This window comes from Kingella sp. (in: b-proteobacteria) (assembly GCF_030527935.1).
Classification (GTDB): Bacteria; Pseudomonadota; Gammaproteobacteria; order Burkholderiales; family Neisseriaceae; genus Kingella_B.
The window spans coordinates 1-55,292 of record NZ_JAUMZV010000008.1; the positions used below are offsets into that span (position 1 = coordinate 1).

A 55,292-nucleotide genomic window follows, 5' to 3' on the forward strand; every position below is an offset into this window, starting at 1 on the left:
ATACCGTGAAGCCGCATAGCAGCCTGAAAGGGGATACGCCCTTTGAAGTGTTGCATAGGCTTATTTTTCCCAAACTGTTGTGTAAACAACGCGGTTGATTTCTACAGATTAGGCAGCCTGAAACAAAGTTCAGCGTAGCAAAAACCATTTGCCAGCGCACGGCTTGCAAGCAAGCCGTAGAAAGCGCGAAATCCATTTCAGGCTGCCCTACCATCCCGCCCGCGCCCAAGCATTTCAGGCTGCCTATTGCATCAACCAACAGGCAGCCTGAAACCCAAAATGGAACAACAACGGCTCGTCGCCAAAAAAACACAGCCACCACACACAACACAAATCCCATTTTCAGGCTGCCCAGTAGAGTGTATAGCTCTGCCACGCAACGCCCAAAGTTTCAGGCTGCCCATTGCTAAGCAACTAGGCAGCCTGAAAACACATCATCCCACACAATCAAACCGTCTTCCCCAACACCACCACATCTGCCAACACCCCATCCAGCTCACACACCGCAGGCAGCCACCCCCACTCCGAAAAGCCCAAGCCGCCAAACAACGCCAAACTTGGCGCATTGTGCGCAAACACCACCGCAATCAACTGATGCACCCCTAGCGCAGGCGCGCGCCGAATTATCTCCCCCAGCAACCATTTGCCCAAGCCCGCGCCACGATGCCGCGCATCCACATAAACACTCACTTCCGCCGTACGATTGTATGCCGCGCGGGGATAATAATCGCTCAAACTCGCCCAAGCCATCAGGCAGCCTGAAACCGCATCCCGCACCACATACAGCGGGCGATTTTCCCGCTGATGCGCCGCAAACCAAGTCTCGCGCTCCGCCACCGAAACAGGCAGCAAATCCGCTGTCGCTTGGCGCGAAGCAATCGTGCTGTTGTAAATCGCCACAATTTCAGGCAAATCTTCGCGCCGCGCCAGCGAAAGCGTATAACCCATCACGAAATACCCGTTTTCATTTTGGTTTCAGGTACTTCCGTTTGCTCATGCCAATCCACCTGCCCATCGTGCAAAATCGTCTGCATCATCGCCTGCGTTTCGCCATCCACCTCGCGCACTACGCTCATCAAATTCTCATCGGCAAACAACGGCAAGCTCGGGTCATACACCTCTGCCAAGCGGTCAGACATATACCTATCCCGCGCCGCATAAAATTTGCTCAACTCGCGCGCTTTTTCAGGCTGCATCCCCAGTTTTTCCAGCGCAATCCGCCCCGCGCGCACCGAAGAATCCGATAGCTCGCGGATAATGTAACTCGCCCCCGCATGGCGCAAATCATAAGCGTGCACACGGTCATGCGCCCGCGCAATAATCGGCAGAGTAGGGTAGTGGCGACGCACATATTCCACCACCGCCGTGGTGTCGCTTTTGCCATCAATCGCCACAATCAACAACTTCGCGTGCGCCAAGCCCGCCGAACCCAATAGTTCAGGGTCAGTCGCATCGCCGTAATACGATTTAATGCCCAGCTTTGCCAGCCCCTCTACCATTTCCGCATGGTTATCAATCACCGTTGTGTGGTAGCCGCAAGCCGTCAGCATACTATTGATGTGCTGCCCAAACCGCCCATGCCCCAGCAAAATCACAGGATTTTCCTCGTCAATCGTATCATTTTGACGGCTTTCCGCGTTCTCTTCCTTAATCGCACGCGGCGCGAAAACCTTTTCATAAACAATAAACAACAACGGTGTCAGCACCATAGACAACGCCACCACCAAGTTAATGCGGTCCAACACAGTTTTCGGCAAAACATGGTTTGCCTGCGCAATAGACAGCAACACAAAACCAAATTCCCCCGCTTGCGCCAAACTCAACGCAAACAATTTAGTCGCCAACGGCGGCAGCCTGAAAATCTTGCCCAGCAACACCAACATCGAAGCCTTAACCAGCAGCAAAGCCAGCGTCATGCCAATAATCGGAAAAAACTTGTTTTGCAAAATCGCAAAATTCATCCCCGCGCCCACCGTAATAAAAAACAGCCCCAAAAAAATCCCCTTAAACGGCTCCAAACGGCTTTCCATCTCATGCCGATAAGTGCTATTTGCCAACGTAACCCCCGCCACAAAAGCCCCCAGCGCAGGCGACAGCCCCACCAGCGACATCAGCGTCGCAATGCCCACCACCAGCAACAGCGTAAACACCGTAAACATCTCGCGCACACGGCTTTTGATGATGATGCGAAACATAAACGGCACCACATAACGCACCGCCAACACAATCAGCAAAATCGCCGCCACGCTTACAATCGCCACAATCCAACCGGGTTGGTGTGCCAGCAAATTGCCCGCCGTATGCCCACCTTCGCCTTTTTTCGCAATGCCCGAAGTCGCCAACAGCGGCATCAACGCCAGCATCGGAATCGCCGCCACATCCTGAAACAGCAGCACCGCAAAGCCCGCCTGCCCACCAGCCGTTTGCATCAACTGCTTCTCGTTATACGTTTGCAACACAATCGCCGTGGACGACAACGCCAAAATACAGCCCACCGCCACGCCAATTTGCCATTTATAGCCCAAAGCCATAGAAATGCCCGTAACCGCCGCCACCGTCAGCGTAATTTGCAAGCCGCCCAACCCCAGCAATTTATGTCGCAGCTGCCACAGCATTTTAGGCGCAAGCTCCAAGCCCACCAAAAACAGCATCATCACCACGCCAAATTCCGCAACATGCTGAATAGATTCCGTTTCCTTGCCAACCAAACCCAAAATAGGGCCAATTAAAATCCCCGCAATCAAATAGCCCAACACCGAGCCCAAGCCCAATTTTTGCGAGATTAAAACCGCTCCAACAGCAAACGAAAGATAAATAAAGGCGTAAAGAAGAAGAGCAGTCATGCGGGCTGTCCTTAAATAATGGCGTGGTTAAAATGAGAAAAAGAAGAGAAAATGCAAAAAACTTAGCTTTTTGGTATTTGCAGCAAGAAAAAAAGAATTGACGCAATTTGTTGCCAAGTACATAGATTTTACAAAATTTTCTTGCAAAAAGATAGATTTCAGGCAGCCTGAAAAGGGCAGAATTGCGTAAGGAAGTGTAAAGATAATTTCCAAACTAAATATTTAACATAATATGACTTATTGGAACTTTTATTTGCGCTGCAAAATTCCCTAAATCGCATCCGCTTACAAAATTTTTACGCAAAAACTCTTTAACTCATTGCGCAGTAATGATATATTCGCGCATTATTTTCGCGTGGCAATCTGATTTGGATTTGTTGGCGCATCACCTATTTCTTTTTTATTCATGTTAATTTAAATCTTTTTGGAATACAGAGTCTTATGGCAATTTTAAAATTTGGTAAAACGGTTTGTATCGCTTCGTTATTGAGCTTGGGTTTAATCAGCAATGCTTATGCGATTGATGATGAAGATGTGCTGGGGCAATTTTTGGAGCAAAAATTTGCAACACAACCTGTTCAAAATAATGTGCCTGTGCAAACGGCGGAATACGACCCGCTTGCGGCTTATATGCAACCTTCTGCCAATTTTAATGCTGCGCCCACTCAGGCTGTTCATACCAATACTATTCAATATCAAGCGGCGCAAGCGGGGCCTATGCTTAAAGCGCAATCTGCGTTGATTATGAATGCGAAAACGGGACAGATTTTGTATCAAAAAAACATGAGCAGCGTGCGTTCAATCGCTTCTATTTCTAAATTGATGTCGGCAATGGTGTTGCTGGATGCGAATTTGAACATGAATGAGCAAATTACGATTACCGAAGCGGAAATTGACCGCTTGAAAGGCACGAACAGCCGTTTATCGGTGGGAACGACGCTCACGCGCGCACAGCTGTTGCATTTGGGATTGATGAGCAGCGAAAATCGTGCGATTCATGCGCTGGCGCGGACTTATCCCGGTGGGATGCCTGCTTTTGTGGCGGCGATGAATGCCAAGGCGCGTAGTTTGGGCATGGCGAACAGCCGTTTTTATGAGCCAACGGGTTTAGACCCGCGCAATGTTTCTACTGCGCTGGAATTGGGCAAAATGGTGCAGGCGGCGAGTAATTACGCGAAAATTCGTGAATTGACGACTTCTAATTATGGTCAGGCTTATACCAGCAATGGCAAATTGCAACAGTATAAAAACACGAATGTTTTGGTGCGCGAAGGGCAAATGAATATCACGCTGCAAAAAACGGGCTACATCCGCGAAGCGGGGCGTTCTATGGTGCTACAAGCGAAAATGGGACAAACGCCTGTGGTGATTGTGGTGCTGGGGTCGGCGACTTCGGCTAGCCGTGCGAGCGATGCGCGGTCTTTGGGCAATATTGTGCAAACGACGTTGTAATGCTGTGAATAAGATAAAACGCATCCTGCTGAATGGGATGCGTTTTTTGGTTTTTAGGCTGCCTTTTATGAGTGATTAAGGCAGCCTGAAATATGCGTGTTCAATGAGACTTTGCTGGCATGGTTGCCAAGGTGTCGGCGAGCCACCGATGCTCCATTGGTTGCTGGTTTGGCAAAGGTTGTGGGGCTTGAAGATGGGGAGCAAGATGGTTTGGTTATTCATCGCCCTACTCTGCCCTACCCTGCCATTTATTTGTTTTCAGGCTGCCTTATGTGTTGCAATCAACATAAGGCAGCCTGAAAACGAGTTTCGGCAGAGCTAAGCTATTTGGCGATATTCTAAAAGTATGCCAAGCCGCTATTTTTCGCTGGTGGGGGAGTTAAGTCGGGAGCGCTAGATTAAACAGCCACCCCCATCCTAATCTTCCCCTGCCAGCGGGAGAAGGAACAAATTTCAGAAATTTTAATCAATGCTGCTTGTCAGCAACAATAATCCAAACAGCATACTTTTTAGGACATCATCAACTATTTTTTCTTCGGCACGGCTTTTTGCGCTTCGTTCAGCATTAGGGTTTTCAGGCTGCCTTTGCCTTGTTGTGCGTTTTTTTCTAGTGCTTCAAGCTGTTGCAGGGTGTAGGCGGCGGATTTGTTGCCTTGCGCGGCGGCTTGGGCATACCAGTATTTGGCTTTTGCCATGTCTTTGTTTACGCCTGTGCCTGTGGCGTAGCGTGCGGCAAGGTTGTTTTGCGCTTCGGCGTGTCCTTTTTTGGCGGCTTTTTCGTACCAATAGGCGGCTTTTTTGTAGTCTTGCGCGGTGCCTGTGCCGTCGCTGTACATCAGACCTGTCATAAATTGCGCTTCTGGTTCGCCTTGGGCGGCGGCTTTTTCGTACCAATACAGGGCTTGTTTGGCATCGGCTTTGGTGCCCAAGCCGTCTTGATACAGCACGGCGATGTTGTGCTGCGCGGTGGCATCGCCTTTTTTGGCGAGCGGTTCTAGGATTTTAAACGCGGTGGCGTAATCGCCTTTTTGCACGGCGGCGATGGCTTGGTTGTAAACGGTTTGGTTGGGGCTGGTTTTGGCTGCGCTGGTTGTTTTGCTCTGTTGGGCGGGGGTTTTGGCTTGCGTGGCTTGGGGCGCGAAGGTGAACGCGGCTAGGCTGGCGGCGAGCAGGCAGGTTTTCCATGTTGGCATTGTGTTTTCCTTATTCGGTGGCGACGTGAACGCTGGTGGGGTTGAGTGGGGCTAAATCTTGCGGGGCGATAGCGACGAGAAAGCCGCGTTTGCCGCCATTGACGTAGATGGTGGGCAGCGCGTAGATGCTTTCTTCTACGTACACGGGCAGCGCGGTTTTGGTGCCGAATGGGCTGGTGCCGCCGACTAAATAGCCTGTCCATTTGTTGGCTTGGTTGGGCTGGGCGGGCTCTATGTGTTTCATGCCCAGCTCGCGGGCAAGGTTGCGCGTGGAGATGTGTTTATCACCGTGCATGATGCAGATTAAGCCTTGTTTTTTATCGTTTTCTAGTACGATGGTTTTGACTACGGCGTGTTCGTCCACGCCAAAATGTTGCGCGGGGACGGCTGTGCCGCCGTGTTCTACATAGGGATAAAGTTTGGGCTCAAAGGCGATGTTGTGCTCGCGCAGAAAGCGGATAGCGGGGGTGATGGGGTAGTCGGGTTTTGCCATGATGTTGGGGGGATGGGTTGCAAAAAGGCGATTTTAGCAGTTTTCAGGCTGCCTTTCGCGCTTTGCTTGCTGGCTTGCGCGGGCTGGGCGATGCGCATGGGCAGCCTGAAACGCGGTAAAATGGCGTTTTTAAACCACGATGGGAGTGCAACATGGCAGCGCAATCTTGGCTTTATTGGGCGTTGGCTTCGGCGATTTTTGCGGCGATGACGGCGATTTTTGCCAAACTGGGTTTGCAGGGCGTGGATTCGGATTTTGCGACGTTTATCCGCACACTGGTGATTATTGCGGCGTTGAGCGCGTTTTTGACTTATGCGAAAAAGTGGCAGCCGCTGGGCAGTTTGTCGGCGAAGAATTGGCTGTTTTTGATTTTGTCGGGCTTGGCAACGGGGGCTTCTTGGCTGGCGTATTTTAAGGCGTTGCAAATGGGCGATGCTTCGCAGGTTGCGCCGATTGATAAGTTGGGCGTGGTGCTGGTGGCGGTGTTTGCGGTGGTGTTTTTGGGGGAGCGGCCGAATGGGCAGGCTTGGCTGGGGATTGCGCTGGTGGCGGCGGGGGTGTTGGTGTTGGCGATTAAGCGGTGATGGGCACGCGCGTTTGATACGGCGATAAAGGCAGCCTGAAAAGCGGGAAGTTGGCTTTTCAGGCTGCTTTGGTGTGGTGGGCAAGGTTGGGTGGGTAGCGCAACGTAATCGGGCAGACAATAGGCAGCCTGAAAACGAGCGAAGCGAGTTTCAGCGAAGCTAAAACAGCATCTAAACAATGTTTTCAGGCTGCCTTTATCGCTCCGCAATCGCCACCGCGCCTTACAGCGCAAACTCCAAATTATCAATCAGCCGCGTGTTGCCCAGCTTGGCGGCGGCGAGTGCCACCAGTTGCGTGTCGCTTACTTGCGCGGGTTTCAGGCTGACTGCTTGGCGGATTTCCACATAATCCACCGTCCAGCCGTGCGCGTGCAGCTCGTTGCGGGCGACTTGGGCGAGCGCGGCGAAGTTGTGGTTGCCTGCTTGCGCGGTTTGGGCGATGGTTTGCAAGGTGCGGTATAGGCGTGGGGCTTCGGCGCGTTCGGCTTGGCTTAAATATTGGTTGCGGCTGGATAGTGCCAAGCCATCGGCGGCGCGTCCTGTGTTCACGGCAACGATGCGCACGGGGATGTTTAAATCGGCAACCATGCCTTTGATGATGGCGACTTGCTGGTAGTCTTTTTTGCCAAAGCAGGCGACATCGGGCTGCACGATGTTAAACAGCTTGCTGACCACGGTTGCCACGCCGCGAAAGTGAATCGGGCGCGACACGCCGCATAGCTCGTGTTGCAGCGCGGGCGGTTCAACGAAATATTGCTGCTCGCCTGCGGGATACAGCTCGGCTTCATCGGGGGCGAAAATGGCGGCAACGCCTGCGGCGCGGAGTTTGTCGGCATCTTGGGCAAGGGTGCGCGGGTATTGGTCAAAATCTTCGCCCTGACCAAACTGGATGCGGTTCACAAAAATGCTGACCACAACGTGCTCGGCTTCTTGTTTGGCGCGTTCAACCAGCGCGAGATGCCCGTCGTGCAGATTGCCCATGGTGGGCACAAAGGCAACGTTGGCAACGGTTTTGCGCCAGTCGCGCAGTTGGGCGATGGTGTGGAATATGTGCATGGGGTGTCCTTATGGTGGAGTTGGGATAATGGTTTTAGCTACGCTGAGCGGCGTTTCAGGCTGCCTTGATGGGGTGCAATAGGCAGCCTGAAAGCGGAAAAAAGATTGCGGCGCAAGTGATTAGGCGTTGTCAATTTCGCAACTTCGCTACGCTATGCAGGCTGCTTCAATAGAATACGGAGTTCTTCCAATTCGGATTGCAATACCACGCCGTATTCGGCATCCAACACATATAAGCCTGCTTCCCAATCCGCCACATAATTTTGCAGAAATTCGCGCAAAGAGTTGGCTTCTTTTCGCGGGCAGGATTGTCGTGCCACATTTGGATGATTTGCCCCGCTGTGCCGCTGGGCGCGGGGTCTAGGTCTATCATTTTGCCGTCGCCGCCGCCGTCTGCGGAAAGCGGAATCCATTTGGGATTCCACCAAAAGTCGGCTTTGATGCCTGCATCTTCGGGCGTGCAGCCGAAGTCTGTGTCATCTTCGTGTTGGAAGAAGCCTTCTTGGTAGATCTGATTCCAAATGTTGTATTCGCTAATAATGCGGTCAATGCTCAACCATTCTTCGCTGGCAAACACGCCGTCTATATCGGGCTCGCCGTTGGCAACACGGTAGAGTTCGTTAAACTCTTCGGGCAATGCGTAGCCTAGTACTTGTTCCAGCTTGGCGAAATCAGCTTCGCTTGCGCCTGCGTTCAGCTCAAAGGTGTAAGGCAACTCGGCGGATGCTTCGGGGTATTTTTGCGCAAGGGCTTTAAGCTGGGCTTGCATACGGGCAACTAGGTCTTGCATGGCGGTTTTCTGATGGCTGGGTGGGTAAAATCCATGGTGGTGTCCTAAAAAGTATGCTGCACTACTGACTGTTTCTTCCCCCGCTGGCGGGAGAGGGAACAGATTGCAGAGCTTTTAATCAGTACTGCTGGCTATCAACACACCAAATCCATTTCAGGCTGCCTTGGGCTGGCTGCTCGGCATAGGCAGCCTGAAAACGGGGTAACACGAATGGGCGGCTTAATGGCGCATTGGCGTGAGCAAGGCTAAATGGTGCGTGGCAAAGCCGCACACCCTACAACATATCGTGATTTTGATTGACCCTATTTGCAGTTTCAGGCTGCCTGAATGGCATAGGCAGCCTGAAAACAGATGGCGATTATTCGCCCGATATTTTCTCAATCCCCTGCTGGGTTGTAACCGTTGCCGCCAGCGATTCAATATAGCTTTGAATCAGGTTCTCGCCCATTTCTTGCGCCAGTTGCCGCTTGGCGTTGGCTAGGGCTTCGGGGTTGTTGATGGTTTGGATGGATTGCACTTCCACCAACTGCGGTGCGGCGGGCATATCCAGCACGGTGTAGGCGGGTTTGCCGTTTTTGGGGACGGCTTGCATAAAGGCAAGGTAGGCATCATCGCTCAACACAGGGCGCACTTGCAGCGGCGCAACTTGCTCCACAGGCGACCACGCAATCGCGGGGTTTTTGCCCGCTGCCAATTCTTTTTGCAGATTTTTGGCTTGTTCCAGCGCAAGGCGGCGGCTTTCGGCGAGTTTAAAGCGTTCTTCCACGCGCGATTTGGCTTGCTCAAAGGTTTCGGTGCTCTCGGCGCGGGTTTCGGTGGGGCGCACAAACCATGTTTCACCGTCTACATTGATGGCGGCGGAGTTGAGTTTTTTGCTGAACACATCGCCTGCCAACAAGGCTTCCACCACGGCGGCGGGGATTTTCAGGCTGCCTGCGTTGGCTTTGGTTGCCCACTCGTTTTGCGTTTGCACGGTTAAGCCAAATTTTTGCGCGGCGGGTTGCAATTTATCGCGCGCGCTGAACACGGCTTCGCTTAATGCTTCGCGCTGTTTGTTGTATTCCTGCTGCGCTTTTTTGGCTTGCAAACTGCTGCGGATGCTGTCTTTTTGCGCATCCAGCGACACATCGGCAATGTCGGTTACGCGCAAGATGTGGTAGCCAAAATCGCTTTCCACCACGCCACTCACTTCGCCTTTGTTTAACGCGAATGCCGCGTCTTCCAAGGCTTTGCTGCCCACTTTGCCATCTTGCGCAATCTCGCCCAAGTCGCCGCCATTGGCTGCGCTGCCTACGTCTTGCGAGCTGCGTTTGGCGATTTCGGCAAACTGCTCGGGATGCGCTTTGGCTTCGGCGGCGATTTTTTCGGCTTTGGCGCGGGCTTTTTCGCGCGTGGCGGCATCGGCGGATTTGGGTGCTTCAATCAAAATATGCGACACGCGGCGCGTGGGTTTCAGGCTGCCTTTGCTGGCGTTGTAGGCTTCTTCAATTTCGGCATCGCTCACGCTTTGTTGGCTGGCGATGTTTTTAGGCGAGAGTACGATGTATTCAAATTTTGCGCCTTGCGGCAGCAGGAAGTCTTTTTTGTTGGCTTCGTAGTATTTTTTCAGCGCGGCATCGTCCACTTTCACCTTATCGGCAAAGGCTTGCGGGCTCAACACATAGGCGCGGGTGGCGCGGGGGGCAAACGCGGCGTTGATGACTTGCTGCGCTTGGAAATCGGACACGGCGTTGCTGTTAAGCGTTTGCAGCAGCGCGGCAACGGTAAGGTTTTCGCGCTGCGTTTGCATAAACGTTTCTTCGCTTTGGCGCGTGTTGGTTAAGTAGTCTTGGAACAGCTTGGCATTGAATTTGCCGTTGCTGTCGTGAAACAGCGGCGTATCCACCACCATTTGCTTGATTTGCTCATCGCTCACCACGATGCCAAGCTGTTTTGCGCCTTCCATCAAATAGGCGCGTTGCAGCAGGGTTTGGAATACGGCTTCGCGGCTGGCTTGCTCGCCTGCGGCTTCGGTGTTTTGCACGGCTTGGTCTAGCGCGTAGCGGCTGATGATTTGGTCGCCCACTTTCACGATGTAGTTGTTGTCGCGGGACACGGTTTGCAGGGACACAAAACCGTAGCCGACAAACGACACGGTAATCAGCGAGAGCAGGATGGTAACGGGGGTGCGGAATTTATTGACTGAATGGAACATGGTGTTTTGGGGTTGAGTTGGGGTTGAAAGGGAAAGGGGCAGGCTGCCTTTGGGTTGGGTGTTCAACCGCTGGGCAGGCTGGAAAAAGGCAGAATTTTACCGTTTTGCGGCGGGGTTGTGTGGGGGATTTTGCGGGGGATGGGGCAGCCTGAAATGGGGTGAGATACTGTTGAATGGTTTTCAGGCTGCCTTGGGCGGCTTATTCTGCGCCACGCGCTTGCGCCGTGCTTCTTTGGGGTCGGCTTGCAGCGGGCGGTAGATTTCTACGCGGTCGCCATCGCGCAAGATATGCTCGTCTTTCACCGCTTTGCCAAAGATGCCCAGCGGGGCGGTGGCGGGAGCGGCTTCGGGAAAGTCGGCAAGCACGGGGGCAGCAAGCGCGGCTTGGCGGGCGGTGCTGTTGGCAGGCAGCCTGAAACGATAGAGCCGCTGTTGTTCGGCTGTGCCGTAGGCGACTTCTATGGTGATTTCGTTATCGTTTGCCATAGCGTTTATTGGCTTCTTTCACAAATGCGTCCACCAGCTTGCTGGATATGCTGTTGAACACGGGGGCAATCAGGCGGCTCAGGATGCCTGTGAGTTCGTAGTTGAGCGTAAAGGTAATTTGGCAGATGTCGTCGCCCAAATCGTCAAATTGCCATGTGCCGTGCAGGGATTTGAACGGGCCTTCCAGCAGGGTGATGCGGATTTCGCGGTTGGGGGTGTTGTGGTTGTGGGTGGCGAAAGATTGGGTAATGCCCATGTAGTCCATGTGCAGGCGGGCTTTGAGTTCGGTGTCGCTGCGGTGCAGCACTTCGCTGCGCCCATACCACGGCAGGAATTTGGGGTAGTCTTCAACGTGGTCCACCAGCTGATACATTTGTGCTGCGCTGTGGGGGACGAGAACGGTTTTGTGGATTTGGATTTCGGACATGGTGGGAATGGGGTGGTTGGGTTGGGGGTTTCAGGCTGCTTAAAATTAGGAGCGATGGGAGGCAGCCTGAAAATGGTTGGCATAAATGGTTTTGTTTTTTCAGGCTGCATCAGATGATTGAGGCAGCCTGAAATCTAAAATGGAGCAGCGCCGGCTCGTCGCCAAATGGCGTATTCAACAGGACTGCGCTGGTTGGAAATATGTCGGCGAGCCGCCGAAGCTCCATCGGTTGTAGGTTTCGCAAAGGTTTCAGGCTGCCTAAAAAGGTTGGATTGGATGGAGGCAGCCTGAAAATGGTTGGTCATAAATGGTTTGGCTTTTCAGGCTGCATCAGATGGTCAAGGCAACCTGAAACGCCATTCAACCTTTTCAGGCTGCCCTATCACATCAATTCTGCTTTTTCCGATTCTGATTCGCTATCCCCATCAGCAACGCCAAAATAAACATAATAGACAGCGTTGCCGTGCCGCCGTAGCTCACCAAAGGCAGCGGTACGCCCACCACGGGCAAAATACCGCTCACCATGCCCATGTTGACAAAGGCGTAGCAGAAAAAAGTCATCGTTAGCGCGCCTGCCAGCGTGCGGTTGTAGAGCGTTTTGGCTTGCGAAGCAATCACCAAGCCGCGCCCGAGTATTACCAGATACACAATCAACAGCAACACATTGCCAATCAAGCCAAATTCTTCGCCATACACGGCAAAGATAAAGTCGGTGGTGGATTCGGGGATGTAGTCCAAATGGGTTTGCGTGCCATTGAGCCAGCCCTTGCCCCACACGCCGCCCGAGCCGATGGCAATCATGGATTGCAAAATGTGATAACCCGCGCCCAGCGGGTCTTTGGATGGGTCAAGCAGGGTGAGCACGCGCTGTTTTTGGTAATCGTGCATGCCGTAATTCCACATCACGGGCAGCGCGGCGGCAAAGGCGATGATGGAAGTCAACAGGGCTTTCCACGGCAGCCCTGCAAAGAAAATCACAAACAACCCCGAAGCCATAATCAGCGTGGCGGTGCCCAAATCGGGCTGCTTCAAAATCAGGGCAACAGGCACGGCGATAATCGCCAGCGCGGCAAGATAGTGAAACCACGAAAGATTGTTTTCATATCGCTGGAAAAACCATGCCACCGTCATCGGCAGCCCAATTTTCATGATTTCAGACGGCTGCAAGCGCACAAAGCCCAAGTTAAGCCAGCGCGTTGAGCCGTTTACCGTAACGCCAAAAAAATGCACGCCCAGCAGCAGCACCACGCCCAGCACATAAATCGGCAGGGCAAAATTGCTCAAAATATTGGGGCGAATCCGCGCAAAAATCAGCAGCAAACCCACACCCAAAATGGTGTGCAGGGTTTTGTTTTCCAGCCGCCCAATGTCTTGCCCATCGGCGGAGTAAAGCAAAAACATACTCATCAAATACACGGCGAGCATGGCGTAAAACAGCCAAGGGTCAAGCGGATTCCAAAATAAGCGTTTGGCTTTGATGAGCAGATTGTCGTTGTGTTCTTGCATGGTTACGGTCTCTTGGCAGGCGGCGCAGAAGTGGGCACAGCAGCGGGGGCAGAAGCAACCGCAGGCGCAGAAGCAGGCGCAGAGGCAGCCGGAAAACTGGGATTAGCCCGCGCCGCCTTTTCTTGCGCCACGGCTTCAAAGGCAGCCTGAATGCTGTTTTGCTGTTTGGTCATCGGCGCGGAAAGTTGCAGCAAAGGGTTGGCGGTGCGGCGCGCGCCTGTGATTTCCTTGCTCACCTTGTCTTGCTTTAATTGCAACAGATAATAATCAATCAAATGGCGTGCCACAGGCGCAGCGTTCACGCCCCAGCCCGCGTTTTCCAAAATCACCGCCACGGCAATTTGCGGCTTGTCCACAGGCGCAAAGGCGATAAACCAAGCATGGTCGCGGTGTTGCACGCGCAGCGCGGCGGCGTTATAGCTTTTCCCCTGCGCAATTTGCACCACTTGCGCCGTGCCCGTTTTGCCGCCCATGGTGTAGCGCAAGCCCGCGCCAATTTTTGCCGCCGTGCCACCGCTTTGCAACACCAGCTGCATCCCGCGTTTCACATAATTGAAATTGCTTGGCTTATAAGGCAACACGCGCTCGGGCTTGGGGTCAATCACGGTGATTTGTTGATTTTCATGGTCAAGCAGTTCTTTCACCAAATGCGGGCGATACACCGTGCCATTATTTGCCAGCGTGGCGGTGGCGTGCGCCATTTGCAACGGCGTGTAAGTGTTATAGCCCTGCCCAATGCTCACAGGCACCATCTCGGCGGGATTCCAATGGCGTTGTCTTTCCGTGCCTTTTGCCCAGCGTTTTGCTTTCCAAGCAGGGCTGGGCAAAATGCCGCGATATTCGCCAGGCAAATCAATGCCCGTGCGCTCGCCAAAGCCAAACGAAGCCAAATAAGGAAAGGCTTTTTCAATCCCCAGCTCATAGCCTTGGCGATAGAAAAAAGTATCGGACGACACTTGAATCGCGCGCAGCAGCGTAACCGAGCCATGCCCGCCCCGCGCCGCATCGCGGAATTGATGCTTGCTACCAGGGATGCTCCACGAGCCGGGGGCGGGAACGTATGTGCCCTGCCCTATTTTGCCGCTTTCCAGCAGCGTCATCGCCATAAACGGCTTAAACGTTGAACCGGGGGGATACATCCCTTGGGTAACGCGGTTAATCAGCGGGCGTTGCCAGTTTTCGTTGAGCGATTTCCAAGTGTCGCTGTCAATGCCGTCAATAAACACATTCGGGTCAAAATTGGGCTTGGAAACAAACGCCAACACGCCGCCTGTTTGCGGGTCTATCGCTACCAACGCGCCACGGCGGTTGCCCATCAAGCGTTCGGCTTCTTTTTGCAAACGAATATCCATCGCCAAACGCAGCGTTTGCCCCGTTTGCGATGGGTCGGAACGAATCACGCGCACAATATTGCCCGCCGCATCTTTTTCCACTTCCTGATAGCCCGGTGCGCCATGAAGCTGCTCTTCGTAATACGCTTCCAAGCCCGATTTGCCAATGTGGGTTGTGCCGCGATAGGCGGTTTCGCGCTTGTTGTCCACCAGCTTTTCCATGTCTTTATCGCTGATGCGCCCGATGTAGCCCAAAAAATGCGCGGTCAATGCGCCAAATGGGTATTCGCGGAAAGTGCGCGCGTTGATTTCCACGCCTTTAAAGCGATACAACTGCGCAGCAAGCATGGATGCTTCATCGGGGGTTAATTTCAGCTTTAATGGGACTTTTTCGTAAGAGCGATAATCGGCGCGGAATTTTTTGAAACGGCGCAAATCGTCTTCGGTTAAATTCACATAGGCTTTAAGCGATTCAATTAAATCGTCTTCTTTGCCTTCCACTTGGTTGGGGATGATTTCTAGCGAATAAGCGGGATAGTTCTGCGCCAACACCACGCCGTTTACATCGGTGATTTCGCCGCGAATCGGCGGCGTGGGAATCAGCGTGATGCGGTTGGTGGTGGCTTGGGCAACGTATTCATCGTGTTTATACACCTGCAGAAACACAAATCGCGCCGCCAAAACGCCAAAAAAGATGAGAATAAAAAAGAAAGCAGCCATCAGCCGCCAAGTAAAATCGCGCTGGCGGTCGTGGGTGGGTTGCGGAAAGCTGCCTGAAAATTGACGGGGTGTTTTCATCGGCGAGAGTTCAGAAAATTCAAGAGAGAGACCATGATTTTATTCAACAATGGCCACAACAAAGCACCGACAACGGGCGAAAGAAAAACGGTCCAGCCATAAAAATGATGGGTGTATCGCCAGCGAACAATCGTCAAAATGATTTCGCTGCACAACAGCGCGGCAAAAATCACTACCGCCTGCACGCCGTAGTGATACAACACAATTTGGCGACGATTTTGAATGACAATATACGCGGCAACAATATAAGCAAGCGCGTGCCCGCCCAGCGCAGCATTGGTACCAATATCCACCAGCAAGCCGAGTATAAAAGCCGTGCCAATATCCACGTTTTGCGGGCGGTTGATTATCCAATACATCAGCATCAATGCTGTAAATTCAGGCAGCCAATGAAACAGGCTGCCTGAAAGCGGGATGAAATCAATCAAAATAGTGAGCAAAAAGCTAATGTAAATCAACCGCTTTGGAATTTTGCTATACAGGGTTTCGGATTCGGTCATGGTTTTGCAGAAGATGAACCTGCCGCCGCAGAGGCAGCCTGAATAAGGGTGGAATCGGTTTGCGGCAACACCAAAACATATTTGCTCACGCGCAACGCGGCAACAGGTTTAAGCTCGGCGCGATAAAACGGCGTGCCGGCATTGCGGCTGGTGAGCAAGACTTTGGCAACAGGAATACCTGCGGGATACACGCTATCCAAGCCCGAAGTAACCAACACATCGTTGGGTTGCAAATCGGCATCGGTGGGAAAATAGCGCAATTCAATATTGCCGCTGCCGCCATAAAGCAAGGTGCGAACGCCTGTTCGCGCCACCATAACGGGGATGGTGTTGGTGGTGTCGGTGAGCAAGCTCACTTCGGCGGTAAGCGGATGCACTTGGGTAACTTGCCCCATCAAGCCCGAATCATCCACCACCGCGTCACCTGCGCGAATATTGTCGTTTGCGCCTTTGTTGATGATGACCTTGCTGCCTGTTGGCTCTTTGCCGTTGGAAATAATTTCGGCAGCGGTGGTGATGGTTAAACCGTGGTGTTTCAATGCCAACAACGATTGCAATTCTTCCAACTGCTTGGTTTGCATATCCACTTGGCTGGCGTGCAAACGCAGTTTGGCGTTTTCTTGCGTTAAACGTTGATTTTCGCTGAGCAGATAGGTTTGCGATTGCAACAAGGCGTTGCTGTATTCATACCATTCAACAGGCTTGTTGGCTAACCATTGCAAGGGATAAAGCGACGTGGCAACGTATTGCTTGGCGGTTTTCACGGCGGAAAAATGGTTATCCAGCATCAATAAGGCGATGGATGCCAGCGACAAGCAAATCAGTTTATTAACTGGGCGGATGCCACGTTGCGTAAAAGAAAGCGATTCAGACATTGGAACAGTTTTCAGGCAGCCTGAAAATCATTATGGGTTGTTCAATTATGGATTGTTGACGAACACAGAATTCATTCTGCCAATCATTTCCAGTGCTTTGCCTGAACCACGCGCCACGCAGGTTAGCGCATCTTCCGCAATCAACACAGGCAAGCCTGTTTCTTCGGCAAGCAAGCGGTCTAAACCTTTGAGCAATGCGCCGCCGCCTGTGAGCACCAAGCCGCGCTCGGCAATGTCTGCGCCCAATTCGGGCGGGGTTTGTTCCAACGCGCTGCGAACAGCTTGCACGATTTGGCTTAATGGGTCGGCGAGTGCTTCTAGAACTTCGTTGGATGTGATGCTGAATGAGCGTGGGATGCCTTCTGCCAAATTGCGCCCTTTGACTTCCATTTCGCTCACTTCGGTGCTGGGGAAAGCCGAACCGATGCGTTTTTTGATTTCTTCGGCAGACGATTCGCCAATCAACATGCCGTAGTTGCGGCGAATATATTGGATGATGGCTTCGTCAAACGTATCGCCACCCACGCGGATGGAATGCGAATACACCACGCCATTGAGCGAAATCACGCCCACTTCGGTGGTGCCGCCACCAATATCCACCACCATAGAGCCTGTGGGTTCTTCAATCGGCAAACCTGCGCCAATCGCCGCCGCCATCGGTTCTTCAATCAAATAAACAGCGGATGCGCCTGCTTCTTGCGCCGAATCGCGAATAGCTTTGCGCTCCACCTGCGTTGCGCCACAAGGCACGCAAATCACGATGCGCGGCGCGGCTGCCCATTTGCTGCTGTTTACCTTGCGGATAAAGGCTTTGAGCATTTTGCCTGTAATCACAAAATCGGCAATCACGCCATCTTTCATCGGGCGGATGGCTTGGATGGAACCCGGGGTGCGCCCCAGCATTTTTTTGGCTTCTGTGCCCACCGCCAGCGTTTCATTGCGCCCTGCGTTGTCCACCTGCACTGCCACGACAGAGGGTTCATCCAACACAATGCCTTTGCCTTTAATATAAATCAGCGTATTGGCTGTGCCCAAGTCAATGGCTATATCGTTAGAAAAATAACGAGTGAAAAAGTGCAGCATAAGAAATCCTAAAAAATAATAAGAAACAATAATTAAAGCAGGGCAATCACGGCAGGCAGCCTGAAATCACCATGCTTTGCAATAGGTTTTCGGTTATAATCGCGCGCTTTGGCGGATAAAATAAACGCGCAATCATACCTTAATTTCACAAATTACCAAACTAAATTTAAGGATTTTAACCATGTCTCTAACGCTTAACGACGTTGAAAAAATCGCAAAACTTTCGCGCTTAACTTTAAGCGATGATGAAAAAAACAGCACGCTGGAAAAATTGAATGCCGTGTTTGCCTTGGTGGAAAAAATGCAGACGGTCAACACCGATGGCGTTGAACCCATGGCACATCCGCACGAAGTCGCCTTGCGCTTGCGCGATGATGCGGTTACCGAAAGCGACCACGCGGCGGAATACTTGGCGGTTGCGCCCGAGGTGCGCAATCGGATGTATATTGTGCCGCATGTGATTGAGGAGTGAGATTTTTACAGAATTACCTAAATAGCAGTCTTGGGTAGCTTTGTGCTGCATTGGTTTATTAATTCAAAACAGTTTTCAGGCTGCCTTAACCCCATAGGCAGCCTGAAAACCCAACCCACACAGCCCTACACCATGAACACCCCAAACCAACCAACAACATTGCGCCCCCTATGGAAAACGTGGTTAGTGTTTACCGTCATCGTTGCGATTCCCGCATTATTCATAAAAATAACCAACAAAAGCCTATCCACCCCCGTTACCCTGCAAGCCAATTTTCAAACGCAATGGCGCACTTGGCGACCTTTTGATACGCAAAGAAGCTGGTTTGAAATGGCATACCAGCGCAGTCAAAATGCGGAACGGGAAAAAGAGTTACTAGGCGAATACGCCGTTTCCCAACAAAGCGAAGAACACAACGCTATCGTTTTTACCAACACAGGAGAACCCGTGCTCATCCAATTGCAAGTAAACGGCAAAGGCTGCGTTTTTGAGCAACCACCTGTCTCATCGTTCTCCGAAAAAACGGTCTCGCGCGATTTGATTGCTGATGATGGCAAGCCAAACACAACTTATTGGTTTGAGCTACCACAATGCTATCTTGCCGAGCATGCGGGCTGGAACGATTGGCAGTTAAAAGTGGTTTCCGTTGGCGACAAGCTAAAAGGCACAGAAACGATGTTATGGATGCACTCGCCGTATGGCAACTTTAAAACCATGCCCACGGGCATTTATGGCAAGCTAACCATTCTTTTCTTTGCTGCTCTTTCTCGTTGTGTTACCGTTTTGGGTTTTATATACGCTTGTTATGCTGGTTATCACACCGATTAAATTAATACGCAAAAAATAGTTTTCAGGCTGCCTTAGCCATTTTTTTATTTCAAAACCAGAAAGAAAATCATGCCAACCACCTACACCCTAACCCAAGCCAGCAACCTGCTGCAAAGCAAAAAAATCTCCGCTGTTGAGCTGGCAACCGAATACCTTAACGCCATCAACGCACGCAACCCATCCATCAACGGCTACATCACGCTCAACCCCGATGCCACCCTTGCCGAAGCCAGTGCCGCCGATGCACGCATCGCGCAAGGTAACGCCCACGCGCTTACAGGCGTGCCGATTGCCTACAAAGACATCTTCTGCCAAACAGGCTGGCGCACCGCTTGCGCATCCAAAATGCTGGACAACTTTGTTGCGCCCTACACCGCCACCGTGGTGCAAAATTTGTTGGACGCGGGCATGGTAACGCTGGGGCGCACCAACATGGACGAATTTGCCATGGGTTCAAGCAACGAAACTTCGTTCTACGGCGCGGTTCACAATCCTTTTAACACGCAACACGTTGCGGGCGGCTCATCAGGTGGCTCGGCTGCCGTAGTGGCGGCGCGTCTTGCACCCGCCGCGCTGGGCTCGGACACAGGCGGCTCAATCCGCCAGCCCGCATCACATTGCGGCATCACCGGCTTGAAGCCCACCTACGGCATCGTTTCGCGCTTTGGCATGATTGCCTACGCATCCAGCTTTGACCAAGCTGGCCCCATGGCGCAAACCGCCGAAGACTGCGCGCTGTTGCTCAACCAAATGGCGAGCTTTGACGAGCGCGACAGCACCAGCCTAGACCGCGCCCGTGAAGACTACACCAGCCAATTAAATCAACCGCTTAAAGGCATGAAAATTGGCTTGCCCAAAGAATACTTCACTCAAAACAACAGCGCAGACGTTCAGGCTGCCTTAGCCAATGCCCAAGCCCTGCTTCAAGCACAAGGCGCGGAATTGATTGAAGTTTCCCTGCCGCAAACCGAATTATCCATCCCCGCCTATTATGTGCTCGCTTCCGCCGAAGCCAGCACCAACCTATCGCGCTACGATGGCGTGCGCTACGGACACCGCGCCAAAGCGTTCGCCAACCTAGACGAAATGTACAGCCACAGCCGCGCCGAAGGCTTTGGCAGCGAAGTCAAACGCCGCATCATGATTGGCACTTATGTGTTAAGCCACGGCTACTACGATGCCTACTATTTAAAAGCGCAAAAACTGCGCCGCTTGGTTGCCAACGATTTTCAGGCTGCCTTTAAACAATGCGACATAATTTTAGCCCCCGCCGCACCCACCGCCGCGCCCCAATTAGGCGAACTCAACCAAGACCCCATCCAAGCCTATCTGTCTGATATTTATACCATTGCTGTTAATTTGGCTGGCTTGCCTGCATTGAGCCTGCCTGCGGGATTGAGCGCAGATGGCTTGCCGATTGGCGTGCAACTGATTGGCAGCTATTTTGCCGAAGCCAAAATTCTAGGCGCGGCGCACCAAATGCAGTTGCACAGCGACTGGCATACGAAACAACCTGTGTAGTGTTTTTCAAGCTGCCTACTCCCCCTAGGCAGCCTGAAAACCGTTTGCACCATCCATTCAAGCAAACCAGTAAACAAACATTGCGCCCCATCCGCCGTTTCAGGCTGCATCAATCCACGCTGATATTTGTAAACAAATTGTAAAGCTGCCATAATCCCCATTCATCTTATTCACCCCGCAACAAAGGAAAAACAATCATGGCAACACAAACCGCCAACGCGCTGCGTTTTCTTTCTATGGACACTGTGCAAGCTGCCAATTCTGGGCACCCCGGTGCGCCGATGGGCATGGCCGACATCGCCGATGTGCTTTGGCGCGAATTTCTGCGCCACAATCCCAAAAACCCGAAATTCGCCAACCGCGACCGCTTTGTGCTATCCAATGGGCACGCTTCTGCGCTGCTGTATAGCCTGCTGCATTTGAGTGGCTACAATCTTTCTACCGATGATTTAAAAAACTTCCGCCAACTGCACAGCAAAACCCCCGGCCATCCCGAATACGGCTACACCGATGGCGTGGAAACCACCACCGGCCCGCTGGGGCAAGGCATCGCCAACGCGGTGGGCATGGCGTTGGCGGAAAAACTGCTCGCCGCCGAGTTCAACCGCGATGGCTTGGCGATTGTGAACCACCACACTTATGTGTTCTTGGGCGATGGCTGCTTGATGGAAGGCATTTCGCACGAAGTCGCTTCGCTGGCGGGCACGCTGGGCTTGGGCAAACTGATTGTTTTATATGACGATAACAATATTTCTATTGACGGCAAAGTGGACGGCTGGTTCACCGAAAACATCCCCGAACGCTTCGTCAGCTATGGCTGGCACGTTGTGCCCAATGTGGACGGGCATCATCCCGAAGCCATCCGCGCCGCGATTGCCACCGCGCAAGCTGAAACAGGCAAACCGTCCATTATTTGCTGCAAAACGCTAATCGGCAAAGGCGCGGCAACCAAAGAAGGCAGCCACAAAACCCACGGCGCACCGTTGGGCGCGGAAGAAATCGCCGCCACGCGCCAGTATCTCGGCTGGAACTACGCGCCGTTTGAAATCCCCGCCGATGTGTACGCGGCTTGGAGTGCGGTGGAACAAGGCGAAAAACTGGAAGCCGAGTGGAACGCGCTGTTTGCACAATACCAAGCGCGCTATCCTGAATTGGCGGCAGAATTTACGCGCCGCATGGCGGGCGAATTGCCTGCAAACTTTGATGCGCACATTCAGGCTGCCTTAACCGAAGTAGCGCAGAAAGCGGAAAAAATTGCCACGCGCAAAGCCAGCCAAAACTGCATTGAAGTGCTGGCAAAAGAATTGCCCGAATTGGTGGGCGGCTCGGCGGATTTAACGCCGTCTAATCTCACCGATTGGTCGGGCTGCGTGTCGGTAACGAAAAACGGCGGCGGCAATTATATTCACTACGGCGTGCGCGAATTTGGCATGGCAGCAATCATGAACGGCATGGCGTTGCACGGCGGTGTGCGTCCGTTTGGCGCAACGTTTTTGATGTTCAGCGAATACGCCCGCAACGCGCTGCGCATGGCGGCGTTGATGAAAATCAACCCTGTGTTCGTGTTCACCCACGACAGCATTGGCTTGGGCGAAGATGGCCCCACGCATCAGCCTGTGGAGCAAATCGCCACGCTGCGCCTGATTCCCAATATGGACGTGTGGCGGCCTTGCGATACGGTGGAATCGCTGGTGGCGTGGGCAGAAGCGATTAAGGCAAGCGACCGCCCCAGCAGCCTGATTTTCAGCCGTCAAAATCTGCCCTGCATCCCGCGCGACACCGACACCACGGATGCCATTGCGCGCGGCGGTTATTGCATCAAAGAAGCCGATGGTAAGGCGCAAGCGGTGTTGATTGCCACGGGCTCGGAAGTGGAATTGGCGTTGAACGCGCAAAAAGCGTTGGCAGAACAAGGCATTGCGGTGCGTGTGGTTTCTATGCCGTGCACCAATGTGTTTGACCGCCAGCCTGCGGCGTATCGCGCGGGCATATTGCCTGCAGATTTGCCCAAAGTGGCGGTGGAAGCGGGCGTGTCGGATGGTTGGTATAAATATGTGGGGCTGAACGGCAAGGTGGTTGGGCTGGATAGATTTGGCGAATCTGCGCCTGCGGATGCGCTGTTTAAGGAGTTTGGCTTTACCGTGGAGCGCGTGGTGGACGCGGTGAAGTCGGTGTTGTTGTGATGCCGTGAACCGTAGTTAATAGGCAGCCTGAAAACGGGGTTTACTGGTTTCAGGCTGCTTTTTTGTTAGTGTGGGGATATGGGCAGCCTGAAAAGTTTGTAGGTCGGGCATTTATGCCCGACAAACACGGTATTTATATAGGCCACAAATTTAGAAACGTCGGGCATAAATGCCCGACCTACTTGGGGATAGCAAAGGTTTCAACCTTGCGCGTTGCGCTTCGGTATACCTCTGAGCTTTGCATAAGTTCGCATAGCTAAATCAAAGATTTAGATGCTCACTTAATACCCAAATCAAAGATTTGGACAAAGGGGCAAGGCTGCCTTTTGGGTGGGGAAATGGGACAGCGGATGGTTGGGATACGGTGGGGTGCAGGGGCTTGCCCCTGCTCGTGGTAGGCGGCTAAACGCCTGCTCTGGCAAAAGATGGACGATGGGCAGCCTGAAAGGGGGTTGCTTTGTTTTCAGGCTGCCTTTAAGTCTATGACTTCTATGCCAAGTTGGGACATGAGTTGGTAGAGATGGGCGTAGCTGGGGCGGTAGAACAGTTCGTCTTGCGGGCGGATGCTGTGGATGTGGACGTTGGGAAAGGTGCTGACGTTGAGTGCGGCGGTGCTGATTAGGTGGTATAGGTGGACGGGGGTGTGGGGGTGGCATTGGATGTGTTGCAGTAGCCAGTCTTCAAAGATTAGGGGGGTGTGGATGTAGTTGAGATGGGGGATGGGGTGGTGTTCGCGGGGGTGGGGGAAGTAGTGGCTGATGGGGAATTGGGCGGCGATGCGTTGCATTAGGGCGGCGTTGCGCGGGGCTTCGTGGTAAAGGGGTTGCCCGAGTAGGATGTGGATGGGTGTGGTTGGGTGTGGTTGGGTTGGATTGCGCTGGGTTTCAGGCTGCCTTTGCCAGAGTTGCAGGGGGGTGGTGGGGTGGACGATGTTGGGGAGATTGGGGTAAAGGGTGTGGTGTTGGTGGCTAAGTTGGCGCAGGCTTTGGGTGGTGTGGTGGATGCCTTGCAGGGCGTTGAGCAGGCGGCGTTTTAGGCTGGGGGTGGATTGGTATAGGATGCTTTGGGGGTAGAGATTGCCTGTGCCGTCGTCGAAGGTTTCTAGGCGGTCAAAGGTGAGATGGCTGGCGGGGTATTGGACGTTGGGGTTGTCTATGCTGGCGGCGTAGAGTGTGTGGTAGTGGCGGTCTAGCCCGTTGAGCAGGCGGGGCAGGCTTAGGGCGCGTTGCCATTTGCCTGCGGGGACGATGTGGTAGTGGCTGCGGCGGCATTGGACGGCGGTTTGTTGGTAGTAGTGTTGGAATTTGGCGTTGTGGGCTTCGGGGTAGCAGACCATGAGTAGGTCGGCGGGTTGGGCGGTTTGGCGGATTAGGGCTTGGGCGATTAGGGCTTGCAGGGGGGTGAGACAGATGAATAGGTTGGGCATGGTTGTTTAGGCGTGGGACTTTTGTGGATTGGGTGAAGCAGCCTGAAATGGGGGTTGGGCGATGTTGAACTGTTTTCAACCTTGCGCGTTGCGCTGCGGCATACACTTGAGCTTTGCATAAGTTCGCATAGCTAAATCAAAGATTTAGATGCTCACTTAATACCCAAATCAAAGATTTGGACAAAGGGGCATGGCTGTCTTTTGATGTTAAGCAGCGGTTTGGCTGGGGAGGTGACGCGTTGGCATTTGTCGGCGAGCCGCCGACGCTCCATTTTGGGTTTCAGGCTGCTTTTATGAGTTTCAGGCTGCCTTTTGGCTTGCGCTAGGCGTTATTGGGCTGGATAAATCGCCATTCGCCTGCGGCTAAATCTTGGGTGTCCCAGTCGCCAAATTGTTGGCGGTGGAGCTGGGCAACGCGGTTGCCTGCGGCGGCTATCATGCGTTTGACTTGGTGGTATTTGCCTTCGCTGATGGTCATCAGCAGGGTGGTGGGGGTTTGCAAGATGGCTTCTTGCGCGGCAACGGTTTCGTTGTCGTCGTGCAGCAATACGCCGTTTTTCAGGCTGCTGCATAGGGTGTCGCTGGCGGGGTGTTTGAGCGTGATGCGGTAGATTTTGGCGACTTTGTGTTTGGGGCTGGTCATGCGGTGGTTGAATTGCCCATCGTTGGTGATGAGCAGTACGCCTGTGGTGTCGGCATCCAGCCGCCCGATGGCTTGGATGTCGGCGGCGCGGATTTGGTCGGGCAGCAGGGTGAACACGCTGGGGTAGTTGCGCGGTTTGTGGGAGACTTCGTAGTCGGCGGGTTTGTTGAGCAGGATGTAGAAATGCGGCCGCGGGATGATGAGCGCGTCTTCGCCTTCTATGGTTAGACTGCGGACGTTTTCAGGCTGCACTTCGGCTTTGTCGCTGGCGATGGTGTCGCCGTTGATTTGCACGAGTTGGTGTTTGACAAGCCATTGGCAGCCTTTGCGGGTGTCTATGCCTTGGGCTTGTAGGTATTTGATGATGTTCATGGTAGGGCTTTCGGGGGGTTTCAGGCTGCCTTTTTGGGGCGGTTGGGGCAGCCTGAAAAGGTTGATTGCGGCAGGCTGTTTAAACGTGGGGGCGGATGGTTGGGCAGCCTGAAATTTTTATTCCGCGTTCCCAAGGGTCTGTTGGCATTCAACTTTTGAGCGGATTTTGCGTCAGAAAATGGCAGATGCAAGGCGAAAATGCGAGCCTATGCCATCCATAGGCGAGTATTTTCAACGCGGCAGATGCCGTTTTAGGGCGGAAAATCCGCCAAAATGTTGATTGTCAACAGACCCTGTGGCTTGCTTGCAAGCCGTGCGCTGGCAAAAGGCAGCCTGAAAACCACTTTCAGGCTGCCTATACCGTTATCAGAAAATCTGAAATACAAAGAAAAGCAACGTATGCAAGATAAACAGCGGAATCAAAATGCCAAACGACCACACCATGTAGCCAAAGAAGCTGGGCATTTTTACTTTGCGCTGCTCGGCGATGGCTTTAACCATAAAGTTCGGCGCGTTGCCGATGTAGCTGAGTGCGCCCATAAACACCGAGCCCATAGACACCGCCAGCAGGGTGTGAAACAGCTCGCCGCGCATCAGCTCGTGCGGGTTGCCGCCTGCCATGTTGAAAAACACGAGATAGGTTGGGGCGTTGTCCAAGAAGCCCGATAGCATGCCGCTCATCCAAAAATACATGGCGTTGATGGGCTTGCCTGCAGCATCGTGCACCAGCGAAATCACGCCTGAAAATGCGCCTTTTTCGCCTGTTTGCAACATGGCGAGCACAGGGGCGATGGTGATGAAGATGCCTGCGAACAGCTTGGCAACTTCGGCGATGGGGTCAAAGTTGAACTCGTTGCCCGCGCGCACTTGCTTGGGCGTTACCCACAGCGAAATCAGGGCAAGCGCAATCAGGATGGCATCGCGCACCATATTTTGCGGTTCAAGGTGTGCGCCAAGGATTTCAAAGCCGTGCGATTCGGGCTTCCATAGCCCTGATAACAGCACCGCGCCAATCACGCCCGCCAGCAGCAAGAAGTTGATTTTGCCGTAGATTTTGATGCCATCTATAGCGGGAAAGGCAGCTTGAAAATGGGTGTCGGGCGTGGGGTCTTTGGGCAGGATTTCATCGGGCTGGGCGAAATAGCGGCTGTCTAAAATATAGAACACGGTGAGCAGCACGATGGCACTAATCAGCACGGGCGGGAACATATGCACCACCGTCCAGCCAAAATCTACGCCTTTTAAAAAGCCCAAAAAGAGCGGTGGGTCGCCCAGCGGGGTTAAGCCGCCGCCGATGTTGGCAACGAGAAAAATAAAGAAGATGACCACATGAACATTATGCTTGCGGTTGTCGTTGGCTTTGAGCAGCGGACGTATCATCAGCATCGCCGCGCCTGTTGTGCCCATGATGGAAGCCAACGCCGTGCCGATGGCGAGCAGCGCGGTGTTGAGCTTTGCCGAGCCGTGCAAATTGCCCCACACAAGGATGCCGCCCGAAATGGTATATAAGGCGAGCAGCAGCAGGATAAAGGGGATGTATTCGCCAATGAGCGCGTGGGCGATAACGTGCAGGCTTTGGTGTGCGCCAAATGTGAGCGTGAACGGAATCAGAAACAGCAGCGTCCAGCCAAGGGTGATTTTGCCAAAATGATGATGCCAGATGTGGGCGAAAAACAAGGGCCCCAGCGCAATGGAAAGCAGAATCAGGGCAAAGGGAATGCCCCATGCAAGGCTTAATTCGGCGGCGTTAAATTCGGCGGCTTGGGCAAGCGCGGGCGCAAAGAGCGCAAGTAGGGGCGAGATGATTTGGATGGGTTTCATGGTTTTCCTGTATTGGGGTGCTGCGATACGCTTGGCTTGGTTGCTCGTGAAGCGGGGCGTGGAGTGGATGGTTGCGCGAATGGGTTGTGCCGATTGGCGTAAACATCCAACGGGGTAAACAGGGGATGGAGCAAGGGTTTACCGCGTGAGAGAACCTGTTCGCCATCCCTGCGTGAGCTGTCCGCTGATGCAGATGGGTTGCAGGGCAAGGTGCAAAACGCAGGCAATAGCGAGACTATGGTCAAGTTTTGCAATGCCGCCATGCAACCAAGATGCGTGAGCGGCAGCCGTGCAGCGATTTTGAGCAGGTTCTTTAAGCGCAGGAAGTGAGTAAAACGAATAAGGCAGCCTGAAAAGCCGCCTTGGTTGAGACGGCTTAATTGTAAAAAATTATTTACGAAAAGTCATCTTTTTGTGGGGATTTTTTGGATTGGGTTAAGAAATGTTGGAATGGGCTGGCAATCTGGCAAGGGCGTGGTGATGGTTTGCCGCGCTATTTGGGATTTCAGGCTGCCGCGTTTACTCAATAGGCAGCCTGAAAACCTAACATGGAGCGGCGGCGGCTCGCCGCCAAATTGCTTATGAAACATAGCATTACTGGTTTTCCAAAATGTCGGCGAGCCGCCGACGCTCCATCGGTTACAGGTTTTACAAAGGTTGCAGCCTGAAAACAATACGCGCTGTGGCAAACTGTTTTTCTCTATAATCCCCCCTTTTGCTTTTCAGGCTGCCGTTATGGTTAAGGTTACTACGCTGGATACGGAATTTGAATTATTGCCCGATGAATCGCTGCTCGCTGGTTTGGAGCGGACGAATCACGCGGTGGAATATCAATGCCGTAGCGGCTATTGCGGCTCTTGCAGGGTGAAGTTGCTGGCGGGCAAGGTGTCGTATCGGGAGATGCCGATGGCATATGTGGCGGATGGGGAGATTTTGTCGTGCTGCTGCGTGTTGGAATCGGATGTGGTGGTGGGGTGTTGTTTGCGGGATGATGGGGCGCGGGATGATGGGGATGATTAGGCAGCCTGAAATGCCATTTAACCAATAAAAATCGCTTGGCGCGATACCAAGCGGTTTTTTGTTTTCAGGCTGCCTTGAACTGCGTGCGGGGTAAGGCTACACACCACGCGGCTACGTTTACTACGCTGAACTTTGTTTTCAGGCTGCCTTTGGGTTATCGCACACCCAAAGGCAGCCGGAAAAACATTAAACCATCGCCGCCCGCTTCGGTTTGTCTCAAATGATTTAAAAACCTGAAACCTTTGCAAAACCTGTAACCGATGGAGCGTCGGCGGCTCGCCGACATTTTGGAAAACCAGTAATGCTATGTTTCATAAGCAATTTGGCGACGAGCCGTCGCCGCTCCATTTTAGGTTTCAGGCTGTTGTTGGGGTTTTGCAAAGGTTTCAACCTGTGTTCACCAGTAACCGCTGTGAACACAGGTTCTAAAACTACGCTTCGCTCCCCCCCACCGTTAGCCCTGCATCAATCCGCAGCGTGGGCTGCCCTACGCCCACGGGCACGCTTTGCCCGTCTTTGCCGCAGATGCCGATGCCTGTGTCTAAGCGGCTGTCGTTGCCTATCATGGAAACGTGTTTGAGCACTTCGGGACCGTTGCCGATGATGGTTGCGCCTTTAACGGGGTATTGCAATTTGCCGTTTTCCACCCACCATGCTTCGCTGGCGGAGAAGACGAATTTGCCGCTGGTAATGTCCACTTGCCCACCGCCAAAGTTCACGGCGTAGATGCCTTTTTGGATGCTGGCGATGATTTCTTCGGCTTCGTGCGTGCCGCTTTGCATAAAGGTGTTGGTCATGCGCGGCATGGGGGCGGATGAATAGCTTTCGCGCCGTCCGTTGCCTGTGATGCTTGTGCCCATTAGGCGGGCGTTGGTTTCGTCTTGCATATAGCCTGTTAGGATGCCGTCTTCAATCAACACGGTGCGGCGGGTTTCGTTGCCTTCATCGTCGATATTCAGGCTGCCTCGGCGGTCGGCGATGTTGCCTTGGTCAATCACGGTTACGCCTTGGGCGGCAACGCGCTGCCCGATGAGCCCTGAAAACGCGCTGGTTTGCTTGCGGTTGAAGTCGCCCTCCAAGCCATGCCCTACGGCTTCGTGCAGCAGCACGCCTGGCCAGCCGCTGCCGAGCACCACGGTCATCGCGCCTGCGGGGGCGGGGCGGGATTCTAGGTTGGTTAGGGCTTGCTGCACGGCGTGGTTCACATATTCTTGGATTTTGCTGTCGTTGAAATAGGCTAAATCAAAGCGTCCGCCACCGCCTGCGCTGCCTTGTTCGCGCCGCTCGCCTTGTTTGGCAATCACGGTGAGACTTAATCGCACCAGCGGGCGGATGTCGGCGGCGTGTTTGCCGTCTAGCCGCGCGATGTAAACCATATCGTGCTCGCAGGTTAGCCCCGCCATCACTTGCACGATGCGCGGGTCGGCGGCGCGGGCAAGCGTTTCTACTTTTTGCAGCAGGGCAACTTTTTGCGGCGAATCCAGCGTAGCAATCGGGTCAAACGCGCCGTGCACGCTGGGGCAGCCTGAAACGGCGTTGGGCACGCGCACGGGCGTTTGGTTGCCCGCTTCGCCAATCACGCGCACGGCTTGGGCGGCGCGGCGCACGGCATCATCGGTTAGGCTATCGGCGTAGGCAAAGGCGGTTTTTTCGCCCGACACGGCGCGCACGCCTACGCCTTGGTTAATCTGATAACTGCCTGATTTTACAATACCTTCGTCTAAATGCCAGCTTTCAAAGGCAGTGCGCTGGCAGTAAATATCGGCGTAGTCCATATGGTGCGCGCCGATAAGCGACAGAGATTGCGCCAGCGTTTCGGCGGAAAGATGGTTGGCATGAAGCAGATTTTGCGCGACGGTTTGGGGGATGGATTGCATGGTTTTCAGGCTGCCTAATCAATAAAAAGAAGTGGATTATACTGGAAATTGGGGGTGGATTTTAGGGGGCGCGCGTGGCGTGTTTGCTTGGTTAGGCAGCCTGAAAAACAAAAACCGCTTGCTGTTCAGCCAAACAGTTTTTGCTGGATGGATTGGGTTTCAGGCTGCATCCATCATCCGCGCAGTTTGAAACAGAGCATGGCGTATCGCCGCCATACCCACTCTTTTCCATTGCTGTGGCGCAAGCGTTTCAGGCTGCCTTTGGGCATGGCAAAAGCAGCCTGAAAAGCAAAACCGCTTGCTGTTGAGCCAAACGGTTTTTTGTTGGATGGATTTTCAGGCTGCTTTTGGCATGGGAATACGATTAGGCAGCCTGAAACCCAAAATGGAGCGGCGACAGCTCGTCGCCAACACTTCAAACACCGCATGACTGATTTGCCAAGATGTCGGCGAGCCGCCGACGCTCCATCGGTTGCGGGTTTGGCAAAGGTTTCAGGCTGCCTTGTTATCATCCAATAGGCAGCCTGAAAAATGGTTTTGGTGTAGCGCAGACGGTTTTTGCGAGACAGATTGGGTTTCAGGCTGCCTAACTTGTAGAAACCAGTAGCGTTGTTTACAGTATTTCCAGGAGAATACTGACATGAACATGCACAAAAACACCCGGCTCACCCCGCACCACCGCCAAGCCATTTGGACAGCATACACACAGGAGAAGGAGAGCGTCACCTCCCTGGCTCGTCGTTACCAAGTCAGCCGCGTCACCATCTACCGCGCACTTAAAGCCGCAAGGGGCAGGCTGCCCAAACCCCAAACCAGCACCAACAACCGTTTCAAACAGGCAAAGTACGGAATGAAACGCCTGGCCAAGGTAGAACGCAGTATTCAGGAAAAACTCAAAAAGCAGGCCAAACGCTACAACAAGTCCTATCCCGGCGAAATGGTGCACGTCGATACCAAACGGCTGCCGCTGCTCAAAGGGCAGAAAGCCACCGATAAGCGGGATTACCTGTTTGTCGCCATTGATGATTTCTCAAGAGAGCTGTACGCCGCCATCCTGCCGGACAAAACCGCAGACAGTGCGGCCAAGTTCCTAACGGAACAAGTCATCGAACCCTGCCCCTATTTGATCGAGTGCGTGTATTCGGACAACGGCAGCGAATATAAAGGCGGGGCAAGTCATGCTTTCGGCACTGCCTGTTATGAAAACGGCATCAATCAAAAGTTTACCTGTCCTGCCCGTCCGCAGACCAACGGTAAAGCCGAGAGGGTTATTCGAACGATTATGGAAATGTGGCACGAAAAGCAGAGTTTTGACAGTCCGGAACACCGGCAAAAGGAGCTGTGCCGATTCGTGAACTTTTATAACACCGTGAAGCCGCACGGCAGCTTGGACGGCGATACGCCGTTTGAGGTCTTGCAGGCTTACTTTTCCCAACCTGTGGTGTAAACAACGCGGTTATTTTCTACAGCATCTACGTCAGCCGATTACAAAACTCAAAACTTTTATTTTAAATTATCAATGTAGTAATGGTGCTGCCTGAGAGGGATTGATATAATTTTCGACTTGTGAAGAATAGCCAGGAGAAGTCTGAATGTCCCAAATCCACAACGAAAATTCCCGCGTCAAAATCCCCGCCATTTTGCATCTGATGCGCTTGGGCTACGATTACCTCTCGCTCAAAAACGAAAATTGGGATAAACCAACCAACATCTTTCCCGAAATCTTTATAGAAAGCCTCTGCCGCATCAATCCCGATTTATCGCCGGACGATGCGCACCGTTTGCTGACGGATATCAGCATTGAATTAGATAACGAAGACTTGGGGCAAGACTTTTACAAACGCCTCACCAATCAATCCGGCGGCAAGAAACTGATCGACTTCCAAAATTTCAATAACAACAGTTTCCACGTTGTAACCGAATTGCCCTGCATTAACGGCGATGAAGAATTCCGCCCCGACATTACCCTGCTGGTAAACGGCATGCCTTTAGTCTTTATCGAAGTCAAAAAGCCCAACAACAAAGGCGGCATCGGCGAAGAGCGGGAGCGCATGGGCAAACGCGCGAAAAATCCCAAATTCCGCCGTTTTATCAACATCACCCAATTCATGATTTTTTCCAACAACATGGAATACGACGACGGTGCAACCGAGGCGGCGCAAGGTGCGTTTTACGCTTCGCCTGCTTACGGCAAGCCCGTGTTTAACTACTTCCGCGAAGAGCATAAATTAAACCTTGCCGAATTATTGAACACGCTTTCAGACGACCTGGAAAACAACGTTCTGCAAGACAATAATCTGCCCGTTATCAAACACAGCCCCGAATTTATCAGCAACAAATCGTCCGATACGCCGACCAACCGCATCCTGACTTCGCTGCTTTGCCGCGAGCGCCTCGCTTTTCTTCTGCAACATGGGCTGACGTACGTTAAAAGTAACCAAGGCGCGCCGCAAAAACACATCATGCGCTATCCGCAGCTATTTGCCACCCTTGCCATCGAAAAACATTTATCAAACTGCGGCAAAAAAGGCGTGATTTGGCATACCCAAGGCTCCGGCAAAACCGCGCTTGCCTATTACAACACCCGCTACCTGACCCACTATTACGCCAAACAGGGCATCGAGCCGAAATTCTATTTCATCGTGGACAGGCTCGATTTATTGAAACAAGCGCAGCGGGAATTTACCGCCCGCGACTTAATCGTCCATACCATCGACAGCCGCGAAGCCTTTGCTGCCGACATCAAATCCGCCCAAACCCTGCACAACCACGCAGGCAAGGCGGAAATCACTGTCGTCAACATCCAAAAATTCAAAGACGACCCCGATGTCGTCGCCCGTAACGACTACGACCTCGCCATCCAGCGCGTCTATTTTCTCGACGAAGTACACCGCAGCTACAACCCCAAAGGCTCGTTTCTTGCCAACCTCAACCAGTCCGACGTAAACGCCGTCAAAATCGGGTTGACCGGCACGCCGCTTATCGGCGTAACCGCAGGCAACGTTAATACCCGCGAGCTCTTCGGCGACTACATCCATAAATACTATTACAACGCCTCCATCGCCGACGGCTACACCCTGCGCCTGATTCGCGAGGCCATCAGCAGCCAATACAAAGCCGAATTGCAGGCTGCATTGGCGCAGCTTGAAGTCGAAAAAGGCAGCTTTGACCGCAAAGAAATCTACGCCCATCCGCACTTCGTCCGCCCGATGCTTGATTACATCTTGGACGACTTCGCCAAATTCAGAAAAACCAACCAAGACGAAAGCCTAGGCGCCATGGTCGTTTGTGACAGCGCAGAACAGGCACGCCAGCTTTTTGAGCATTTTCAGACGGCCTCAGATCATAATTTCACCGCCGCGCTGATATTGCACGACGTCGGCACAAAGGACGAACGCGACCAATGGGTCAAAGATTTCAAAGCGGGCAAAATCGACATCTTGTTTGTGTACAACATGCTTTTGACCGGCTTTGATGCGCCGCGCCTGAAAAAGCTCTATTTGGGCAGACTAATCAAAGCCCATAACCTTTTACAAACCCTGACCCGCGTCAACCGCACCTACAAATCTTACCGTTACGGCTATGTTGTCGATTTTGCCGACATCGAGCGCGAATTTGACAAAACCAACCGCGCCTATTGGGACGAACTTTCTAACGAATTGGGCGACGAAATCGGCAGTTACAGCCAGCTATTCAAAACGGCAGAAGAAATCGAACAGGAAATTGCAGACATTAAAAACGCCCTGTTTGATTTCGATACCGAAAACGCCGAAGAATTTTGCCGCCAAATCAGCCAAATAGAAGACAAAAAACAGCTTCTAGCCCTAAAAAAAGCCCTGCAAACCGCCAAAGAGCTATACAACGCTCTGCGTCTGCAAGGCAGCCACGAATTTCTTGTGCATCTGGATTTTGACAAACTCAATCTCCTGTACCGCGAAACCGCCGCCCGTCTGGATACCTTAAACCTTGCCGAAAAATTGCAGCAAGGCGACACCGCCCATTTGCTCAATGAAGCGCTGGAAGACGTTTACTTCCAATTCGTCAAAATCGGCGAAGCCGAACTCAAACTTGCCGACGATTTGAAAGACATCATGCGCAAAGTCCGCGAAGGACTGGCGGGCAACTTCGACCAAGACGACCCCGAATACATCAGCCTGCGCGAAGAACTGGAACGCATCTTCAAGAAAAAGAACCTCGCCGAAGTTGGGCAGGAAGAAATGCAGGCAAACATCGCCACACTCGAAACCGTCTATGCTCAAATCAAAGAGCTGAACCGCCAAAACGACCTCTTGCGGCATAAATACGGCGGCGACGCCAAATATGCCCGCATCCACAAACGTCTGCGCGAAAACCCTGCTCTCTACGGCGACAAACTCAAAGTCTTTAACGCGCTAAACGGTGTAAAAACCGATGCCGACCAAAAAGTGCTGGATATGGAGCAGATTTTGGACAATCAAAATTACTTTGAAAAACAAATGCAGGGCATCGTATTAAAACGCTTTAGAACGGAACAGCAATTTCCTGTTCAACCCGCCGACATCCAAGCCATCAACCGCCTATTGGTGCGGGAGTATTTAAAAGAAAGCGGGCGGATTTAAGGAGTAGATTTTCAGGCAGCCTTAACCATTTATAAATACAGGAAAGCTATGCACAACAACGACATCATCATCTACACCACAGAAGACGGACTATCCGAATTTACCCTGCGCGAGCTTGACGGCGAACTATGGCTTACCCAAAAAGAAATTGCCGAACTCTACCAAACCAGCAAACAAAACATCGGTAAACACATCAAAGCCATATTTGCAGAACAAGAACTGGACGATTCAGTTGTAAACTTTCAGTTTACAACTGCCGCAGACGGCAAGAACTACCGCATGGGGCTTTATCCCCTCTCCCTAATCATCGCCGTCGGCTACCGCGTCCGCTCCACACGCGGTACACAATTCCGCCAATGGGCAACACGGACATTGGGCGAATACATCAGCAAGGGCTTCGTATTAAACGACGACCGGCTGAAAAACCCGCCTGTCGGGACAAACCGTGCCGAAGATCAGTTTGAACAGTTGCTCAACCGTATCAGGGACATCCGCAGCAGCGAACGGCGGATGTATCTGCGTGTGCGCGAAATATTCGCCATGGCGGCGGATTACCAGCCCAGCTTCAAAGAAACCACCCATTTTTTCAAAATCATACAAAACAAACTTCACTACGCTTGCACCCGCCATACCGCCCCTGAAATTATTTACCAAAGGGCAGATGCGGGGAAACCCAATATGGGGCTGACCCATTGGCGGGGCAAAGAAATCGCCAAAGCCGATGTAACCGTTGCCAAAAATTACCTGAACGAGGCAGAAATCGACGCCCTCAACCGCATCGTTTCCATGTGGCTGGATTTTGCCGAAGACCAGGCGAGCATGAAAAAACAGATATTCCTGCAAGACTGGACGGAAAAACTGGATGCCTTCCTCGCATTCAATGACCGCCAAGTCTTACAAACGGCAGGGACAATCAGCAAAACGCAGGCAGACGAAAAAGCCCGCATCGAATACGAAAAACTTGCCGCCGCACGCAGACTGGAAAAAGAACGCGAGGGCGAACGCCATATTGCCGAACTGCTGAGCCTGAAAAAATAGCAGGCATCAATGCAGGCTGCTTAAAAAAGTGCGGTCGGATTTTGAAATGTTTTTTCAGACGACCTTTATTATGGAGTAAATATTTTTGCTTACTGGAAACTGTGATGATTCTGCATAGTAAGGCGAAAGATTATTTTGCAAGTTGGTGGCTAGATAAAAAATTGAGATAAAAATATGAGTGATTGGAAAATATATACAATTTCTGAAGCATGTAAAAGATTTAGCAGTGGCAAAGGAATAACAGCTAGTCAAATATTTGAAATAGGTGCATACCCTGTTTTTGGTGGAAATGGAATCAGAGGCTATACAGATGCTTATAATTTTGAAGGGGAATGTGCAATTATTGGGCGTCAAGGTGCTTATTGTGGTAATACGAAATATTTTTGTGGCAAAGCATATATGACAGAACATGCTATCGTAGCAACTGCAAATGATGAACATAATATTGGATATATTGCCAATTTATTATCCATTATGAATTTAGGGCAATACCAGGGACAATCAGCACAACCTGGATTGTCAGTAAATACTTTGTCAAAAATAGAGTTAAAACTACCCGATAAAAAAACTCAGGATAGTATCTTTTCCCTTTTATCCACTTTGGACAAAAAAATCGCCCTGAACAAACAAATCAACGCGCGCTTGGAACAGATGGCAAAAACCCTGTACGACTACTGGTTCGTGCAGTTCGACTTCCCCGACGCAGACGGCAAGCCTTACAAATCCTCAGGCGGTGAAATGGTGTTTGATGAAACTTTAAAACGGAAAATTCCGAAGGGGTGGGAGGTGAAAAATTTGGGGAATTTGGCAGAAATCGTCGGTGGCAGTACGCCATCAACTGCCGATAGCGATAATTTTTGCTCCAATGGAACAGCATGGATTACACCTTATGATTTATCTAAAAATCAAGACAATAAATTTATTAGTCATGGTGAAATAGATGTTTCTGAAAAAGGAATAAAAAATGCCAGTTTGAAAAAATATCCTACTGGAACAGTTTTAATGAGTTCAAGGGCACCCATCGGATATATGGCTATTGCAAGAAATGAGGTAACAACGAATCAAGGCTTTAAGTCATTTATTCCAAATAAGGGATTTTCGAAAGAGTTTGTCTTTTATGCTGTTAAAAATTCTCTAAAATCAATTATGCAATCAGCTTCGGGTTCCACATTTAAAGAAGTTTCAGCAACCACACTACACTCAATTCAAGCAGTTTTCCCAAAACATGAATTGGTAGAAAAATATACAGAAAGAAGTAAAAAAATATTTAAAATTCAGGACAATTTAGAAAAACAAAACCACCAGCTAACCCAACTACGTGATTTCCTACTGCCCATGCTGATGAACGGGCAGGTATCCGTGGCGGAATAATCTGGATTCAAGAATCCGACCGATACAATAAAAAGAACGAGATAAAAAATGACCGAACAACACTTTACTGAACAAACCAAAGCCCTGATTGACAGCTTGAAAACCATTTGCGCCAACTATGGCTTAGGCAATGACGGCAACGAGTTCAAAATCATCAGTCAGGCTTTTTTGTATAAATTCTTAAACGACAAATACGATTTCGAAGTCAAAAAAATTCGCAAAGAAAAGCCCGACGAGCCGATCAAGTTCGTCAATATGGATATTGAGGGGAAAACAGCGGTTTTGAAGCCTGAGCATTCCATCAAGTATTTATCAGAGCGACAAAACGGCGCAGACTTTGCCAAACTCTTTGACGATACGCTCACCGATATTGCCGCGCAGAATGCGGAGTTGTTTTCGGTGAAAACCGAAGGCGGGGCGAAAATTGTGTTGTTCGAGCGTATTAGTCAGTACATTACTGACGAAGGCCGACGCGATGATTTTTGCCGCGCGCTGATTTCCAAGCTGGCGGGTTTCAGTTTTGAGGCAATTTTTGCGCAAAAATTCGATTTTTTCGCCACGATTTTTGAATACCTGATTAAAGACTACAACAGCAATTCCGGCGGCAAATATGCAGAATACTACACGCCGCATGCGGTGGCGCGGATTATGGCGGATATTTTGGTGCCGGAGGAAGTGCGCGGGCAAATCCGCAGCGTGGACGTTTACGACCCGTCGGCCGGTTCGGGAACGCTGTTGATGAATGTCGCCCATGCCATCGGCGAAGACAAATGTATGATTTATACGCAGGATATTTCGCAAAAATCGTCCAATCTTTTGCGTCTGAATCTGATTTTGAATAATCTGGTGCATTCTTTGAATAATGTGGTTCAGGGCAATACGATTTTGTCGCCCGCCCATAAAGACGCTTCAGGCCGTCTGAAAAAATTTGATTTCATCGTTTCTAATCCGCCGTTTAAATTGGATTTCAGCGATTTTCGCGACCAACTGGAAGGCGAGGAAAACCGCGAACGCTTTTTTGCCGGTATCCCGAAAATCAAAGCAAAAGATACGGATAAGATGGAAATCTACCAGCTTTTTATCCAGCATATCTTGTTTTCCCTGAAAGAAAACGGCAAAGCGGCAATTGTATTGCCGACGGGCTTTATCACTGCCCAATCAGGCATTGACAAAAAAATCCGCGAACATCTGGTAGAAAACAAAATGCTCGCCGGCGTGGTGTCCATGCCTTCCAATATTTTCGCCACGACGGGAACCAACGTTTCCATCCTGTTTATCGATAAAGCCAATAAAGGCGAAGTGGTGTTAATCGACGCATCGGGCTTGGGTGAAAAAATCAAAGACGGCAAAAACCAAAAAACCGTACTTTCCCGCGCAGAAGAACAAAAAATCTGCAATACCTTCACCCACAAACAGGCTGTGGAAGATTTCAGCGTGGTGGTCAGCTACGATGAAATCAAAGCCAAAAACTACAGCCTGTCAGCAGGGCAATATTTCGAGGTAAAGATTGATTATGTGGATATTTCTGCCGACGAATTTGCGCAGAAAATGGCGGATTTTTCGGCGGATTTGGATAAACTCTTCGCGGAATCTGCTGAATTAGAAAAAGAGATTAAAGAAAAGCTGCAAACGCTGAAATTTAGCGGATAAGCGCAAGTCTGCACAAAGCGGGTTTGTGAAAAGGATGAGTGATGTTCTAGTATTACTCAAATGAAATTAAGGTAGAAAAGCGGTCTGCACTTTGACAAATGCAAGTGCAGACCGCTTTTTACATTTTGGCTCTGTAGAAACTTCATTGAAGTTCACGTTTTCAGACGACCTTTGGCGTCAGGTATTTACTTGCTTCGCGCAGGCTCAGTTTGGCCATTTCGTGCCGGTGGTGGTCGATAAAGCCTTGTACCCATTCGGGGTTGGTTTTGCTGTAATCGCGCAATGCCCAGCCGATGGCTTTGTTGATGAAAAATTCTTTTTGCCCCAGATTGTTGCAGATGATTTTTTCCAGCAGCGCGGTGTCAGTGTGTTGTTTGCGGAGCAGTTGGTGGTCGATGGCGACGCGGCGCAGCCAGATGTTTTCGTCGGTGCTCCATGCCAATAGGACGGCATTGACTTCGGGGTGGCGCAGGGCAATGTCGCCAACAATGCGGTCGAGTACGTCGGCGCTATCCCACCATGATTTTTTGGTAATCAGCGTTTGCAAACACGGGATGTCTTGCGGGGTCAGGTGCTGTTGCATTTTCTTCAGGTATTCGAGCGCGGCGTATTGCAATTCGCGGTGCGGGTCGTCCCAGCAGCGGCGCACGAAATCCCAATCGACCGGCTGTTTGGCGGCCTCTTTGAAAAACGGGCGGCACAGGCAGGCAAGCTCCGGTTTGCCGATGCCGAAATAGGCAAAACGGTGTTTCATGTATGCCTGCATCGGTGCGGCGCGTTCGGGGTTGGCGTGTTGTTGCAGGATGGCGAGCAGGGTGGGGTAGTCCATAGGGTTTTCCTTTTTAAAGGAGATGGCAGGATTTGGGTTCGTCTGAAAAGGGTTCTGAATTGGGGTGCAGGCTGTAGAAACCAGTAGCGTTGTTTACAGTATTTCCAGGAGAATACTGACATGAAGGCATATAGGACAAAAAAGGTACTCCCCTTTATGAATTCGTGAACTAGCAAACATGGTATTTGCAACGTTATTTACTGTTTTATTTGCTATTTTTTTAGCCTATTTAAAGATGCAAAAAGAGCTTTTTTGCATTCAAAGGTTTTGACCCCGCTTAAAGCCTTGCTGCATAAGGCTCACAGGATTTTTTAGCACCTTTTTTGTCCTATATGCCGACATGAACATGCACAAAAACACCAGGCTCACCCCGCACCACCGCCAAGCCATTTGGACAGCCTACACACAGGAGAAGGAAAGCGTAAGCTCATTGGCTCGTCGTTACCAAGTCAGCCGCGTCACCATCTACCGCGCACTTAAAGCCGCAAGGGGCAGGCTGCCCAAACCCCAAACCAGCACCAACAACCGTTTCAAACAGGCAAAGTACGGAATGAAACGCCTGGCCAAGGTAGAACGCAGTATTCAGGAAAAACTCAAAAAGCAGGCCAAACGCTACAACAAGTCCTATCCCGGCGAAATGGTGCACGTCGATACCAAACGGCTGCCGCTGCTCAAAGGGCAGAAAGCCACCGATAAGCGGGATTACCTGTTTGTCGCCATTGATGATTTCTCAAGAGAGCTGTACGCCGCCATCCTGCCGGACAAAACCGCAGACAGTGCGGCCAAGTTCCTAACGGAACAAGTCATCGAACCCTGCCCCTATTTGATCGAGTGCGTGTATTCGGACAACGGCAGCGAATATAAAGGCGGGGCAAGTCATGCTTTCGGCACTGCCTGTTATGAAAACGGCATCAATCAAAAGTTTACCTGTCCTGCCCGTCCGCAGACCAACGGTAAAGCCGAGAGGGTTATTCGAACGATTATGGAAATGTGGCACGAAAAGCAGAGTTTTGACAGTCCGGAACACCGGCAAAAGGAGCTGTGCCGATTCGTGAACTTTTATAACACCGTGAAGCCGCACGGCAGCTTGGACGGCGATACGCCGTTTGAGGTCTTGCAGGCTTACTTTTCCCAACCTGTGGTGTAAACAACGCGGTTATTTTCTACACCATTTACGACTGCTTAATGCTACCGCCCACTCCCCTACGTCCAGCCGAACGAAGCATTCTTTTTTCGGGAAAAAGCGTGCGCTTGTTCGACGACGCGCAAAGCGCGGCTAGTTCGCACGCGCCGAAAAAAGGATGCGCAGTGAGGGAAGTCTGCGAAGCAGACCTGCACGTCGGGGTCGCCTTTCTTTTGCTTACTTTTCTTTGGCGAAGCAAAGAAAAGTAAGTGCCCCGCTGGCATGAAGCGCATGGTTAAAGCTAAACAAAAAGCTAACCACAAAGCACTCATTCCTTTTTCAGGCTGCCTGCCGTTGTCGCATGAATGTTTATTGTCGCCTTGCCATCCAGTAGGCAGCCTGAAAAATGGTTTAGCGTAGCGCGGACGGTTTTTTGCTGCGAGACGAATTGGGTTTCAGGCTGCCTACCGCTTCACAACTGTTTAATGCTACCGCCCACCCCCTACGTCCAGCCGAACGAAGCATCCTTTTTTCGGAAAAAAGCGTGCGCTTGTTCGACGACGCGCGTAGCGCGACTAGTTCGCACGCGCCGGAAAAAGGATGCGTAGTGAGGGAAGTCTGCGAAGCAGACCTGCACGTCGGGGTCGCCTTTCTTTTGCTTACTTTTCTTTGGCGAAGCAAAGAAAAGTAAGTGCCCCGCTGGCATGAAGCGCATGGTTAAAGCTAAACAAAAAGCTAACCACAAAGCACTCATTCCTTTTTCAGGCTGCCTGCCGTTGTCGCATGAATGTTTATTGTCGCCTTGCCATCCAATAGGCAGCCTGAAAACAATTTTGCCCTAGCGCAAACGATTTTTGTTGCGCAATGGATTGATTTCCAGCCCAGCCGATCCCCAATAAGGCAGCCTGAAACCTATCCTTATGCTATCATCCGTTAAACTTTCTTAACACTCGTCCCCCCAAAGGAAACCATCATGCAAAACTACCAAGCCCCCAACGAACAAGGCTTTTTTGGCGAACACGGCGGCGTGTACGTTGCCGAAACGCTGATTCCCGCGCTGCAAGAACTCGCCCAAGCCTATGCCGCCGCCAAGCAAGACCCGCAATTTTGGGCAGAATTTGAGCGCGATTTAAAACACTATGTCGGCCGCCCCAGCCCCGTTTACCACGCCGAACGCCTGTCCGCCCATCTCGGCGGCGCGCAAATCTGGCTCAAACGCGAAGACCTAAACCACACAGGCGCGCACAAAATCAACAACACCATCGGGCAAGCCCTACTCGCCCGCCGCATGGGCAAAAAGCGCGTCATCGCCGAAACAGGCGCAGGGCAACACGGCGTAGCCAGCGCCACCGTAGCCGCCCGCTTTGGCATGGAATGCCATGTTTACATGGGCGCAGACGACATCATCCGCCAAGCCCCCAACGTGTTCCGCATGAAATTGCTCGGCGCAAACGTAGTCAGCGTGGACAGCGGCAGCCGCACACTTAAAGACGCAATGAACGAAGCCATGCGCGAATGGGTTGCCCGCGTGGACGACACCTTCTACATCATCGGCACCGCCGCCGGCCCCGCGCCCTATCCCGAAATGGTGCGCGATTTTCAATGCGTCATCGGGCGCGAAGCCCAAGCGCAAATGCAAGAAGCCATCGGGCGGCAACCCGACGTTGCCGTAGCCTGCGTGGGCGGCGGCTCCAACGCCATCGGCTTGTTCCACCCCTATATCGCCACCGCGCAAACCCGCCTAATCGGCGTGGAAGCAGGCGGCTTGGGCATCCACACCGCCAGCCACGCCGCGCCCATCTCATCCCACGCCCCCATCGGCGTGCTGCACGGCTTTCGCAGCTATTTGATGCAAGACGACAACGGACAAGTGCTCGGCACGCATTCCGTGTCCGCAGGCTTGGACTACCCCGGTATCGGGCCCGAACACAGCCATCTGCACGACATCAAGCGCGTGGAATACACCACCGCAGACGACGAAGCTGCCTTGCAAGCCTTTGATTTACTTTGCCTATACGAAGGCATCATCCCCGCGCTGGAAAGCAGCCACGCGCTCGTATGGGCGGTGGAAAACGCACCGAAAATGAGCAAAGAGCAAGTGATTTTGGTGAACCTATCAGGGCGCGGCGATAAAGACATCAACACCGTAGCAAAGCTCAAAGGGATTGAGATTTAATCCTATGCGAATAGGCAGACTGAAACGAAGTTCAGCGTAACCCCAAACGCTTGGTGTTATGCCAAACGGTTTTTGCTGGATGGATTGGTTTTCAGGCTGCCTATGACGCATAAAAAACAGCTCTTTGAACGCATCAAAGAGCTGTTGCTACTAAACAATTTATCCGCGCTGTCTGTTGGCAACGAGTTTGCCCAACGCCAACACCAGTTGCTCATCGGTGAACGGTTTGCAGATAAAGCCGCGCGCGCCGTATTGCAGGGCTTTTAAGCCTGTTTGGCGGTCGGATAGCGCGGAGATAACCAAAATGCTGGTTTCTTTGCTCAGCTCGCGGATGCGTTTGATGCACTCTAAGCCATCCATTTGTGGCATGGTTAAATCCATGGTAACCAAGTCGGGCTGGTGTTCTTTGAACAAGCGCACGGCTTCATCGCCATTGGATGCTGTGGCAACGATGTCTAGCTGTAAGCTGCTTAGGCTGCGTTCAATGCGGTTTCGGATGATGACAGAATCGTCCACAATCATCAGTTTATACATATTGTTTCCTTGTGATTAGGATGCTTTTGGGAAAGATAGGCGAACCGAGTGTAGCCTTCGGCTGCGGTGGATACGCCAATGCGTCCGCCCATGTTTTGGATGGTGGCTTTGATAATATCCATGCCCACGCCGCGCCCTGCGTCTTCGGTTTCTTCGCTGGCGGTGGAGAAACCGTTACTAAACATCAGATTCAGCAATTGGCGTTGGTCAAACTCGGCGGCTTGCTCGGCGGTGGCGATGCCCAACGCCACGGCTTTGTTGCGAATCGCTTCAAAGTTGATGCCGTTGCCATCATCTTCGGCAACCAGCAGCAATTTGCCATCGGCTTGTTGCGAAAGGGTGAGTTTGAGCGTGCCCATTTCGGGTTTATTGCGTTGGCGGCGGATTTCGGGCGTTTCAATGCCATGCACCACCGAATTGCGCAAAAGCTGGATGGTGATGTCTTTGAGTTTTGCCCATTGCGCATCGCTCAATGGATTGCTTTCAAAGCCGCTGACAACAAGCTGCGCTTGTTTGTGCGTGCGTTTGGCGATGTCGGCAACGAATTGTTTGAAGTAATCCGTTTGCGCGGCGGCTTGATGACGCGATTCTTGCTCAGGACTGTTTTCAGGCTGCATACTGGTCATTTGCACGTTGGCTGTGCCGCCGATGCGCCCGTTATAGGTGTTTAGCACGTCAAACAAGCGATACAAATCTTCCAGCATCACCACCAAGCCCAAGAAGTCTTGCCCTGTTAGGTTGGGCGAAGATTTCATGATGTTGAGCGCGTCTTCAAAGTTTTCACAAATATCCACCATGCGGTTCAGTTTCAAAGATGACGCTTCGCCTTTGATGGAGTGTACCAAGCGGGCGATGTATTGCGCTTTGCTGCGCAATTCTTCACGTTTGGTTTCGGGCGTTTTGAGCACTTGGTTGATTTCGTTCAACCGTTCCATGCTGCCTTTGATGAAGCTGTTGAGCACGGTGGGGTTGGTGTTCAAAATGATGTTCAGCATTTCCAGCTCGCGCCCTTCTTGTTCTTTTTGGGCATCCAAGCTCGCTTGCAGCATCACCGATTCGGTGGTATCGGTTGCGCTGACCAAAATGCGTTCAATTTGACCATCCACCCACACGCGGAAGAATTTGAAATCCACAAAGCGTTGCGCGCCTGTGTCTTCCACTTGATAGCTGATTCGGTTGAGCGGATTCAAGTCTGCAATCAAATCTTCCACCACCCAATCGCTGTATAGCTGGTCAATAAAGGTTTGGGTGATGTCCAAGTCTTCTTGTGGCACGATTTTGCTGAGCACATCCAGCAAGTTGCGGTTGCCCACGTCTTTTTGGTCGATGATTTCTTCCAAGCGGCGAGAATATTGACCACCAATGTTCAGGTTTTTATCCACCAAGAATAAACCTTCGTTCACAGATGCCATGATTTCGCTCATCTCTTGGTGGGCGATGTCCAATTCTTTATCGTGTTCCAACAGCGAACGCAACGCACCAAACACAATGCCCAAGAAGAGCAAGAACGCCATCGCAATACCAGCCAATTGCATATATTGCCATTGTTTACCGCGCAATGCGGCCACGTCGCGGTAGGCTTGCGCGGAGTCCAGCTCGGCAGATGCCATGGTGGTGTTATACAAGCGGGTGTAGCGCACAAGGAAGTCAATCGATTCGTAGCGCACTTTGCCTTTTTCCACTTCGGCAAGGAAGGTATCAATCAAGCCTTTATAAGGTGTCCACACGCGGATGGTTTCCGCCATGGTTTTGCGTTCTACTTTGGTGGACAGCGGGCGCACGTTTACGTCTTCATAGGTCAAATGGATGGTTTTGCCTTTTTCAAACGCTTCTAACGTGTCGTCAAACTGGTCGCGCGAAGTTTTCAAGTCTTTAATCGCTTGAACAGCTTCTTGCGGCAATTGGTTGATGTCCACATAAGTGGCAACTTTGGGCTGCTCCACAATGGCAGGGGCAGAGGCAGCCTGAAAATCGTTATCCGCTGCTGCTTGGGGTTGATTCATCGCTTGCGCTGCTTCGCCAACAGCAGGTTCGCTGGCTGCGGACGAGGCAACGGGCAAGTCTTTTTCTTTTTCGTAGTCGTCCACATAGGCTTTGAAGTTAAACGCGGCGCGGGCAAATTGCGCCACCAAACGACCTTGGCGGGTAACCACCACCAGCTCTTTACCTGTTTGCGTTTGTTGTACCGTTACCCATGCGCTGAACGCCAGCGTTGCTACGGTGAACACCAAGAACAAAACAATCATGGCAATCAAGGATGTATAGCGGCGCAAACCTTTTTTGGCTTCTTTTTTGGCTGCCGTGTTGGGCGCGGCGGTGTTGTTGGGATTACTCATGGCGTTATCCTTATTTTAAGAATTCATCAACATTTTTCGCGCTAATGCCCACAAACGGCGGATAAATGGTGCGATCTTCCATACGATACGATGTGGGCAAGCCTTCAAGCGGCGGTCTGCCCGAGCCCAAATTGGCGGCAACGCGCACGGCATCATGCGCCCATTGTTGATAGTCGCCACGTGCCGTGCCTGCCAGCAAGCCTGATTTCACCGCGCGTAAACCCACTTCGCCGCCATCCGAGCCGTAAACAGGGATGTTGATGCCGCGTTTTTTGAGTTCTTTGGCGATGGCGATGGCGGTGTCGTCGTTGTTGGTCAAAATCACTTCCACATCGGCAAAGCGCGGGTTCGCTATCCATGCTTCAAGGTTTTTCAAGCCCAGCGCGGGGTCAAAGTTGGCATAGGAAACCATCAATTCGCTTACGGGGCGGGCTAATTCTGGATAGCTAGACATGGTGGCAACCGCCCAGTCGGAGCGGTCGCGGGTGAACTCTGTGCCTTGTGTGGCTTTCATAAAGGCGTATTGGATGGTACCGTCGTGGTTTTTATCCATGGCGGGGTTTTCTTTAAACGCTTGGACAACCAGCAAACCTTGCACCACGCCTGCGGTCATATCGTCGCCGCGCAAGTCATAGTCTAAATCGCAAGCGGCAAGGGCGCGTTTATCGGGCGACGCACCAAAAAACACCACAGGAATTTTTTTTGCGCACAAGTCTTTCATCAGCGGGATAACGGCTTGGTTGTTGGCAATATTGAGCACGATGGCTTTGGCATCGGCTGCCGATTGGGCAAGTTGCTGGATTTGCGCGTCTTGGTTGGGGGCTTGTTCTATTTTGAGTTTGACGGTGGGAAAGTCTTTGCCTGCGGCGATTACGCCTGCATTCATCAGCTTTTGGAACTCCAAGCTATCGGGCTTATCCACCGAATTGACGGTAATTTTGATTTCTTGGCTAATTGGCGCGGATGCTTCGCCATAACCCGGTTTGCGCCGCTCGGCGACATCGTTGTTGCACGCGGTAAGCAAGGCGAGCATAAGCAGCGTGGTAAACGTTTTTTTCTGCATGACAAGTTATTCCTTTAAGAAAGCCGTCTGGTTTTGAAAAAAACTGCCAAAAAATGCGCGACGGCATGATGGGGGGTGCGGAATGTTTTGCAACAAACAAAGCTGGGCTTGGAAATGGCACTATATCCCATTTGCTTAGGTTGTGTTAAGCAGGATAAGCAATTTTTGTGCTAAATCATGCTTTTTGTGAAGATTTGGAAACATTTGTTTGGGGTAGTGGGTGGCGATGGGGTAAGGCAGCCTGAAAATAGGCGAAGCGAGTTTGGGTGCAATAAGCCTACGAAATTTGTTTTCAGGCTGCCTTGTATGTAGCTAGGGGCAGCCTGAAAATAGGTGTTTCAGACGTTTTCAGGCTGCCTTTGCAAAATCCCCAATGACAGCCTGAAACCTAAAATGGAGCGGCGACGGCTCGTTGCCAATGCTTCAAACATTGCACTACTGTTTTGCCAAAATGTCGGCGAGCCGCCGACGCTCCATCGGTTACAGGTTTCGCAAAGGTTTCAGGCTGCCTTTGCATGGCGTATAAGGCAGTCTGAAAACGTAAAACCCGCATTCGTTCAGCAACGAATACGGATTTTTGTTTAAAACGCATCATCCAGCGGCGCAATCTGCCAATGTTTGAGCAATTTGTTGAGCTGGCGCACTTTGCGTTGGCGGATGGCGCGGGCGAGCACCACGGGGGCGTTTAGGGCGAAGCGGCGGCGGGCGAAGCCTAGGTCTATGACTTCGTAAACCAGCATTTCGTGCTGTTCAAAGCGGATTTCGCCTGTGTTGGCAAGGATGCCGCGCGGGGTGCTTTGGTAGCTGCCGTCGGGTTGTTGCTGATAGCGGTTGGCATCGCACCAGATATGAAACAGCATATCATTTTGGGCGTTGGCGGGGACGGGGATGCGCAGTTCGGGGTAACGGCGTTGGGCATCTTTGGCGTTGAGCCATAGGCAAAATAGGAAGAAGCCGCCGCCAAATAGCCCGCCGATGATGGCGCCGAGTAGGATGGGTGGGTTCATTTTTTGGTTTTGCGAAATGGGGGTTGTTGGGTAAGCCATGCAATGGCTTGCTGGGCGCAGTCTTGTTCGGCGGCGCGGCGGCTGTGGGCTTGGGCGTAGGTAATTTTGCCAAATTGCCCAAGGTCGCAGGATACGTCAAATAGGGCGGTGTTGCCTTCGCCTGTTTGCTTTTCTATGCGGTATTTGGGCAGGGGCAGGTGTTGGGCTTGCAGCATTTCTTGCAGTTGGGTTTTGGGGTCTTTGGCTTGGGTGTGGGTGTTGAGCTGTTGGATGCGGGGGGCAAACAGGCGTTGCACGGTGGCTTCGGCGGTGGCGAAGTCGGCATCAAAGCTGATGGCGGCGAGCAAGGCTTCTACGGCATCGGCTAGGATGGATGCGCGGTCGTTGCCGCCGCTTTTGAGTTCGCCCGCGCCTAGGTATAGGGCGTTGCCAATATGCAGTTCGCGGGCGATTTCGGCAAGGGTGGCTTCTTTAACAAGCTGGGCGCGCAGGGGGGATAGGCGGCCTTCGGGCAGCTTGGGAAAGGCGTGGTAGAGCATTTTGGCGATGGCGTAGTCTAGGATGCTGTCGCCGATAAATTCTAGCCGTTCGTTGTTTTGGCTGTGGTAGCTGCGGTGGGTTAGGGCTTGTTGCAACAGGGCGGGGTTTTTGAAGGTGTAGCCGAGTTGGTTTTGCAGTTGGGTTAGGTATTGCTGGCGGGGGGTGGTTGGGGTCATGGTTTGGTGTTTTGGGATGGGGTTTAGGCAGCCTGAAAAGGGGTTATCGTCAATTAGGTGGTACATGGGTTGAACCCTGTGATGATATTTTCAGGCTGCCTTTAAGCGGTTGAATGGGGTGAACTAGAATTTTTTAAATTCCCACACGCTGCCGTCTGCATGGAAACTTAAATAATAGCGTGCGCCGTTGGCATCAATTTGGGCGGTGTGCCACATGAGTTTTTGCTGCTTGGGCAGCCAAATCAGGGCAACGTGGTAGGCTTGGGTTTCTACGGCGTTCACGCTTTGGGCTTTTTGTTGCCATGCTTGGGCGATGTCGGCGGCTTGGGCGAAGTCTATTTGGGCAAGGGGAACGAGATGGCGGGCGGGGTTTCTGTTCGGCTCGGGGTCTGTGCCGATGGGGGTGGCGGCCCATTTGCCGTTTTCGTAGGTGTAGTACAGGATGTTTTCAGGCTGCTTGGGGTCTTGCAGGTCAATTTCTATGCGCGGGCGCGTGCCGTCAAAAAAGTTGATTTGTTCGTAGATTTGGATGGGCGCACCTTGCAATTCGGGTAGTTGGGTTAGGGCTTGTTGCGCGGCGCGCAGGGCTTGTTTGTCGCGCAGTATCCATTGTGGTTTTTCAGGCTGCTGTTCGGCTTGGGCTGGCTCTAACACGGCGGGTGCAGATGCAGCCTGAAAAGGGATGGCGTGGTTGCTTTGGGCGTGGGCGGCGGGGATGCCCAGCAGCGGCAGCACCAATGGGATAAGCAGGGAGAATAGCCAAGTTAGCATGGCGCGTCCTTTTTTTCTTGCAGCAGTTGCCGCTCGTACACCGCTTGGGCGAGCGTGCCTGCGTCCACGTATTCTAGCTCGCTGCCCAGCGGCATACCGCGTGCTAAACGGCTGATTTTATAGGGCTGTTCTTTGAGCAGCTCGGTGAGAATGTAGGCGGTGGCATCGCCCTCGGCGGTGAACGATGTGGCGATGATGATTTCTTGCACGGGGCTATCGGCAAGGCGGGCGATGAGTTTTTCCAACGCAACATGGCTTAAATCCATGTTTTGCGTGGGGCTCACGCTGCCCATCAGCACAAAATACAAGCCATCGTGGCAATGGGCGGCTTCCATTGCGGCGATGTCGGCGGGCATATGCACAATCATCAGGCGGGTTTTGTCGCGCTGTTCATCGGCGCAGATGGTGCATTCCTCGCCCTCGCAAAAGGTGTTGCAATGACGGCAGTTGCCCACTTGCTGCAAGGCATTATCCAGCGCGGCAAGCAGTTCGGCTGCGCCCTCGCGGTTGTGTTGCAGCAAGGTGTGTGCCATGCGCTGCGCGGTTTTCACGCCCACATTGGGGAACACGCGCAAGGCTTGGATTAGGGCAGAGTAGGCATCTTTATCTTTGGCTTGGGACATGGTTTCAGGTTGCCTTTGGGGGATGGATTGCGAACATCAGGCAGCCTGAAAACGGTAACACGTTGTTTTACTGATTTTATTCGTTTTCAGGCTGCCTTGGAGCTATTTACGCTTTGGGCAGCGTAACGCCCGTTTGCCCCATATATTTGCCATTACGGTCTTTGTAAGACGTTTCGCACATTTCATCGCTTTCAAAAAACAGCACTTGCGCCACACCCTCGCCCGCGTAGATTTTGGCGGGCAGCGGCGTGGTGTTGGAAAATTCCAGCGTAACGTAGCCCTCCCATTCGGGTTCAAACGGGGTTACGTTCACGATGATGCCGCAGCGGGCGTAGGTGGATTTTCCCAAGCACACGGTGAGCACATTGCGCGGGATGCGGAAATATTCCACCGTGCGAGCCAGCGCGAACGAATTGGGCGGGATGATGCAGCAGTCGTCTTCCACGGTAACGAAATTCTTGGGGTCAAAGTTTTTCGGGTCAACGATGGTGCTGTTGATGTTGGTGAAAATTTTAAATTCGTTGGCGCAACGGATGTCGTAACCGTAACTAGATGTGCCGTAGGAAATGATTTTTTGCCCATTGGCTTCTTTGATTTGGCACGGCTCAAATGGGTCTATCATGCCGTGTTGCTCCGCCATGCGGCGTATCCATTTATCTGATTTGATGGACATTTTGTTATCCTTTGTTGAGTTTAAGACTCGTAGCGGTCAAATTGAATTTTGATTTGCTTGCCTTGTTGTTGCATACGAAATTGGGCTTTGTAGGGGCTGGCGCATAAGCCGTCTGAATCGTATTCCATATAGAGCGCATTTTTGCTGACTTGATGCTTTTCGATAGTAGTGTCGCGCATGCCCTCATCATCGCAGGTGGTGCTTTGCCATTTTTGGGTGCGGTTTTTGGCGGGCATTTTTTTGGGCAACCATGCTTTGTTGTCTGCATCGTGTTGACGGAAGGCTTGATAGGCAGCGTTCATATCGCTGCCTTGGAACACGCATTCTTGTTTTTGGTGAACAGCATCTTCGGTGGGGATGTCGCGGCAGGCAAGCGGCGCATCCGCCCATATTGCGGGCGCGGCGGCAAGGAGCAGAGCGGTGAATAACTGTTTTTTCATGATGGTAAAAACTCGTTAGGATGGGTAAAGCGTGATTGTAATGTTTTCAGGCTGCCTTTGGATAGGGCAGCCTGACAGCTAGGACGATTTTTGCCAGCCGCCCAAATAGCCCACCAGCTCGCTAATCATCGTGCCGATGCTTTCTGCCATCAGGATTTGGCTGGCGAAAGCAAGGCTGGCGGCATCGTCGCCGTGTTGTTCGGCTTCTTCTTGCAACACGTCTAAATATTGAATGCGTTTGAGCGCGAAGTTGGCATCCAACACAAAGGCGATTTGCTCGCGCCACACCAAGCCAAGCTGGGTTACGCTTTTGCCGTCTTTTAAATGCTGCACCACTTCGGGCACGGTTAAATCTTGCTTGGCGATTTTAATCACGGGCACGACATCGCCACTGCCTTTGATTTCGCAGTTGTCGTCCAGCTCAAAACCGCCTTGGCACGCGCCATTGAGCAGCCATTCGGTCATCAGGCTGCTGGGCGATTGTTGGGTTTGTGGCAGGCGCGCTTCCAAGCCGCCGAGTGCTTCGCGCAGCTTGGTGAGCAGGTTTTCGGCTTTGTTGGCATTGGCGTTGTTAATCAGCAAAAAACCGTGTTTGGTGTCGCAAATGGCTTGCGTGCGGCTGCTGCGGGTGAACGCGCGGGGGAGCAGGTCGTCGGTGATTTGCTCTTTGAGTTCTTGCTTTTCTTTGCGCCCCACGCTGCGGGCTTCAGCGGTTTGGATTTCGGCAACTTTGTCGTCCAAAATTTCACGAATCACGCTGGCGGGCAGCACTTTTTCCGCTTTTTTCAGCGCGATAGACCATGTGAAATCGGCGGGGAACACCAGCTCGGGGCTAAAACCGTGGGGCGGGGTAAAGCCTTCGCTAAACCAGTCTAGTCCTGTAATCGGAGCAAATTGGGCGGCAGTGAGCTTGCTGGCAAGGGTGTCTAAATCGGGCAGGGTTTCGGGATTGATGGGGTAGAAATTGAGTTGTTTGAACCACATGATTGGCGTGTCTCGTGTTGCTAAAAAGGGCGGGATTATAACATTTAGCTGCCTTAGAAATCCCCCGCTTTCCCAATAAGAAAAACTATCTTCCCCCAATCCTACTGGTTCTCCCACGCGCCAAGCCCTATCATTCGCTCTTCTATCAACCACCTAAAAAAAGGAAAAATCATGTCCATCCAGGCTCTGCAACAAGCCGCTGAAAACCGCCGTTCCATCTATGTTTTAAACAAAGAACTGCCCATCAGCAAACCAGAAATCGCCCAAATTGTTGAACACGCCGTTAAACACACCCCATCTGCTTTCAATTCGCAATCCACCCGCATCGTGGTGCTGTTTGACGCAGAACACGAAAAAGTGTGGGACATCGCCGCCAACGAACTGCGCAAAATCGTCCCCGCCGACAAATTTGAACCCACTGCCAACAAGCTCAATATGTTCAAAGCCGCTGCTGGCACGGTGCTGTTTTTTGAAGACCAAACCGTAGTGCAAGGCTTGCAAAACCAATTCCCGCTGTATGCCGCCAACTTCCCCATCTGGTCAGAACACGCCAACGCCATGCACCAATATGCCATTTGGACAACATTTGAAGCCGCCAAAATCGGCGCAAACTTGCAGCACTACAACCCCATTATTGATGCCGAAGTGGCAAAAACATGGAACATCCCCGCTGGCTGGACACTCCGCGCCCAGCTGATATTCGGCGGCATCGCGGTCCCCGCAGGCGAAAAAGAATTTCAACCTGTTGAAGCGCGTTTAAAAGTATTCGGCTTATAATTCAAACCACTACCAAAAAGCCAAAGCAGCCTGAAAACCGTAATCCTGTTTTCAGGCTGCCTTTTTTGTTACCTATGCCGATTGCATCATTTAAATTTCCCTAAAATCGGCAGCCTAAACTGCACATTATAGCCCTTTCAGCCCACCCCCAACCGCACCCCACGCTTTTGCCTATCCAGCAAATAAGCCCCACTAATCACGTCTCGCAGCCCCAATTCCCTGTGTTAAGATTGCCCGCGTTACTAACAACTACACAGGAGAAACCCCATCATGAACCGCATCGCCCAATTCTTATTACTCCCCGCCACCGCCGCCGTGGTCTTCTGGGCAGGACAAACCGTGTTGATGCCGCATTCCACCGCTGCCCACGCCGAAAATCTCACCGAACGCATCAGCAAGCTGCCCGATGCCCAAGGCAAAGCCGCTCCACCGCTGCCCAAACGCCCCACGCTGGTTAAATTCTGGGCAAGCTGGTGTCCGCTGTGTTTAAGCGAGTTGGCGCAAACCGAAGCATGGTCGCAAGACAAACGCTTTGCCGCCGCCAACCTTGTCGCCATCGCATCGCCCAATTATCTGCACGAAAAACCCGCCGCCGACTTCGCCCAATGGTATCGCGGGCTGGAATACCAAAAACTCCCCGTGCGCACCGATGCAGGTGGCGCAATCGCCCAACAGCTTGGCGTGCGCGTGTATCCATCGTGGGTGTTGCTGGGCGAAAACGGCGACGTGCAACGCATCGTCAAAGGCAGCCTGAACGAAGCCCAAGCCCTTGCCCTGCTCGCCAACCCGCAAGCCGAACTCTCCGCCTACACCGAAAAATTCTACAAACCCGATTCCGCACAGAAAGGAAAAGCCATGAACATCAAAACCGTTTACCTTGCAGGCGGCTGCTTCTGGGGGCTAGAAGCCTATTTCCAACGCATACAAGGCGTAACCGATGCCGTATCAGGCTATGCCAACGGCAAAACCGCCAACCCCAGCTACGAAGACGTATCCCACCGCCACACAGGGCACGCCGAAACCGTCAAAGTCAGCTACGATGCCGACCAGCTCAGCCTAGACGACATCTTGCGCTACTACTTCCGCGTCATCGACCCCACCAGCCTAAATAAACAAGGCAACGACCGCGGCGAACAATACCGCACAGGCATCTACACCACCGACCCCGCCGAGCAAAAAATTGCCGCCGCCGCCATCGCACGCGAGCAGAAAAAATACGCCCAACCCATCGTGGTAGAAAACCAAGCCCTGCAAAACTTCTACCCCGCCGAAGAATATCACCAAGACTACCTGCTCAAAAATCCCAACGGCTACTGCCATATTGATATTACCCTTGCCGACAAACCCCTAGAAGGCAGCCTGAAATCCAATGAAGCCAAGCCCAGCAAACCCAGCGATGCCGAACTGCGCCAAAAACTCACCGCCGAGCAATACCGCATCACCCAACAAGCAGGCACAGAACGCGCATTCAGCCACGAATACGACAACCTATTCGCCAAAGGCATCTATGTAGACATCGTGGACGGCACCCCCCTATTCGCTTCCAGCGACAAATTCCAATCAGGCTGCGGCTGGCCCAGCTTCACCCGCCCCATCGCCAGCGAAGCCGTAACCGAGCGCGAAGACACTTCCTACAACATGATACGCACCGAAGTACGCAGCAGCCACGCCAACTCCCACCTTGGACACGTCTTCAACGACGGCCCCAAAGACAAAGGCGGCTTGCGCTACTGCATCAACGGCGCATCGCTGCGCTTCGTGCCCTACGAGCAAATGGACGCGCAAGGCTATGGGGCTTGGAAGGATAAAGTAAAATAACGATTTCTTTGCCAGCGCACGACTTGCCAGCAAGCCGTAGGAACGCGGGGCAACGATTTCAGGCTGCTTAACCGTTGCACCCGCGTTTTAGGTAGCCTGAAAAGCACACGCCGCAAGTTAGCAAACTGTTAAGCCCTTTTAAAAAATGCAAAGCCCCGTTCAGCGAACGCCCCATTTCCCGTTATAATCCCCGCCGCACGGCTCGCCGTGTGTTTTTAATCATCCTAATGAAAGGAAAACCCAATATGAAAAAAGCATTCGCCTTAACTCTAATCACCACCCTACTCGCCGCCTGTTCCAGCACATGGCACGGCGTAAAAACCGACACCGCCAACACCGTAGAAAAAGTCGGCACAGGCATTGAACACGGCTGGGACAAAACCCAAGAAGCCGCGAAAAAAGGCGGCAACGCAGTCGGACGCGGCATCTCCCACGTTGGCGAGAAAATTGAAAACGCCACCGAGTAATCACTAAATAGGCAGCCTGAAAAGCCAACTCCGCTTTTCAGGCTGCCTTTTATTGGCATGGGCAAAGTCAAACCACCCAAGGCAGCCTGAAACGCTATTGCCCGTTTCAGGCTGCCATCCATTTGTAAACCAACCCCAAGCCCCTAGACAAACCAACAAAACCCGCTACAATCGCGCCCTTTGTTCAACTCCATCAAAGGGAAAATCATGAGTTTATTAGACAACGTTATCAGCGCAGCCACTTCCGCCATCAGCGGCAACAGCGAGCAAGGCAAAGCAATGGAACTGGTTACGCAGCTCATCCAACAAAACGGCGGCAACGCAGGCGAATTGCTGGGCAAATTGCAACAAGGCGGCTTGGGCGACGCGCTGCAAAGCTGGATTGGCACAGGTAGCAACGCCAGCGTGGACGCATCGCAAATCCAAAACGCGCTGGGCAGCAACCTAAGCGAAGCCGCCGCCAAAGTGGGATTGGATACCAGCAGCGCGGGCAATTTGCTGGCGCAATATCTGCCCAACGTCAT

62 protein-coding genes (1 of these 62 running past the window's edge) are annotated in these 55,292 nt (G+C 52.1%); 25 read left to right on the top strand and 37 right to left on the bottom strand.

The genetic code is table 11. The features are described 5' to 3' along the window. The 3 genes from Q4A85_RS03760 to Q4A85_RS03770 form a co-directional block, all read right to left on the bottom strand. Positions 1-376 (bottom strand): hypothetical protein (locus Q4A85_RS03760; RefSeq protein WP_303107823.1); only part of this gene is annotated, 376 nt, incomplete at its 3' end. Between the two features lie 71 nt (positions 377-447). Further along, positions 448-948 (bottom strand): GNAT family N-acetyltransferase, encoded by a 501-nt coding sequence (locus Q4A85_RS03765; RefSeq protein ID WP_303107824.1) that lies wholly within the window; start codon positions 946-948, stop codon positions 448-450. Further along, entirely contained in the window at positions 948-2,843 is a 1,896-nt protein-coding gene (locus Q4A85_RS03770) for a monovalent cation:proton antiporter-2 (CPA2) family protein (RefSeq protein WP_303107825.1), read from the bottom strand. Before Q4A85_RS03770 ends, Q4A85_RS03765 begins: the two co-directional genes overlap by 1 nt. A 441-nt stretch (positions 2,844-3,284) precedes the next feature. Here Q4A85_RS03770 and Q4A85_RS03775 point away from each other — a divergent pair, with 441 nt between their 5' ends. Then, positions 3,285-4,295 carry a D-alanyl-D-alanine carboxypeptidase family protein gene (locus tag Q4A85_RS03775; RefSeq protein WP_303107826.1) on the top strand — a complete coding sequence of 337 codons (1,011 nt, stop codon included), beginning with the start codon at positions 3,285-3,287 and terminating at the stop codon, positions 4,293-4,295. A 75-nt stretch (positions 4,296-4,370) separates the two neighbouring features. Here the strand turns inward: Q4A85_RS03775 and Q4A85_RS03780 are convergent, their stop codons facing one another. The 3 genes from Q4A85_RS03780 to ybaK form a co-directional block, all read right to left on the bottom strand. Continuing rightward, positions 4,371-4,499, bottom strand: coding sequence for a hypothetical protein (locus Q4A85_RS03780; protein ID WP_303107827.1), 129 nt, complete (start codon positions 4,497-4,499; stop codon positions 4,371-4,373). Between the two features lie 320 nt (positions 4,500-4,819). Next, a complete protein-coding gene (locus tag Q4A85_RS03785) occupies positions 4,820-5,488 on the bottom strand; it encodes a tetratricopeptide repeat protein (protein ID WP_303107828.1) in 669 nt (222 codons plus the stop codon). 10 nt (positions 5,489-5,498) lie between these two features. Further along, the gene (gene ybaK / locus Q4A85_RS03790) at positions 5,499-5,981 is read right to left on the bottom strand and encodes a Cys-tRNA(Pro) deacylase (RefSeq protein ID WP_303107829.1); all 483 of its coding nucleotides are present in this window, start codon (positions 5,979-5,981) and stop codon (positions 5,499-5,501) included. Positions 5,982-6,133: 152 nt separating this feature from the next. On the opposite strand from ybaK, the gene Q4A85_RS03795 reads away from it, so the two are divergent. Then, entirely contained in the window at positions 6,134-6,565 is a 432-nt protein-coding gene (locus tag Q4A85_RS03795; RefSeq protein ID WP_303107830.1) for an EamA family transporter, read from the top strand. A gap of 222 nt (positions 6,566-6,787) precedes the next feature. Here Q4A85_RS03795 and panC read toward each other — a convergent pair whose 3' ends face one another. The 12 genes from panC to Q4A85_RS03855 all read right to left on the bottom strand — a co-directional run bounded on the left by panC (position 6,788) and on the right by Q4A85_RS03855 (position 17,611). Next, a complete protein-coding gene (gene panC, locus Q4A85_RS03800; RefSeq protein WP_303107831.1) occupies positions 6,788-7,621 on the bottom strand; it encodes a pantoate--beta-alanine ligase in 834 nt (277 codons plus the stop codon). 166 nt (positions 7,622-7,787) lie between these two features. Beyond that, the gene (locus Q4A85_RS03805) at positions 7,788-8,411 is read right to left on the bottom strand and encodes an SMI1/KNR4 family protein (RefSeq protein WP_303107832.1); all 624 of its coding nucleotides are present in this window, start codon (positions 8,409-8,411) and stop codon (positions 7,788-7,790) included. Positions 8,412-8,630: 219 nt separating this feature from the next. Beyond that, entirely contained in the window at positions 8,631-8,792 is a 162-nt protein-coding gene (locus Q4A85_RS03810) for a hypothetical protein (RefSeq protein WP_303107833.1), read from the bottom strand. After that, positions 8,770-10,605, bottom strand: coding sequence for a SurA N-terminal domain-containing protein (locus tag Q4A85_RS03815; RefSeq protein WP_303107834.1), 1,836 nt, complete (start codon positions 10,603-10,605; stop codon positions 8,770-8,772). The genes Q4A85_RS03810 and Q4A85_RS03815 overlap by 23 nt, the downstream gene beginning before the upstream one ends. A gap of 180 nt (positions 10,606-10,785) precedes the next feature. Continuing rightward, complete coding sequence (locus Q4A85_RS03820) at positions 10,786-11,091, bottom strand: RnfH family protein (RefSeq protein WP_303107835.1); 306 nt, start codon at positions 11,089-11,091, stop codon at positions 10,786-10,788. Beyond that, positions 11,078-11,518, bottom strand: a complete 441-nt coding sequence (locus Q4A85_RS03825) for a type II toxin-antitoxin system RatA family toxin (RefSeq protein ID WP_303107836.1) — start codon at positions 11,516-11,518, stop codon at positions 11,078-11,080. The genes Q4A85_RS03820 and Q4A85_RS03825 overlap by 14 nt, the downstream gene beginning before the upstream one ends. A 134-nt stretch (positions 11,519-11,652) precedes the next feature. Beyond that, positions 11,653-11,823 carry a hypothetical protein gene (locus Q4A85_RS03830; protein WP_303107837.1) on the bottom strand — a complete coding sequence of 57 codons (171 nt, stop codon included), beginning with the start codon at positions 11,821-11,823 and terminating at the stop codon, positions 11,653-11,655. 82 nt (positions 11,824-11,905) lie between these two features. Further along, positions 11,906-13,024, bottom strand: coding sequence for a rod shape-determining protein RodA (rodA, locus tag Q4A85_RS03835; RefSeq protein WP_303107838.1), 1,119 nt, complete (start codon positions 13,022-13,024; stop codon positions 11,906-11,908). 2 nt (positions 13,025-13,026) lie between these two features. Continuing rightward, complete coding sequence (gene mrdA / locus Q4A85_RS03840; protein WP_303107839.1) at positions 13,027-15,153, bottom strand: penicillin-binding protein 2; 2,127 nt, start codon at positions 15,151-15,153, stop codon at positions 13,027-13,029. Continuing rightward, positions 15,150-15,653 carry a rod shape-determining protein MreD gene (gene mreD / locus Q4A85_RS03845; protein WP_303107840.1) on the bottom strand — a complete coding sequence of 168 codons (504 nt, stop codon included), beginning with the start codon at positions 15,651-15,653 and terminating at the stop codon, positions 15,150-15,152. The genes mrdA and mreD overlap by 4 nt, the downstream gene beginning before the upstream one ends. Further along, positions 15,650-16,528, bottom strand: coding sequence for a rod shape-determining protein MreC (gene mreC, locus Q4A85_RS03850; protein ID WP_303107841.1), 879 nt, complete (start codon positions 16,526-16,528; stop codon positions 15,650-15,652). The genes mreD and mreC overlap by 4 nt, the downstream gene beginning before the upstream one ends. Positions 16,529-16,573: 45 nt before the next feature. Next, the gene (locus Q4A85_RS03855) at positions 16,574-17,611 is read right to left on the bottom strand and encodes a rod shape-determining protein (protein ID WP_303107842.1); all 1,038 of its coding nucleotides are present in this window, start codon (positions 17,609-17,611) and stop codon (positions 16,574-16,576) included. A 181-nt stretch (positions 17,612-17,792) separates the two neighbouring features. Between Q4A85_RS03855 and gatC the strand changes: the two genes are divergently transcribed. From gatC to tkt, 5 genes are all read left to right on the top strand, one after another. Then, positions 17,793-18,083: an Asp-tRNA(Asn)/Glu-tRNA(Gln) amidotransferase subunit GatC gene (gene gatC / locus Q4A85_RS03860; RefSeq protein ID WP_303107843.1), complete on the top strand. Its 291-nt coding sequence runs from the start codon at positions 17,793-17,795 to the stop codon at positions 18,081-18,083. 132 nt (positions 18,084-18,215) lie between these two features. Continuing rightward, positions 18,216-18,911, top strand: coding sequence for a hypothetical protein (locus Q4A85_RS03865; RefSeq protein ID WP_303107844.1), 696 nt, complete (start codon positions 18,216-18,218; stop codon positions 18,909-18,911). Positions 18,912-18,980: 69 nt separating this feature from the next. Then, positions 18,981-20,432, top strand: a complete 1,452-nt coding sequence (gene gatA / locus Q4A85_RS03870) for an Asp-tRNA(Asn)/Glu-tRNA(Gln) amidotransferase subunit GatA (protein WP_303107845.1) — start codon at positions 18,981-18,983, stop codon at positions 20,430-20,432. After that, the gene (locus Q4A85_RS03875) at positions 20,432-20,575 is read left to right on the top strand and encodes a hypothetical protein (RefSeq protein ID WP_303107846.1); all 144 of its coding nucleotides are present in this window, start codon (positions 20,432-20,434) and stop codon (positions 20,573-20,575) included. The genes gatA and Q4A85_RS03875 overlap by 1 nt, the downstream gene beginning before the upstream one ends. A 54-nt stretch (positions 20,576-20,629) precedes the next feature. Next, the gene (gene tkt, locus Q4A85_RS03880) at positions 20,630-22,615 is read left to right on the top strand and encodes a transketolase (protein WP_303107847.1); all 1,986 of its coding nucleotides are present in this window, start codon (positions 20,630-20,632) and stop codon (positions 22,613-22,615) included. A 463-nt stretch (positions 22,616-23,078) separates the two neighbouring features. Here tkt and Q4A85_RS03885 read toward each other — a convergent pair whose 3' ends face one another. After that, on the bottom strand, positions 23,079-24,041 hold the full coding sequence (locus Q4A85_RS03885) for a glycosyltransferase family 52 (RefSeq protein WP_303107848.1): 963 nt from the start codon (positions 24,039-24,041) through the stop codon (positions 23,079-23,081). 176 nt (positions 24,042-24,217) lie between these two features. Between Q4A85_RS03885 and Q4A85_RS03890 the strand changes: the two genes are divergently transcribed. Beyond that, a complete protein-coding gene (locus tag Q4A85_RS03890) occupies positions 24,218-24,367 on the top strand; it encodes a hypothetical protein (RefSeq protein ID WP_303107849.1) in 150 nt (49 codons plus the stop codon). Here the strand turns inward: Q4A85_RS03890 and Q4A85_RS03895 are convergent. Further along, positions 24,364-25,056 (bottom strand): 16S rRNA pseudouridine(516) synthase, encoded by a 693-nt coding sequence (locus tag Q4A85_RS03895; protein ID WP_303107850.1) that lies wholly within the window; start codon positions 25,054-25,056, stop codon positions 24,364-24,366. The two genes, Q4A85_RS03890 and Q4A85_RS03895, sit on opposite strands and share 4 nt — an antisense overlap. Positions 25,057-25,422: 366 nt before the next feature. Beyond that, positions 25,423-26,877, bottom strand: coding sequence for a sodium:proton antiporter (locus Q4A85_RS03900; RefSeq protein WP_303107851.1), 1,455 nt, complete (start codon positions 26,875-26,877; stop codon positions 25,423-25,425). A gap of 450 nt (positions 26,878-27,327) precedes the next feature. Here Q4A85_RS03900 and Q4A85_RS03905 point away from each other — a divergent pair, with 450 nt between their 5' ends. After that, the gene (locus Q4A85_RS03905) at positions 27,328-27,462 is read left to right on the top strand and encodes a hypothetical protein (RefSeq protein WP_303107852.1); all 135 of its coding nucleotides are present in this window, start codon (positions 27,328-27,330) and stop codon (positions 27,460-27,462) included. A gap of 150 nt (positions 27,463-27,612) precedes the next feature. Further along, positions 27,613-27,897 carry a class I ribonucleotide reductase maintenance protein YfaE gene (yfaE, locus tag Q4A85_RS03910; RefSeq protein WP_303107853.1) on the top strand — a complete coding sequence of 95 codons (285 nt, stop codon included), beginning with the start codon at positions 27,613-27,615 and terminating at the stop codon, positions 27,895-27,897. 225 nt (positions 27,898-28,122) lie between these two features. Here yfaE and Q4A85_RS03915 read toward each other — a convergent pair whose 3' ends face one another. Next, positions 28,123-28,278, bottom strand: a complete 156-nt coding sequence (locus Q4A85_RS03915; RefSeq protein ID WP_303107854.1) for a hypothetical protein — start codon at positions 28,276-28,278, stop codon at positions 28,123-28,125. A 50-nt stretch (positions 28,279-28,328) separates the two neighbouring features. Beyond that, entirely contained in the window at positions 28,329-29,774 is a 1,446-nt protein-coding gene (gene tldD, locus Q4A85_RS03920) for a metalloprotease TldD (RefSeq protein ID WP_303107855.1), read from the bottom strand. A gap of 140 nt (positions 29,775-29,914) precedes the next feature. Between tldD and Q4A85_RS03925 the strand changes: the two genes are divergently transcribed. Together Q4A85_RS03925 and Q4A85_RS03930 are read left to right on the top strand one after the other, a co-directional pair. Beyond that, the gene (locus Q4A85_RS03925) at positions 29,915-30,082 is read left to right on the top strand and encodes a hypothetical protein (protein WP_303107856.1); all 168 of its coding nucleotides are present in this window, start codon (positions 29,915-29,917) and stop codon (positions 30,080-30,082) included. Between the two features lie 13 nt (positions 30,083-30,095). Continuing rightward, complete coding sequence (locus Q4A85_RS03930; RefSeq protein ID WP_303107857.1) at positions 30,096-30,293, top strand: hypothetical protein; 198 nt, start codon at positions 30,096-30,098, stop codon at positions 30,291-30,293. Here the strand turns inward: Q4A85_RS03930 and Q4A85_RS03935 are convergent. Beyond that, positions 30,267-30,416, bottom strand: coding sequence for a hypothetical protein (locus Q4A85_RS03935; protein ID WP_303107858.1), 150 nt, complete (start codon positions 30,414-30,416; stop codon positions 30,267-30,269). The genes Q4A85_RS03930 and Q4A85_RS03935 overlap by 27 nt on opposite strands. Between Q4A85_RS03935 and Q4A85_RS03940 the strand changes: the two genes are divergently transcribed. The 5 genes from Q4A85_RS03940 to Q4A85_RS03960 all read left to right on the top strand — a co-directional run bounded on the left by Q4A85_RS03940 (position 30,415) and on the right by Q4A85_RS03960 (position 38,431). Then, a complete protein-coding gene (locus tag Q4A85_RS03940) occupies positions 30,415-31,221 on the top strand; it encodes an integrase core domain-containing protein (protein WP_303107859.1) in 807 nt (268 codons plus the stop codon). The genes Q4A85_RS03935 and Q4A85_RS03940 overlap by 2 nt on opposite strands. 145 nt (positions 31,222-31,366) lie before the next feature. After that, a complete protein-coding gene (locus Q4A85_RS03945; RefSeq protein WP_303107860.1) occupies positions 31,367-34,372 on the top strand; it encodes a type I restriction endonuclease in 3,006 nt (1,001 codons plus the stop codon). Positions 34,373-34,420: 48 nt separating this feature from the next. Beyond that, positions 34,421-35,410 carry a virulence RhuM family protein gene (locus tag Q4A85_RS03950; protein WP_303107861.1) on the top strand — a complete coding sequence of 330 codons (990 nt, stop codon included), beginning with the start codon at positions 34,421-34,423 and terminating at the stop codon, positions 35,408-35,410. 174 nt (positions 35,411-35,584) lie between these two features. Next, on the top strand, positions 35,585-36,781 hold the full coding sequence (locus Q4A85_RS03955; protein ID WP_303107862.1) for a restriction endonuclease subunit S: 1,197 nt from the start codon (positions 35,585-35,587) through the stop codon (positions 36,779-36,781). A gap of 48 nt (positions 36,782-36,829) precedes the next feature. Beyond that, positions 36,830-38,431, top strand: coding sequence for a class I SAM-dependent DNA methyltransferase (locus Q4A85_RS03960; RefSeq protein ID WP_303107863.1), 1,602 nt, complete (start codon positions 36,830-36,832; stop codon positions 38,429-38,431). A gap of 160 nt (positions 38,432-38,591) precedes the next feature. Here Q4A85_RS03960 and Q4A85_RS03965 read toward each other — a convergent pair whose 3' ends face one another. Continuing rightward, positions 38,592-39,260: a DNA alkylation repair protein gene (locus tag Q4A85_RS03965; protein WP_303107864.1), complete on the bottom strand. Its 669-nt coding sequence runs from the start codon at positions 39,258-39,260 to the stop codon at positions 38,592-38,594. Positions 39,261-39,600: 340 nt separating this feature from the next. Between Q4A85_RS03965 and Q4A85_RS03970 the strand changes: the two genes are divergently transcribed. The 4 genes from Q4A85_RS03970 to trpB all read left to right on the top strand — a co-directional run bounded on the left by Q4A85_RS03970 (position 39,601) and on the right by trpB (position 42,559). Beyond that, on the top strand, positions 39,601-40,407 hold the full coding sequence (locus Q4A85_RS03970) for an integrase core domain-containing protein (RefSeq protein WP_368500171.1): 807 nt from the start codon (positions 39,601-39,603) through the stop codon (positions 40,405-40,407). Positions 40,408-40,674: 267 nt separating this feature from the next. Beyond that, complete coding sequence (locus Q4A85_RS03975) at positions 40,675-40,803, top strand: hypothetical protein (RefSeq protein ID WP_303107866.1); 129 nt, start codon at positions 40,675-40,677, stop codon at positions 40,801-40,803. Between the two features lie 367 nt (positions 40,804-41,170). After that, positions 41,171-41,320, top strand: a complete 150-nt coding sequence (locus Q4A85_RS03980) for a hypothetical protein (RefSeq protein WP_303107867.1) — start codon at positions 41,171-41,173, stop codon at positions 41,318-41,320. A gap of 36 nt (positions 41,321-41,356) precedes the next feature. Next, positions 41,357-42,559, top strand: coding sequence for a tryptophan synthase subunit beta (trpB, locus tag Q4A85_RS03985; RefSeq protein ID WP_303107868.1), 1,203 nt, complete (start codon positions 41,357-41,359; stop codon positions 42,557-42,559). 159 nt (positions 42,560-42,718) lie between these two features. On the opposite strand, the gene Q4A85_RS03990 is transcribed toward trpB, so the two are convergent. From Q4A85_RS03990 to Q4A85_RS04040, 11 genes are all read right to left on the bottom strand, one after another. Next, positions 42,719-43,093: a response regulator gene (locus Q4A85_RS03990; protein WP_303107869.1), complete on the bottom strand. Its 375-nt coding sequence runs from the start codon at positions 43,091-43,093 to the stop codon at positions 42,719-42,721. Then, positions 43,081-45,429, bottom strand: coding sequence for an ATP-binding protein (locus tag Q4A85_RS03995; protein ID WP_303107870.1), 2,349 nt, complete (start codon positions 45,427-45,429; stop codon positions 43,081-43,083). Before Q4A85_RS03995 ends, Q4A85_RS03990 begins: the two co-directional genes overlap by 13 nt. 10 nt (positions 45,430-45,439) lie before the next feature. Then, a complete protein-coding gene (locus Q4A85_RS04000; protein ID WP_303107871.1) occupies positions 45,440-46,492 on the bottom strand; it encodes a substrate-binding domain-containing protein in 1,053 nt (350 codons plus the stop codon). A 388-nt stretch (positions 46,493-46,880) separates the two neighbouring features. Then, on the bottom strand, positions 46,881-47,045 hold the full coding sequence (locus Q4A85_RS04005) for a hypothetical protein (protein ID WP_303107872.1): 165 nt from the start codon (positions 47,043-47,045) through the stop codon (positions 46,881-46,883). A gap of 28 nt (positions 47,046-47,073) precedes the next feature. Beyond that, complete coding sequence (locus tag Q4A85_RS04010; RefSeq protein WP_303107873.1) at positions 47,074-47,499, bottom strand: hypothetical protein; 426 nt, start codon at positions 47,497-47,499, stop codon at positions 47,074-47,076. After that, positions 47,496-48,215 carry a ribonuclease III gene (rnc, locus tag Q4A85_RS04015; RefSeq protein ID WP_303107893.1) on the bottom strand — a complete coding sequence of 240 codons (720 nt, stop codon included), beginning with the start codon at positions 48,213-48,215 and terminating at the stop codon, positions 47,496-47,498. Before rnc ends, Q4A85_RS04010 begins: the two co-directional genes overlap by 4 nt. A 123-nt stretch (positions 48,216-48,338) precedes the next feature. Continuing rightward, entirely contained in the window at positions 48,339-48,986 is a 648-nt protein-coding gene (locus Q4A85_RS04020) for a hypothetical protein (protein WP_303107874.1), read from the bottom strand. Then, positions 48,980-49,609, bottom strand: coding sequence for a recombination mediator RecR (gene recR / locus Q4A85_RS04025; protein WP_303107875.1), 630 nt, complete (start codon positions 49,607-49,609; stop codon positions 48,980-48,982). The genes Q4A85_RS04020 and recR overlap by 7 nt, the downstream gene beginning before the upstream one ends. 106 nt (positions 49,610-49,715) lie before the next feature. Then, entirely contained in the window at positions 49,716-50,282 is a 567-nt protein-coding gene (dcd, locus tag Q4A85_RS04030; protein ID WP_303107876.1) for a dCTP deaminase, read from the bottom strand. Positions 50,283-50,302: 20 nt separating this feature from the next. Further along, positions 50,303-50,722 carry a hypothetical protein gene (locus tag Q4A85_RS04035; protein WP_303107877.1) on the bottom strand — a complete coding sequence of 140 codons (420 nt, stop codon included), beginning with the start codon at positions 50,720-50,722 and terminating at the stop codon, positions 50,303-50,305. 78 nt (positions 50,723-50,800) lie between these two features. After that, positions 50,801-51,706 carry a recombination-associated protein RdgC gene (locus Q4A85_RS04040; protein WP_303107878.1) on the bottom strand — a complete coding sequence of 302 codons (906 nt, stop codon included), beginning with the start codon at positions 51,704-51,706 and terminating at the stop codon, positions 50,801-50,803. Between the two features lie 171 nt (positions 51,707-51,877). Between Q4A85_RS04040 and Q4A85_RS04045 the strand changes: the two genes are divergently transcribed. The 3 genes from Q4A85_RS04045 (at position 51,878) to Q4A85_RS04055 (ending at position 54,768) form a co-directional block, all read left to right on the top strand. Next, positions 51,878-52,483 (top strand): nitroreductase family protein, encoded by a 606-nt coding sequence (locus Q4A85_RS04045; protein WP_303107879.1) that lies wholly within the window; start codon positions 51,878-51,880, stop codon positions 52,481-52,483. Between the two features lie 270 nt (positions 52,484-52,753). Continuing rightward, entirely contained in the window at positions 52,754-54,301 is a 1,548-nt protein-coding gene (gene msrAB, locus Q4A85_RS04050; RefSeq protein ID WP_303107880.1) for a bifunctional peptide-methionine (S)-S-oxide reductase MsrA/peptide-methionine (R)-S-oxide reductase MsrB, read from the top strand. A 245-nt stretch (positions 54,302-54,546) separates the two neighbouring features. Then, entirely contained in the window at positions 54,547-54,768 is a 222-nt protein-coding gene (locus Q4A85_RS04055) for a hypothetical protein (protein WP_303107881.1), read from the top strand. Positions 54,769-54,771: 3 nt separating this feature from the next. Here Q4A85_RS04055 and Q4A85_RS04060 read toward each other — a convergent pair whose 3' ends face one another. Next, positions 54,772-54,924, bottom strand: a complete 153-nt coding sequence (locus Q4A85_RS04060) for a hypothetical protein (RefSeq protein WP_303107882.1) — start codon at positions 54,922-54,924, stop codon at positions 54,772-54,774. A gap of 51 nt (positions 54,925-54,975) precedes the next feature. Between Q4A85_RS04060 and Q4A85_RS04065 the strand changes: the two genes are divergently transcribed. After that, positions 54,976-55,292, top strand: the 5' portion of a protein-coding gene (locus tag Q4A85_RS04065; RefSeq protein WP_303107883.1) for a YidB family protein. It continues 94 nt past the right edge of the window; the window shows 317 of its 411 coding nt (coding positions 1-317); the start codon lies at positions 54,976-54,978; the stop codon falls past the right edge of the window.

What these genes read in the sequence shown, in the direction of transcription:
- gatC (WP_303107843.1), top strand. Translation starts at nt 17,793, where the DNA reads ATGTCTCTAACGCTTAACGACGTTGAAAAAATCGCAAAACTTTCGCGC.
- rodA (WP_303107838.1), bottom strand. Translation starts at nt 13,024, where the DNA reads ATGCAAGAACACAACGACAATCTGCTCATCAAAGCCAAACGCTTATTT.
- panC (WP_303107831.1), bottom strand. Translation starts at nt 7,621, where the DNA reads ATGCACATATTCCACACCATCGCCCAACTGCGCGACTGGCGCAAAACC.
- Q4A85_RS03990 (WP_303107869.1), bottom strand. Translation starts at nt 43,093, where the DNA reads ATGTATAAACTGATGATTGTGGACGATTCTGTCATCATCCGAAACCGC.
- Q4A85_RS04045 (WP_303107879.1), top strand. Translation starts at nt 51,878, where the DNA reads ATGTCCATCCAGGCTCTGCAACAAGCCGCTGAAAACCGCCGTTCCATC.
- Q4A85_RS03795 (WP_303107830.1), top strand. Translation starts at nt 6,134, where the DNA reads ATGGCAGCGCAATCTTGGCTTTATTGGGCGTTGGCTTCGGCGATTTTT.
- rnc (WP_303107893.1), bottom strand. Translation starts at nt 48,215, where the DNA reads ATGACCCCAACCACCCCCCGCCAGCAATACCTAACCCAACTGCAAAAC.
- mreC (WP_303107841.1), bottom strand. Translation starts at nt 16,528, where the DNA reads ATGTCTGAATCGCTTTCTTTTACGCAACGTGGCATCCGCCCAGTTAAT.
- Q4A85_RS03820 (WP_303107835.1), bottom strand. Translation starts at nt 11,091, where the DNA reads ATGGCAAACGATAACGAAATCACCATAGAAGTCGCCTACGGCACAGCC.
- Q4A85_RS04055 (WP_303107881.1), top strand. Translation starts at nt 54,547, where the DNA reads ATGAAAAAAGCATTCGCCTTAACTCTAATCACCACCCTACTCGCCGCC.
- mrdA (WP_303107839.1), bottom strand. Translation starts at nt 15,153, where the DNA reads ATGAAAACACCCCGTCAATTTTCAGGCAGCTTTCCGCAACCCACCCAC.
- Q4A85_RS03855 (WP_303107842.1), bottom strand. Translation starts at nt 17,611, where the DNA reads ATGCTGCACTTTTTCACTCGTTATTTTTCTAACGATATAGCCATTGAC.
- Q4A85_RS03765 (WP_303107824.1), bottom strand. Translation starts at nt 948, where the DNA reads ATGGGTTATACGCTTTCGCTGGCGCGGCGCGAAGATTTGCCTGAAATT.
- Q4A85_RS04040 (WP_303107878.1), bottom strand. Translation starts at nt 51,706, where the DNA reads ATGTGGTTCAAACAACTCAATTTCTACCCCATCAATCCCGAAACCCTG.
- Q4A85_RS03825 (WP_303107836.1), bottom strand. Translation starts at nt 11,518, where the DNA reads ATGTCCGAAATCCAAATCCACAAAACCGTTCTCGTCCCCCACAGCGCA.
- Q4A85_RS03770 (WP_303107825.1), bottom strand. Translation starts at nt 2,843, where the DNA reads ATGACTGCTCTTCTTCTTTACGCCTTTATTTATCTTTCGTTTGCTGTT.
- Q4A85_RS03775 (WP_303107826.1), top strand. Translation starts at nt 3,285, where the DNA reads ATGGCAATTTTAAAATTTGGTAAAACGGTTTGTATCGCTTCGTTATTG.
- Q4A85_RS04010 (WP_303107873.1), bottom strand. Translation starts at nt 47,499, where the DNA reads ATGAACCCACCCATCCTACTCGGCGCCATCATCGGCGGGCTATTTGGC.
- Q4A85_RS03960 (WP_303107863.1), top strand. Translation starts at nt 36,830, where the DNA reads ATGACCGAACAACACTTTACTGAACAAACCAAAGCCCTGATTGACAGC.
- Q4A85_RS03970 (WP_368500171.1), top strand. Translation starts at nt 39,601, where the DNA reads ATGAACATGCACAAAAACACCAGGCTCACCCCGCACCACCGCCAAGCC.
- Q4A85_RS03965 (WP_303107864.1), bottom strand. Translation starts at nt 39,260, where the DNA reads ATGGACTACCCCACCCTGCTCGCCATCCTGCAACAACACGCCAACCCC.
- Q4A85_RS03785 (WP_303107828.1), bottom strand. Translation starts at nt 5,488, where the DNA reads ATGCCAACATGGAAAACCTGCCTGCTCGCCGCCAGCCTAGCCGCGTTC.
- Q4A85_RS03995 (WP_303107870.1), bottom strand. Translation starts at nt 45,429, where the DNA reads ATGAGTAATCCCAACAACACCGCCGCGCCCAACACGGCAGCCAAAAAA.
- msrAB (WP_303107880.1), top strand. Translation starts at nt 52,754, where the DNA reads ATGAACCGCATCGCCCAATTCTTATTACTCCCCGCCACCGCCGCCGTG.
- Q4A85_RS03940 (WP_303107859.1), top strand. Translation starts at nt 30,415, where the DNA reads ATGAACATGCACAAAAACACCCGGCTCACCCCGCACCACCGCCAAGCC.
- recR (WP_303107875.1), bottom strand. Translation starts at nt 49,609, where the DNA reads ATGTCCCAAGCCAAAGATAAAGATGCCTACTCTGCCCTAATCCAAGCC.
- Q4A85_RS04035 (WP_303107877.1), bottom strand. Translation starts at nt 50,722, where the DNA reads ATGAAAAAACAGTTATTCACCGCTCTGCTCCTTGCCGCCGCGCCCGCA.
- Q4A85_RS03900 (WP_303107851.1), bottom strand. Translation starts at nt 26,877, where the DNA reads ATGAAACCCATCCAAATCATCTCGCCCCTACTTGCGCTCTTTGCGCCC.
- Q4A85_RS03895 (WP_303107850.1), bottom strand. Translation starts at nt 25,056, where the DNA reads ATGAACATCATCAAATACCTACAAGCCCAAGGCATAGACACCCGCAAA.
- dcd (WP_303107876.1), bottom strand. Translation starts at nt 50,282, where the DNA reads ATGTCCATCAAATCAGATAAATGGATACGCCGCATGGCGGAGCAACAC.
- tldD (WP_303107855.1), bottom strand. Translation starts at nt 29,774, where the DNA reads ATGCAATCCATCCCCCAAACCGTCGCGCAAAATCTGCTTCATGCCAAC.
- tkt (WP_303107847.1), top strand. Translation starts at nt 20,630, where the DNA reads ATGGCAACACAAACCGCCAACGCGCTGCGTTTTCTTTCTATGGACACT.
- Q4A85_RS03885 (WP_303107848.1), bottom strand. Translation starts at nt 24,041, where the DNA reads ATGCCCAACCTATTCATCTGTCTCACCCCCCTGCAAGCCCTAATCGCC.
- Q4A85_RS03950 (WP_303107861.1), top strand. Translation starts at nt 34,421, where the DNA reads ATGCACAACAACGACATCATCATCTACACCACAGAAGACGGACTATCC.
- Q4A85_RS03905 (WP_303107852.1), top strand. Translation starts at nt 27,328, where the DNA reads ATGGGCTGGCAATCTGGCAAGGGCGTGGTGATGGTTTGCCGCGCTATT.
- Q4A85_RS03975 (WP_303107866.1), top strand. Translation starts at nt 40,675, where the DNA reads ATGGTTAAAGCTAAACAAAAAGCTAACCACAAAGCACTCATTCCTTTT.
- Q4A85_RS03980 (WP_303107867.1), top strand. Translation starts at nt 41,171, where the DNA reads ATGTTTATTGTCGCCTTGCCATCCAATAGGCAGCCTGAAAACAATTTT.
- Q4A85_RS04020 (WP_303107874.1), bottom strand. Translation starts at nt 48,986, where the DNA reads ATGCTAACTTGGCTATTCTCCCTGCTTATCCCATTGGTGCTGCCGCTG.
- mreD (WP_303107840.1), bottom strand. Translation starts at nt 15,653, where the DNA reads ATGACCGAATCCGAAACCCTGTATAGCAAAATTCCAAAGCGGTTGATT.
- Q4A85_RS03945 (WP_303107860.1), top strand. Translation starts at nt 31,367, where the DNA reads ATGTCCCAAATCCACAACGAAAATTCCCGCGTCAAAATCCCCGCCATT.
- Q4A85_RS03935 (WP_303107858.1), bottom strand. Translation starts at nt 30,416, where the DNA reads ATGTCAGTATTCTCCTGGAAATACTGTAAACAACGCTACTGGTTTCTA.
- ybaK (WP_303107829.1), bottom strand. Translation starts at nt 5,981, where the DNA reads ATGGCAAAACCCGACTACCCCATCACCCCCGCTATCCGCTTTCTGCGC.
- yfaE (WP_303107853.1), top strand. Translation starts at nt 27,613, where the DNA reads ATGGTTAAGGTTACTACGCTGGATACGGAATTTGAATTATTGCCCGAT.
- Q4A85_RS04000 (WP_303107871.1), bottom strand. Translation starts at nt 46,492, where the DNA reads ATGCAGAAAAAAACGTTTACCACGCTGCTTATGCTCGCCTTGCTTACC.
- Q4A85_RS03805 (WP_303107832.1), bottom strand. Translation starts at nt 8,411, where the DNA reads ATGCAAGACCTAGTTGCCCGTATGCAAGCCCAGCTTAAAGCCCTTGCG.
- Q4A85_RS03830 (WP_303107837.1), bottom strand. Translation starts at nt 11,823, where the DNA reads ATGACCAACCATTTTCAGGCTGCCTCCATCCAATCCAACCTTTTTAGG.
- trpB (WP_303107868.1), top strand. Translation starts at nt 41,357, where the DNA reads ATGCAAAACTACCAAGCCCCCAACGAACAAGGCTTTTTTGGCGAACAC.
- Q4A85_RS04005 (WP_303107872.1), bottom strand. Translation starts at nt 47,045, where the DNA reads ATGCGGGTTTTACGTTTTCAGACTGCCTTATACGCCATGCAAAGGCAG.
- gatA (WP_303107845.1), top strand. Translation starts at nt 18,981, where the DNA reads ATGCCAACCACCTACACCCTAACCCAAGCCAGCAACCTGCTGCAAAGC.
- Q4A85_RS03815 (WP_303107834.1), bottom strand. Translation starts at nt 10,605, where the DNA reads ATGTTCCATTCAGTCAATAAATTCCGCACCCCCGTTACCATCCTGCTC.
- Q4A85_RS03865 (WP_303107844.1), top strand. Translation starts at nt 18,216, where the DNA reads ATGAACACCCCAAACCAACCAACAACATTGCGCCCCCTATGGAAAACG.
- Q4A85_RS03955 (WP_303107862.1), top strand. Translation starts at nt 35,585, where the DNA reads ATGAGTGATTGGAAAATATATACAATTTCTGAAGCATGTAAAAGATTT.